Genomic DNA, 57,671 nt, shown 5'->3' with positions numbered 1-57,671 from the left:
GTTGCACTCTACGGCGCACCGGAAGAAATGCTTGAGCGCGGACGGCGGCGCTTCCGCCAAGCGTTGCAGCTCCTTGTGAAGTGCAGGGACACCGGCAGCTGGCCTTGCTATCAGCAGGATGGTGGATACGAAATCCTCGACTGGCCACGTTACGCAAAATAAGGAGGCGACCATGACGACCCTACCCGCTTGGAGCCAGCGTTACCTCGACGGTCAGAACGTTGGCCGCGCAGAAGCAATGATGGCCTATGCCCAGTACTACTGTGTTGACGGCTCTGCCGACACGGACCCAGAGATCGAGGAGCGCATCGAGATGCACCGCGCCCCGCTGGTGGGCTATGCCAGCCGCACCGGCACCAAGCGCAACCTTGCAGCCCTGCGGGCCGCTGGATGGCGGTTGCTGGTGTCCGCTACGGCATGCCTGCGCACCGAGGGGACGCGCTACGCGATGGACAATGGCGCGTGGGCTGCATACAAACAGGACAAGCCCTTTGACAAAGATGCATTCATGCGCGCGATCGACAAGCTTGGCGAGTCAGCCGACTGGATCGTAGTCCCTGACATCGTAACCGGCGGACTGCGCTCCCTCGACTATTCTCTGTCCTGGCTGGAAAAGCTGAAGGGTCTGCCTACACCGCTGCTGTTGGCAGTGCAGGACGGCATGGAACCTAATGACATCCGAGACCTGCTGTCGCCGGCAACGGGCATCTTCATTGGCAGGCCAACTGAATGGAAAGAAGAGACAGCCAACCAGTGGGGACGGCTCGCCCGGCGCCGCAATTGCTACCTGCATGTCGGCCGCGTGAATTCACAGCGCCGCATTGCCATCTGCAACGCCGCCGGCGCGAACAGCTTCGACTGCACCAGCGCGTCTCGTTTTTCCGAATCGCTGCAGCGTCTTGCGCCGGCCGTGCTGCAAGACGACCTCTTTGCCGCCTCCCGCAGCTGGGAGGACGTCTGAACGCCGCCCGCCATGACCGACGCCTGTCAGGCTGCAATTGATGCAGGTATCTTCTACGACACTGAATTTGCATACTATGTGGTCCAGCGGATGGGCGGTTACGACTCAGACGCCATGCGTGGTTCATCTCAGCGTTAAAAGCTGGGTTCCGTCAACACGGCACAGGTCGGACGCTTACAGCAATACCAGCGACGCAACGTCATTGACCGCTGTGTCGGCTGGCTCAAGGAAGCCCGCGCGGTGGCCACCCGCTTTGACAAGTTGGTGATCCATTACTTGGGCATCATTAAGCTTGCCATGATTCGCAGGTACTTGCGATTGACCTTATCAAACACAGCCCAGACAGGGCACCCTAACCGGTCGGCGGCTATCTTCGATCGACACAATCGATATTGCGTCGCTGCGAAGGGTTACCGCATAGTGGCAAGACTCTAAAAGCTTCTTGTGAGAGATCACCTGCCGCCTTGCCGACAACCGTTTCTTGCATATTGTCTATGGTCTTCTTCACGAGTTCGCCATGTCTACCTGGAATGACAGGGACAGATGGTGCACCAGCTGCTTTTCTGAGGCTTTCGGTAAGTTTGGCTGCGCGTCCATTTACTGTAAGTAGTGCCCCAACGGAGGTAGATATGATGGCGCCCGTCTCGTCGGTAATATCGAAACCAGACGGCCGACCGTATCGGTACTTCAAGATGATCGAGTGGGCTTGCACTACAATTACCGCACCCGCGATCGCCAATGCTGCAATAACAGCTCCCGGCGGCGTTACACTGCCTGCTATTGCCATAGCACCCACCGCCGCCATAGCAAACTCGCCCGTAATATTCATCCAGCCTGCAGTGACCTCTGCGTCGGATAACGTCTTGACCATTTGTTCATAGGTAAGCTGTGGCTCAACCCATCTCACCGCGTTTGGAGGCAAGGGTCTAAATGGAGTTGACGGGGGGAGAGGCTGCCCAACAGTGGGCGCAGGTGGCCTTCGCACAGGAGTTGGGGTAATACCACCGCCCGGCACAGACAGTGGTGCACCACCAATGCCTCCTCCACCACTGCCGCTTCCTGACGGTGTTCCACCACTACCCGCATTGCCGCCCGAGCCGGAGCCAGTACCTCCGGTGGAGCACCCTATGCAGTCCGTCCCGTGGGTGCCGCCGTGGGATAACAATGTGGTTTTATTTGCCCGCCGCTCGAGGCGATTACTCATGGCACCGGCCACCTGGTCCATCTGCAGTAAGGTCGTGCGGTCAAAGACCACGCGCTTGCCGTCGGGCCCATTTCCTAGTGTGATGGCCCCATTCGTTCGGATGTCAGTTACCAATATGCGTAACTCACGCAGTGACCTCACGAGAGCTGAAGCTTCCGCAACCGCCGCCGGATCATGTTGCTGCGCGCTACGACTAGCCTCTGCGGAACTGTCTAGTGCGGCGTCGATAAAACGTAGCATCATGTCTCCAGGGCTGCCACTCGTTGGAATGGGATGGATGGTGATAGTAGCCTCGTGCGTAACTGCCCCGTTCCGCAATGCCCGCAGGGTGCCCTGCCGCGTCCGCGTAACAATCGGAGCTGCGGGTATAAGCGTGGGATCGACGAGATTGTCATTGAGAAGTACGATTTCGTCGGTGTCGGGGTAATGCACTTCGAACCGAGTGATCGCAGGATCGATATCCGTGTTGTACCGCAGATCAATCGGCTCGAATGTACGAAACTCAGTCGCGTTTGCCGTAAGAGTCCTTGCAGTGGAGTTACCCGCGCTGGATTCCGCGGCGGAACCGTCACCCCCTCCACCACCGCCTCCGCCACATGCGCTTAAAAGACTGGCGCCAACTAAAGCCGTGAGACACTGTAAGGACCTTCTTCTGTTCGTATTCATGTTACGCCCTTATTGGCAGGCCACCGGGTTTTTATCCGATTGCTGAACAACTTGTACACCCTGTGGATTCGTAAAGATATCGATATATCGGCTGGTGGCCACGTCGACGAGGCCTGCGATACATTGCCCGTTTGTGGCCCTAACGCGTGTCACTGTAATTGCGCGTCCAGCAAAGTTACCGCTGAAATCGTTGGTTAGGCAGAAGTTGCGAGTCTCTTGTTGCCGGTTAACGCTGTAGATACACCGCGTGTCGGAGTAGAATTTAAATTGGTCATCTGTTGCGTCCACCACCACATCTCCATTGGCATTGCCATTCCAAGTAATAAAGCTGCGAGTGGTGGGTGTCGGCGGGTTATTCGTATTATTAGGCGATGGTGCATTACTGATGCGGCCTGGTCCGTTAATATCAAGCTGTGCATCAGTGAGGGTCGTGAACTGACTTGCTCCTGAACTGGGGCTGTTTGCGCTACAAACTGCATTGCGGTTGGTGACATCGCAGACTGTGTAAGCAGCCAGCTTCTGGTCATTGGCAGACGGCGCCGGAATAAATACGGATCGCCCAGGCTCGATTATGTCCGACACAAACCAGCGGTTTTCCGGTAGGCCTTCGCAGTTCGTGGCGCCCTGGGGGACCCAGCAGCCTCTGAACCGCACGGGGATGGAACAACGATTGGTGACAATGCCGTTGTTGGCTGGCTGCGTCTGTAAGATACGATCAGCCGAGTACAACGCACAAGCTGGAGGCACCAAAGGCGCCTGTGTTGTGGCTGTCGTTGGATTGTTTCCGCCACCACCTCCAGTGCCGCCCGTCCCGCCTGTAGTGCTCCCGCTTCCGCTTTGTGGCGCCGGCGCGGCGGTTGCATCATCGTCTCCGTCACCCCCGCCGCCGCACGCGGTCGTAACCACTAGAACTGCGCTAACCACAAGCAACTGTTTGGCTTTCATGGTACCCCCTCAGGTGAAGGTGCTTCGAACTAGTATCGTGAAATCAACGATAAGTCGCCGCAAACTTGTGGCTCTCCTGTGCCGGGAACGCTATCAGTTATTGACGCCACGGCGCGCGCAGCGCCAGGTAAGGTTGGATTCCAAATAAAAAGAGCCTCTTTTCTTACCCTGCTATTACTGATACCGATAGCCTCTTGCTGGGGATTGGTCTGGTTGAGCAGATACGTCCACTGGTCGCTGAACATGCCATCGGGGCGAAGTAGTCCAACCATATTTCTTGACTTCATGGTTTCAGAGCCGGGCGAGACAGGAATATCAATCTCGATGCCGAACTGTCGGTGCACGCTAACCACGCATTCTTCGGGATTGGCGCTGAGTGTCGACCCACGATATCTTCCGAACACGATGTTGGGTGTGTATTGCGTGAACTGTGTACATTCATTCACCAGAAGATCTGTACCGTCACGTTCAACTGTACAAGTCTGGTAGGCCGCACCAGGCGCGGCACCGTAACGCTCTTCCGGTGGACCGAAATCAAATGGCTTAATATCCAGACATCCAGTTTCCTGAACATCCTCCGTCATACTTATCCTGCCGGCAAAAACATTTCTGCCTTTAACGAACTCGCTCCAGTATATTTTTGCAAATGTTCCGTTCACGCGGTTATAAACCGAATACGTTTGCGTGCTGTACCCCTGGGCTTGGGTAATCGTATCGCTGAGCGTATTCCATACAGCGTCAGCCGGGGCGCCACTTTGCAATGCAGGTTCAACTATCCTTGTGGCGGTACCCGAGCGTATCTCCACACCGCCGTTCTGGCGCACACGCACCGTGCACTGTGTGGCAGTACTGTTGGGTTCGAGTTTCCTATCCGGGGTGCCGATGTAGAAGCCCGGTATGATCTGCGAAAGCATCGTATTAAAGTGCAGGCAGTTTGTTCTGGTCGTTTGTGTCCCTAACCCCGTAGGTGTCGACTGTGTAGTGCAACTTGCGGTGAGTCCCGTAAGTGGTGTGGCGGTTGTGCTGTCAGGAATGACATCAGGGTTGCCGGGTGTTGGGGTGACCGGGGCGGTCGGCGTAGCGCCATTATCTGTAGGGGTTGTAGGTGGCCCTGAATTGGTCGGAGTTCCACCTGCAGGTGCCTGACTTCCAGTCGTCAATTCGGTGGCAGAAATGTCGCTGCCGCTTCCCCCTCCGCATCCGGCCAAAATTAAGATCGTAACAACAGAAACAGCATAATTGCAGGAAGACACTCTATTGAACATACAACCTCCGACATAAGCATACTCAGGAAAGAACAGCACATTTATCGCTACCTGTGTTGCAAGTATGTGCAAAGAGGTCTATGCGCAGCATCCTCCAAATGGGGTAGAACTTTGTTTATGCTCAAAAAACCATAAGTAGATTCGAGTAGCCTTACCGATCAAACGACATGGAGATTGTGACCAGCTTTGGATGCAGATCAACTGCGTTGGAAGGAAAATCGTATGGACAAATCACCAAGAGTTAGTCCAGACCAAGTAATAAGCACTTTCTACGACGCAACGCTGAACCCAGCGCTTTGGCAATTTGGATTAAATCAGTTCGCTTCATTGATGGATTCGCAAGGCTCCATCCTAATGCTGGCAGATCCCAGCAGAGCTGGCGCTGAAATCGCATTCAATGTCGGATATTCGGAAGAAGTCGTCAGCGCATACAACGAGTACTACAACACCCTGGATCCCCTGGTTGGCGTGGTGCCTTACTCCGAGGTGGGCTGCTGGACCGCCGACGCAAACGGCAAGGCGTGGCCTGATCAGAACAATGCACGCGAATACCATAACGACCTCCTGCGCAAACATGACATAGGCGGCATCCTGGCATCGTTGGTTGTCAGGGAAGACCGGCTCGTCGCAACCATTTCCGTCCAGCGTTTCGGACTCCAGAACAGTTACCGGGATGATGACCACCTGGCCGCACGAGAGGTCATGCCTCATCTACAGCGTGCGATCAAACTGTATTTCCGCATGCAGGAGCTGCAGATTCCGGCCGGTATTGCACAGGCTGCGCTGGATCATGTGACGGCGCCGATGTTGGTGGTGGATGGCAGCTGCAATCTTCGGTTTGCAAACAGGGCTGCAGAACGGCTGTTGTCGCGGCAATGCGGAGTCGTCGTGCGCTTCGGCAGATTTTCTACCCGATCGCGGGCGCTGGAAGTTCAACAGGCCATCGCGCAGGCGGCAAGCGCGACGGCAAGCCGTGGCAGCGCGCATAGTCTCGATTCGGGTTCTAACGCCGCAATGCATCTTCTGGTCCTGCCAATGCCTTTGAAGCTTGCCGCTTCCCATTTCAATGAAAGACCAATGGCGCTCATTGTTATTCATGAAACGTGTAGATCCTACACCAGCGTGGAATCGTCGCTTCGCAGTTTATATCATCTAACGGCAATGGAAGCACGGATCGCGTGCATGCTCGCCGATGGACTTTCAACGCAAGAAATAGCAGATGAGCAGTCAATTTCCATTTTGACTTTGCGAACGCATCTCAAGTCGGTATTCAGCAAGACAGGACTGCGTCGCCAGGCAGCCTTGACGCAAATGATAACGACTCTGGCAAGTATTCATTCGTCTTCGGAGTGCTAGGGAAACGCGGATTTATTCGCCGAAGAAGCCAACCGATTGCCAAGCACAAACGTTATGGCACTCCGAAAACTTGTGGAGACTGTGAGAGTCGCACGCCCTACCATCGCGGCTGGGCAACTGTGCTGCCTGCATCTGTATTCATGATCCGCCAGTTCTTTCCTAAGAAAATGGCCTTCGATCCCATCACCGACAGTGACATCCAAGCCGTAATAGACAACCTCAACCATCGCCCCAGAAAATGCGCCGGGTTCAAAACCTCGCATGAGGACTTCCGACCTTCGCTGTCCAGACGGTTTAGAGATGACGCTTGCGCCGGTACCGTCACTCTCCAACTTATCAAGCGAGGGAGTCGAAAACGTTGGGAGTCCACCATGTCCGCAGCATCCATTGCCGAACGTGCAAACTTTGGCCTAACAGACGGAGAATCGACACCACCGAAGGTCATGACGTCCACCGAAGACAGCACGCAACGAGACCTTTTCGCCTAAGCAGCATTTCTGGTGCGCGGTAGACTCCAACATGCACCTAAGAACGTCCGGTGCGTCCCGCCTAAAGCTAGGTGCAGGCGGCTGCACCCATTCGGGAGAAGTAATCGCGCGGTATTACGCGAAATGTTGAAATAGCGCTACCACGTCCTTCCAGTTACTAACTGCGAAGGAGAGAACAGTCGATGCTACGATGCTAATAACCGCCCAACGTACAGTAGCTCTGACACCGGACTCGCCTTCGAGTTGGACGGGACGAATAATATTTTTGTAAACGTCCTCATACCTCTCAGCTACCGCAGACACGCCTTGAAAATGCGTAGCGATAGTTGCAATCTGTGGTAGCAGTGGCCTAAGCAAATCTTGTCTCTGGGCGGCATCACGAGCAGCTTGCAGCTGTGTTTCAGCGTCTCTGATTTCGGCCTTCAGCTTCTCAGGGTCAAAGGTAAGAATTTCGGCCAACCTTCGCTCTAGGCCGATCATTTCGTTGTCGATCTCCTCAAGCAGCTTATCGAGATATTGAGCAGTCGACCCGGTACAGCCAGCCATGACGATCGGCTTGAAACCCTCATCGCCGATTTGCTCAAAATAGAGGATACCCTCGTTATTCAGATCATAGAGGTAAGCTTCAAGATAATTGCCGTTCGCAAAGAGCGGACCAATTTCCGCAAAGAGTGCATCTACGTCCTCAATCGTTTTCTTTTCGTCAGAATGTCGGATGAAGGCCGCCAGCAGCCGAGCTTTTTGTGACTTGGTAATTTTGCTTTTCATATTGGTGAAGATGTACGGCAGGATTGCACACTCAAAGAGCGAAGTTATGCTCGCCACCATGTCTTCTGAGGGCACGATCATGGTGAACGACAGATAGTGATTTATTAGTCACTATCTGCCGGCCGTTATTCTAATCCTACGGTTAGGAGCCTGTCTTCAGAGCATGTCCGCGTACCAAAGGCCACAGCAGAAGGACTAATCCTGTAACACACGCGACAGTCACCACGAGGCCCTGCACAAATGCCGACGGCGTAGCGCCGAGCCCAGTAAGGCTTCTCTTTACATTATGGACAACGATACCCCCGAAAAAGTACGTAGGCACCAGCAGAAAGGCTGCCGACACGAACCGAGTGATCAAGAGTGTTCGAGCGTAACGAGAGGGGATCGATGCTGGAACACATAATGGCGCCGAGACGGCCGCTCCGAGGCCGACCCAACGCAGGAATGTCATGACATTGAAACGCTCCGGCTCCACCCCGAGCGAGAAGCTGCTTCCCATAAAAGCAACGAAACCAGCGGATAACAGCGCTGAGATCAGTAGAACCGAACGAGTATGCCAAGTCATTGTAGGTCGTCAAATTTGGACAGATTGCTACTGGAATTGTACCGGTTCTGCTGATCCGGCCTTACGGCGAACCACGACCGTTCCGGACAGCTTGTCATGCCACCCCTGTTTCTTGGAGTCGAAGGCCGCCCAGAGAAAGCCCAGGCCAAACGGGATTGCCGAGACAAAGTAGGCGAAGTAACGGCCAATCAGCTGCCCAGTCGACGGCCGGCGCCCGGTCCGCGCGTCGACTATCTGCGCCGCCATGGCCATCTTCCCCGGCGTCGATCCAGTCTTTGCCCAGAGCGCGATCACCAAGACCGTCGGCAGCACCCACGACAGGATGAAATCTACCGGTCCCTTGATCAGGCGGGGATCTTCCCAGTAGCCGCTTCCGTACCAGATGCTCAGCACCGGCAGTGTAATGATGCTCATGAGGATGGCATCTATCAATGTCGCGCCAAGACGGCGCCAGAAACCTGTGTACTCGAGTTCGGACTCGTATGTCATTTTTACCTTCCCAGTTGTGGCGATTGCTTTCCAATGAAGCAATTCAAAAACTTATCACGGCTGTCCGGTTGTGACATCCCATATCGGTGGGAGGGCATGGCCAGCGAGTGCCCGTAGCGTGGAAAAGGCAGGGGAAAACCCGGCGCCAGGACCACCCGCCGCGGCCTTTTGCGTGGCTTAACTTTTTCAGAATTGCACCCCTTGGAGTGTCAAACTATTTTCATGACTAACAAGGATGTAAGCGAGATGCGATTCACACGCTATTACAAGGATGACTTCAGGGACACACCGCGTAAACGTGCGGCACTGCTACGCAAGCAGCGTAACGAGCGCGAAGCGTTTCCGCTCTTTGCGGACCAGATTGCAGAGCAACAGCCCGACGTGGATACGGTCATGGACGATCGCGCAAGGAAGTATGCCGAGCACATGGCCAACAACCGCGCCTATCGGGCAATGAAGTGGCGTCAGGGCCGCGCACGCATGCGGTCTTACCCGGAGGTCGTACGGGCGAAGCTCATGGACTACTGGAATACCCACCGCTGGCTGCCAGCCGAGCCCTCCTACTTCCTTGACATGATGCACATGTACGACCACGCACGACTAGATTTGAACGCACCAGGCATTCGGAGGACAGCTTAATGGACATGCTCGAAGTCGGAAACTTCGCCAGTGATTTTGACAATACCGGCGCCCTAGCCCTTACCTCGCCGCTCGAACTTCTCTTTTCCGAGTACCGTCGGAAAAAAGCCGACATCGAGCGCATTGCCGCCTATGTCGCCGGCGAGACGGACGTCATTCATTACTTCATGTCCGGCGCCCAGCTCGAAGGCCGGGGCCACCAGCTGAGTGCAACGGGCTTGTTTCAGTCGGATCACGCAATCCGTGCGCTCGACGCATCCTATTGGTCTCAAGCGATGTCCCTTACAGACGTGCTGGACTATATGCCGACGGACAAGCGCAACGACTGGAATAAACAGATTCGCCAGCACGAAACCCCGCCATTTGATCCCGAGAGCGTCAAGGCCACCTTGCGCGGCCTCCTGATGCAGCGCCAGAGCTTCTTTGCGGAGCGGATCGACGGCATATTCCGCGCCCTGTCCGGAGAACACATCACCAACTCGCCAGCGGGATTCGGCAAGCGGATGATCCTTTCCAACATCACCAGCTGCTACGGCAGCACCGACCGTGTCGGCTATATCAATGACCTGCGATGCGTCATCTCAAAGTTCATGGAACGGGACGAGCCAAAGTGGTATGCATCGAGCAAGATTGTCGAAGAAGCCCGCCACATGCACGGACAGTGGCTCACGTTAGACGGTGGCTCCCTGCGGCTGCGCTGCTATCTGAAGGGCACAGCCCATCTGGAAGTCCATCCGGACATGGCCTGGCGTCTGAACGCGATGCTATCCAGCCTTTACCCTATGGCGATCCCGCCGGAGTTTCGCCGTAAGCCCACCAAGGCGCAGAAAGCACCAAAGGATTTCGTGATGATGGGGCGGCCGCTCCCCTTTGCCACGCTAGAGCTGCTAGCCGGCATGAAAACCGGTACCCGGTTTATCAAGCAGGAAAATAACTGGCGCCAGCCATACCGTAGGGAAGAAATCCCCAATTCGATGCAGTTCGAATACGGCACCCTGGCGGTCGACAAAGCGCCCACGGCCGCGCGGGAAGAGGCAGAGCGCGTGCTCGCCTATATCGGAGGGGTGAAGGATGGCCCAGTATGGCTGTTTGAATACCGTGCCAACGATGTTATTGCGGAGATCGTCCGTACCGGATGCCTGCCCGACCGGAAGACGCACCAGTACTACCCGACCCCGAAACCGATTGCTGAGCTTGTGGCAGAGCTTGCTCAGATTGGCGAAGCGCATTCCTGCTTGGAACCGAGTGCCGGCCAGGGCGGCTTGTGCGATTTTCTCCGTCCCGCAAACACGACGTGCGTTGAAATTTCGCCAGTGCATTGCAAGGTATTGGAAGGAAAGGGCTTCAAGCCCGTTTGCGCAGACTTCCTGCAATGGTCGGCCGGCCGCACTTTCGACCGAATCGTCATGAATCCGCCCTTCTCCGAGGGCCGCGCCCTGATTCACCTGCAGAAGGCAGCATCGTTGCTGGCAGCCGGCGGCCGTCTGGTTGCGGTTTTGCCCTCCAGCTATCGCGGCAAAGACCTCATCGCCGGCCTTAGCCATGAGTGGAGCGAATCGTTCCAAGGCGAGTTTGAGGGCACTGGCGTGGCGGTGACGGTCCTCGCTCTCACCAAAGCGTAACGCGATGTCGCACGCGGTTTCAAATGCGCCAGCAGCTGAGGGCCGTCCTCCTCAGGAAGACGGCTACTGGTCCGAAGACCGAGACCTGCAGCTGCGCCAGCTCGCACCGGCACCGTGTCGCGGATGCCAGCACCTGATAACCAAGGAGTCCTTCGTTTTGAACGGCGTACTCACCACCTGCGGAGCGGTCGACCAAACGGCAGCCAACGGCGCCATTCTGGCCACCATCATGGTTCGGCTTGCGGAAAGCGGGCCATGTCCGCACCGGATAGCAATCTAGCGCTCGGACCGCACGTCAGTTTTGTCAAAACGGCATAACGCAGATTTCTATAATCGATTCACTACCCAAGCCCACAACAAGGAGAGGAACAACATGCAGGGTCTCTTTCAGCTCACCGAACTCATCGGCTCCGAAGTCAACGCCCGGTCATTGCACATGGCTACAAAAGCGGTGAACTACTTCCAGCCGTCGGCCAACGAATACCTTGGCAAGACAATTTTCCACCTCAACACCGGCGAGAAGGCGGCTGCGGCGGAGGAGCCCGCTACCTTCACGGCCGCATTCCCGAATCTGGTGGCCGCTGAAATACACAGCATCAATAATCCGCGTCTGGACGGCACACCGGCCTACATCAATTCGGACTCCATCAAAAGCATCGCGCCGCAGAACGGCAAAGTGCTGGTGACTTTCATGGACAATACCACTGTCTACCTGCGTCCGAACCCTGCCTTACCGGCGGACTGAGTCACGAAGGAGCGCATGAAATGGCCACTACCGACACCCAGATCCCGGCGTCCTTTCCCCGTACACGTGTCAGCGCGGAGATGCGGCGGTTGGTGAGTGCGTTCCTGCAGTGCTCACCGTCGTGTAGGGAGAACCTGGTCACCAAGGCCCGCGCGGCGATCGAGCGCGATCCGCGGACCGACCCAGCTTTCACCGACCACCTGATGGCCTCCGCCGGCGGTGCAGCAGCTCTCTATCGGCAAGTAGTCGCCGTCCTTGAAGGGACAGTCCACTACACCTACTCAAATCGCCCTTTCGGTCGCGACAAGCATGGTGAATGCACCCTCAAAGCCTGGCGCAAATGGGCGCAACGAGCGGTGGTCCAGCGCAGATCGTCAATCGAACTCTACGTCCACGGCTATGGTTGGGCGCTGCATGATGAGATTCTTGAGGCAAATCTGCTCACCTCCCCAGCCTAATGGGTCGCACCATCTTTGAGATTCACAAACGAAAAAGCCCACCGTGACCGCAATGGTCATAGGTGGGCTTTTGATTACAGAAGCGCTAGGCTTCTGGCACCTCGCTGGATGCGAGATTTATACGGCGGCCCGCTCTGACGATGACATCAGGCTGCCTGCATCTCATGGACACGACGCCTCTTGCTTCCTACATCTCAGAAATGGTCATTCCTCGCTCGTTACACGAGCCAGCTTTAACGCGGTTGCAGAACACTCCAACTAACTCTTTACATACCAGCATGATCACCCCATACCCCTTTGGTGAAGGCTACTGATGGATAAGGGCGACGCGTCCAGCTATGCTACTTTCCTTGAGAACTTGCTTTCGAGCTCATTTGCAATAGACCAGCCAGCCGCTTCCAGCATTACGACAGAAATACTCGGAGCCACAACTTGTCCTAGCCCCGGGATGAATTTGGAAAGCTCCTTAGCAATGGTCTTTATTGGCTGCTTGAGCATAGTGTTCTTGAACGTAGCAATAGCTAACGCTTTTGCTGCCTCCTCGGTTAGACTTCCTCCGAAAACGCTACAAAGACTCATCGTCATTGTCGTCATTGCAACCATATCGGTAGCGATTCCTAATCCCGGTACAGGTATCGCGTTCCCGGCTGCAGCGGCTACAGCGTGAGGATGAATAATCGCGTGACACTTCTTTTTCTGGTCTTCAGTCATAGTGGCTTACTCCAACAATTAGAGAAATAGCACGCTTGGAACGCATGCTGTATTGATCGTATGTGGAGGTCTTACCTTTTAGCCTTATCAATTACATCCTGAAGTTTTTGCTTCTGTTCACTTGATATAGACTTTCCAGAATCTAGTATTTGCTGAGCTTGCCGAGCTGCGACCGATGGCAATTCCTTGGCGATATCAACCGCGAGTTCTGCAGCACCTCTTCCTATTTTTCCAGCGATATCCCAAAACCCCATGATTCCAGTCCTTATATTTTGCGCTTCGATCAAGTAGCTATCAGTACCCATTAGATGCGATGGGTTACTGCCTACAGCCTCCAGTCAATTATGACCACATGGTTTCCTTAACGCAACAAAATTTCTTATGCTTGTATTATCTTGTTGCCAGCGGTCTTATGGACTCCACCAAGAGATTACAGCCCTAATATCAGCGTTCCGAACCGTTTGACGACATGGGAATCCCGACCAAGCACAAATGAAAAAATCTATGGTCACCCTCCTTTTCGCAAGGGTAGATTTTGGGTTTTGTGGTTGGCTTGCTTAAATCTATGGTCACCCTCCTTTTCGCAAGGGTAGATTTTGGGTTTTGTGGTTGGCTTGCTTAAATCTATCCGGCGTCAAAAACAGGGAATCATTCCCCGCGCCACGATGAGAGTCGCGCCTGAAATTCCTAAAAAGCCCAACGGCCTCGGAGGCCATCTTATCTTTGAGGTTGTCTTTCAGGCCGTTATGCCGTTCACGTCATCCAATTTCTACGGTCGCAAAACCAGGTGGGTTCTTCGCTACTTTAACGCTTGTCTTTCAGGCTGCTAGAGGCGCCTGATTAAGACGGAATTCAGTATGCCGAAAGGCTAGCGCCCAAACCGTACGTGCAAATTTATTAGCCAATGCACAGGCCACAACATTGCAATGCCGTCGTGTTAACATTGTGCGCACCCAGTCAGACATTAATCCGGTCTGCTTGTCTAAGCGCTGCATGTATGATCTGGCACATTGCACCAACAGGCGTCGCAGGGTCTTGTTGCCGCGTTTGCTAATTCCAAGCAGATTGGCTCGTCCACCAGTACTGTATTGGCGTGGCACTAATCCTAATGACGCGGCGAAGTCTCGCCCGCAGCCGTACTGTTTGCCATCGCCTAGCTCAGCTGATAAGAGGCTGGCAGTAATTGGCCCTATGCCAGGCACTACTAACAGACGCTGCCCTAGGTCATCTTCCTGTAATTGCCTCACCAGCTCCTTCTCGACTTCGGCAATCTGCTCTACTAGATACTTGTAATGCGCATGCAGACGAGTAAGGACGGATACTAGCCGTGCTGGCAGGGATTGTTCTGCCAGTACGGAAGGAAGTTGTTTAATGGCTGTGGGACCAACGGGAAGACTGATCCCAAACTCCAGCAGGAACGCATGGATTTGGTTAGATGCCTTGACTCGATCGCGCACGAGCGACTCTCTGACACGATGCAGCGCACTGAGGATCTGTTGCGCTTCGGTCCTTGGTGTAACGAATCGCATGTTGGGACGAGACGCAGCCTCGCAAATTGCCTCTGCGTCGATGAAGTCATTCTTGTTCCCCTTGACAAAGGGGCGAACAAACTGGGGATTGATGAGCTTGACCTGATGCCCGAACGCAATCAATTGGCGTGCCATATAGTGGGCACCTGCACAGGCTTCCATGACGACAGTGCAGGGATGAAACGTGGCGAGAAAGGTAATGAGCTGCTTACGGGTGCACTTTTTACGCAAGATTGCCTTGCCATGCGCGTCCTGTCCATGAAGATGGAAAGAGTATTTGCCTAGGTCAATACCGATAAGTGCGACGCTTTCCATGATGATCTCCTCTCGGGTAAAAACACCCTATCAGGGTAGTCGCTGATAGGGTGGAGGGTGACCATCTCATTAGCCCACCGTGACCGTAATGGTCATTGGTGGGCTTTTGATTACAGAAGCGCTAGGCTTCTGGCACCTCGCTAGATGCGAGATTTACGCGGCGGGCCGCTCTGACGCTGACGTCAGGCTGCCTGCATCTCATGGCGACGCATTTTGTTGCCTACATTCCACAGCTGGTCATCCTTCACCTCTTCGACCATCGCGGTAGGAACCCGGATACCGAGCTCCGCCAGCTTCTCCGTGAACGGATCGAGAACCTTCGGATGCGGGTCACGTTCGTCCAGGTTCGAATAAATCAGACCGTCTTCTTCGACAGGCGCCTCCAGGTCGTGAATGACCATGAAGAACCCTTGAAGCGGGCGATCCCATCCCATCAGGACCTCAACTGCCTTGTTACCCATCGTGGTGGTGCAGAAATGCTGTGACATACCAAATTCTCCTTTTGCAATTGAAGTCGATTAACCGTGAATCGGACAGGGATGCCCTGTTCCATCGTGACAGCTTGAGCAAAGCCGCATCTCCTCAAGAGATGCGGCAAGCCCCTGCCCGTCCTCCCACCAATGGGTGAGTTCGGCCTCGCCAACAAACATCGGTGGCGGCTGAGAGTGGCCAGCGTCAGCGTCGGACAAGCCGAGCGACTTCGCCTCCCACAGCAGGTCCACCACCCTTTCGTTGCTCACATCAGGGTTTGCATCCGGATGAATTACGGCATGCACTCTTACGAGCGCCATGTTGACGCGGATATCCAAGCCTCTCATTGCTACTGCCTTTCATTGAAATGCCGGAATCCGCCCCCGGCGGGGACGAACCCGGCCGGGTTAAATGCGATGCCAACCTACGGCATCGTTCACCGTGCTGGGGATCCAGCACGATTCTCGCGCGACCAATACTTGCGTCGTTTCATATGTGACTTAAAACAGATCTGCTCCTGCCATCAGCTGATCGCAAAGTGTCTTGCGAACCGCATCCTGCGCGCCGGCGTCGGCAATTCCAGATAGGAAGATCTCCACCTTGTCCAGAATGCATTTCGCTGCCTGGTCGATGTCCCCGGCCTCAAGTGCGGAGTCCAAGGCACCGCCCAGAATGACAGCGTCGGAAGACGACAACCCGACGAATGCATGGCGGCCGCAAAATTCACCATAGCCGCCAAACTCCCCGAGTCGGGGCCGATCACAGTGCCAGGCTGCCTCAGTGGCATTCGACTTCAGGCCATGGCCATCGTCGAAGCCAATCGCTAGATCGAAAAGCACTTCCAGATCGGCATTGCCGGCCAGGTCGATGTTTTCGATCACAGCGTTGAGGAAACCGTCACGGCCAGCACCGAAGTGCGCGGCCAGAGCGTAGAGATATTCTTCTACGCCTTCCTCTTCGCCTTCGCCAAGGGTCACCTGACGTTGCGCGGCAAGGTCCCGCAGACGGTCCAGCATGGACGACCACGTGACATCACTGCTTTCCGCGATACAGGCAACGAAGACTTTGCCTTTGCCGATACCGGGATAGGTGTCATCTAGGCTATACGAACCGAACAAGGCCTTGATGACGGGAGTGATGCATTCGAGGGCGAGAACGCCTGTCATGTCACGATATGTAGATGTCATTTATGTTGCTCCAGAGTGATGCACGGAACAACCACCCGAGCGGGATGGTTGCGCCCGCGCGGGTTGATAAATGATTCACCGCGGCCGTCGGATGACGGTGCGATTCAAGTGCCTGACACGACCAGGACGAATCCTGCGTGTCGGGTTCTCACAGACCAGGATGGTCTGTAATGGAGAAAGATTTCATAACGCCGAAACCAGTAAAGAACGGACCACAAGTGGCCAGAAACTCAAAACCGTGTAGTGCCAGGCGGCGCCAGCATGCGAAGCGCATCGGCATGGACCATCAACTTCTCATAGGCCCTCTCGAGCCTAGTCTGTTCCGTGCAGAAGTAACTCCGGCCTATTGCGATGTCGCCCTGGTTGTTAGCGACGACGACACATATCGCATTTTCGATTCCGAACAGATCGCCCACCCACTTCAGCTCGGAGGAGGTCAGTTCCGGATAGGGCGGCGCCGCCGGGCTACGGAAGTCGATGCGGTGCCAGAGGTACTCTCGCTCCAGCTCGATCGCCTCAACGAGGTAATCAATATGGGTCGGCAACACCGGCTTGCTGCATTCCGCAAGGGACTGGATGACGTCGGTCACGCTGTCAAAGCCTACCACCACGACGCTGGTAAAAGGACCGTCGATCGAGCGGGTGAGCGGCTCAAAGGAGCCAACAATGGATGGATCTGTACTCATAACCTTCACATTATCCAGATTTGATCGTGCGCGTAGCATTTTTCTAGCAATCCATGACGGACATCACTAGAAAAATGCCCCTGCAACGAGGCAGGGGCACGGGGGTAAGGCGTGATTCAGAACACTACGTAGGCTGCAACGCTCAGAACAGCGGCGCTGCAGACGACGAAACGGTCCGGATCATCCTTGAAGTACTGCACTGCTTTCCGTGCACGACGGAGAGCAAACAAGGTGACATTATTAACGCGGCCAAGTGACGCTTGCATTGCGATACGCATCGTGGATCTCCAAAAAAGAAGGGACCCACCGCCCCAACGGGAGGATGAGTCCCGAAGGGGTGAAAATTACCGACGTCTTACGACGCGGTGCGACCGGTGCTAACGGCTTTGACTGCGGCGGCCAGGGCGATGAAACCAAGCCCCAAGGCTACCCAGACTGCACTTGCTATTGCTTTGTCCTGAAGGCTTGCTACCCCATGAGGGTCGCTTGCGGTCCAGAACAGAACAATCGGTAAGGCCATACAGCCAAACCCGAGCTTCTTCAACATGGTGTTTCTCCTGGTAAGAGGAAACGCACCTCCCCTGCGGGGAGATGAATCTCCCGTGGGGGACTGCCCAGCGATAGAGCAGCTGGACAACTGTGGAATAAGTTTTCGCGCGTGCGAAGTCTTGATCCTGTAATGCCAATCATGCAGTGATCGCGCCATCAGGCTAACCGCGCCTGTGGTTGACCGGATTTCTCCGATCGGTCATGACGCTTCCTCGAGCTACGATTGATAGCTGTCAGAGCGTCCCGCAACATAGTCCTTGCTTCATTGTCGTCGCGTCCTTCTTGCAGCGCAGTGTGAAGATCTACTGCAAAGCGAAGGCCCTTCTTGTCGCAGACGGCTTTGAGAAAGGATTGCACGTTTTGATTGGCAGGCATCATTGACTCCTTTGGGTGACTGGGACGTTCCCGTATGGGCACTGTTCCCAGATCCCATAAGGGGAACATCCCAGCTCTCGCTGGAATCTCCGATCCCTACCTGCTATTTTCCGACTTGGTCTGCTCCGACCGATACGCTGATCCAGCCGAGCGTAGCTGTCGGGGTGTTAGTGAAAACAGATACTGCCAGGGCTGCAAAAGAGACGGCGCCAGCGATGATGCCGACGGTGCCGCTCGCGGGTTTGGCTGCCTTGGGGCAGTCCACACCTTTGTCGAGCAATTCCTGTTGAGACAGGGAACTGCACTCTTGCCGCTGAGCTTGCATAACATCTGCCAGACTAAGCTCCTCCTCAGCGCGGGCACCAGTGGCGACCAGGCCGAGCAGGACTGCAGCAAACACAAAACGAGAAATAGAACGCATGGTAGACCTCACTAAAAATGTCGGCCCACCCTCTCCATCGGAGCGGGCTAGGCTCCGATGAAATGAATGGCTTTACTCTCCGACGGCCTTCGCGATACGGCTGTGATAGGTGTCGACGGCTTTTTCACCGCTGCTCAACAAGCTAAGCCCAGGGATAACTTGAGTGAGAGAGAGAAGCAGGACAACAGCAATACCTTTGATCATGGCGAAACTCCAAATGAAAAAGGGAGTACGCCATCCCGAACCGGAATGAAATACTCCCGGTTGGGAAAGCCAACAGCCAAAATGGCAGTCAGCAGTGATGGAAACCACATCGCCGAAGCGACCTCATTTCCGGAAATTGAAGTGTCAGGATGGCCAACGAGGTGAAGTCGCAGGGACTTCACCAGTCGGCTTGACCGGGTAGCGAATTCCGATCGGTAGCTCTCGGCGTGGCAAAACGCGTCAAGGAGCGCCTAGATTGTGCCGTCCTAAGACGGGTGTCGGAGACGAACTCCAACGGTAGCGGGTCGGTAGCGAACAACTGCTAGGACCGTGACCCAGTGAAGGATCGGTAGGAAGATCTAAACTGAAGACCAGCAAACAGGTCCTTAGGCAAGGAGGACGACCAGAAACGTTTCTATCGTATCTAAAACTTGCCGTCCACGCAAGACACCGTCGTCACTGTTTTTGCAAAAGCCCGAAATTGGGTGCATTCCCTTCCTCTGCTCCTGTCCACAGAAATTCCAGAAACGCTGGGGTCACCTCGGTAGCCTAGTTCTCATGAAACCCCGTCGGCGCCATCTCGCGCAGACATTACATGGAACGAGCAACGCTATGGCAATCGTTATGCAGGCATTCATCCTGATGGACACCGACAATCCTGAACTGGCACACAAGGCCCTGTTCAAGATCCTCAACGACGCAAACTTCGATTCGGGAAGCCCGGTTCTGGATTTCGCGCTCGGCTTCTCCCAGACGATGCCTCTGGACGACCAGCAGCAATATGTCGACGGCAGCTTCGTCCATACCATTCCAGGTGCCGCGCTCCTCGCAACAGCCAATCGTGTGGACATGCCATGCTGACCGATGACATCAAGCAGGAGATCCGCGGCAGCCTGGCCAAGATCGCCGGCGTCATGCCAGCCTTCAAGGCGCGGCCGGGACAGCGTGTCATGATCGCCGAGGTAGCTCGCGCCTTCGCCGCCAGCCAACAGGGCAAAAGCGACAAGGATAAATCGCCAGTCAACACCGGCAGCACGTTCGTCTGCGTCAACGGCGGCACCGGCATCGGGAAGAGCTTAGCCTATGTGCTTCCAGGAGCATTGATCGCACGGCGCCGGGAGAAAAAGCTCGTCATTTCGAGCTCGACTGTCGCCCTGCAGGAGCAGCTGGTACGCAAGGATCTGCCGCTTTTCCTGCCGGCCGCAGGCGTCCACATGAAATACGAGCTGGCCAAGGGACGCACCCGCTTCGTCTGCGAGCACAAGCTGCGCCGCGTCATCGAAGACATGCGACAGCTAGGCATGTTCCCCGGGAACGCAACAGAAGACGCGCCGGATGGGCACATCGGAGTCTACGAGACCCTGCTCAAAGACTTCGAGTCCGGCCAATGGGATGGCGATCGGGACACCATCGAGCGGATCGACGATGCCCAGTGGTCCACCATCACCACAGATCGCCATGGCTGCCTGTCTCGCCGCTGCCCGAACTACAAGACGTGCGCTCAGGTCAACTACCCCGGCCTGAAGGCCGGAGCTTGAAAGGAAACTAGCGAGCTTGGTTGACCAGACCTAGGAGCAGAATATCGCTACTACGTTGTAACGAAGTATAAGACTCACCTTTGGATGCTTCTTCAGTCCAAAGCTCTGAAAGTGGCAGGAGCAGACAAGCATAGGGTACGCACGAAACGGTCTGCCATAAGGGATAACTCCCTAAGCTGCGTTATAACATGGTCGAGGAGAGAGCATCGAAAGATGCCGTAACAAGGCCCGTAAGGGCAAAGATTTGAACTAGGAGAAAGCGTGGCAGTTTTCGTGTTGGATCGATATGGCAAGCCGGTAATGCCATGCACTGAGAAACGGGCGAGGCTCCTTCTCGAACGAGGCCGTGCGCGCGTGCACCGCGTACTGCCGTTCGCAATCCGGCTCATCGACTGCACCGTCGACTCTTGTGCATTACAGCCGCTACGACTCAAGCTGGACCCGGGTAGCAAAATCACCGGCATGGCGCTTGTGCGGGAGAAGGATGACGGCGTAGCGGTAGTAATGAATCTGTTTGAAGTGATTCACCGTGGTCGCCAAATTTCCGAAGCGCTGACGGCACGTCGCAGCATGCGGCGCGCACGTCGCGGCCGCAAGACTCGTTATCGCGCACCGCGGTTTTTGAATCGCAAGAGGCCGGCAGGATGGCTGGCACCGTCGCTTCAACATCGGGTGGAGACCACGGTGGCATGGGTTAAGCGGATCTGCCGTTGGGCGCCGGTCACAGCGCTCAGTACCGAGCTAGTCCGCTTTGACATGCAGGCAATGGAAAATCCAGACATCGACGGCGTCGATTATCAGCAAGGCACATTAGCCGGCTACGAACTACGCGAGTACCTGCTTGAGAAGTGGGGTCGCAAGTGCATCTACTGCGACAAGGAAAATGTCCCACTGCAAGTCGAGCATATCCATGCCCGAGCCAATGGTGGTAGCAACCGATCCAGCAACCTTGGTCTTGCTTGTCAGCCTTGCAACCAGAAAAAAGCGGCGAAGGATATTCGCGAGTTCCTGAAAAAGGAGCCGGCGCGACTGGCGCGGATTCTAGCGCACGTGAAACGCCCGCTAAAAGATGCAGCAACGGTCAATACGACACGGTGGGCGCTACTCAACAGCTTGAAGTCGACTGGCTTGCCGGTGGAGGCCGCATCAGGCGGACGAACCAAGTACAACCGGATTCGGCTCGGTGTACCGAAGACGCATGCGCTGGACGCGGTTTGCGTTGGAAAGATGGAATCGGTAGCAGGTTGGACGAGGCCAACGCTCGCTATCAGAGCTGCTGGCCGAGGATCGTACCAACGCACCAGAACTGACAAGTACGGCTTGCCGCGAGGATTCCTGATGCGCAAGAAATCGGTACGCGGCTTCCAAACAGGTGACATGGTGCGCGCTTCTGTGCCAAGCGGGAAAAAGGCCGGAACCTATGTCGGCCGCGTTGCAGTTCGCGCGTCTGGATACTTCAATATTCAGCTCGGAAAAGAGGTGGTTCAGGGAATCAGCTACCGACATTGCACAATGGTGCAGCGAGCCGACGGGTACGGATATTCTTTCAACATGGATAGCATTATGTAAGCGAAGAATGACATCGGTTTTTATACAAGACGAGTGGAGGAAGCTTTCAACACCTGGACGCTTTTCCTTGATGAGCCGTCGCTGGACGCGGCGCCGATCGCCAAATGGGTCGAAGCCATTCCTCACCGGTCACGTAATGGCGTGGAGCTACAGATTTGCGCCAGTCCGGTCGTTGCATCAGGCTATCTGAAGTCGCTGTTGTGGGAGCGCGCGGCCGGCGCCACCTTATGCTCGGCGACCATCACCACGCTCGGCAACTTCGACGATTTTCTGGCGCGCACCGGCCTTGTTCACTTCCCGGACACGGCTTGTGCGGACGTGCCCTCCCCGTTCGACTACAGCACACAAGGGTTGCTGGTCATTCCGCCACCCAAGGCGTCTCCAAAGGACGTTACAGCGCATACCGGCGATGTCGTGACGACTGTGTCTGACGAGATGGCTCGGCTAACCGGCGAAGGCATGCTAGTGCTCTTCACGTCTCACCGGCAGATGGACGAAGTGGCGCGGCAGCTCCCGCCGGCCCTGCGCCAGCTGGTACAGGTGCAAGGCGAGACGTCAAAGACAAAGATCCTTGACACGCATCGCGATCGAATCGACCGCGGCGAACCGTCGGTCATCTTTGGGATGGAGAGTTTTTCGGAAGGTGTCGACCTGGTCGGCAAGTACTGCACGGTGCTGATCATCACCAAGTTGCCGTTTCCGGCGCCAGATAACCCCGTTCTGGGACGCATTCCGAATGGATTGATCGCCGCGGCGGGAATTCCTTCATGCAGCTCTCAGTGCCGGACGCCGCGCGGAAGCTGGAGCAGCGGGTTGGCCGTCTGATCCGCACCGAATCTGACAACGGCCGTGTCGTGGTGCTCGATACCCGGCTTTGGACGACGCGCTTTGGCCGCCTCATCCTGCGTGGACTGCCACCGTTCCGAATCATGGCCATGGGCAAAGAAGTCATCGCCTAAAATAACAAGGAAGCGGAACATGAAACTGACGCAATGGCTGAAAAAACTGCTCGGCATCGATAAGCCGGACAAACTGCCCAGGAGGGATTTCCTCACCGCAGTGGAGGCTGAAGATACGGCTACCGTGCTCGGCATCTTGAAGACAGAAAGCGAGCGGGGAAATCCGGAGGCGATGGCGGCCTTGGCGGCGCTCTATAGTACCGGTCGTGGTGGCGTAGAGCAGAGCGACGCAGAGGCGGCTCTCTGGTACCGCCAGGCCGCTGTCCGGGGCTATGTGGACGCACAGGCCCTGTTGGGCTTGGCGCTCGCTACGGGCGGAGGGGTTGAGCCGAACCCTGAGGAAGCGGCTTATTGGCTCTACCTAGCCGCAACCGCTGGCCATGAAGCCGCATTGGAATGGCTCGCCGATCTGGTTTTTCAGGCGCCCGACGTGATCGGCAAGCATTTCAGCTCCACCGACTTAGCCAAGCTCCTCAAGGCGAAGGGCATCAACGAAATGAGAAAGCATTCTGCTCGAATGCGGCCGCCAGACGAATCCTGAAGCGCACCTGCACTTGCTATTCTTGTTGCATGGAAATAAGGTATAAATAGAGGGGCGAACCAACCACGTTGGTATACACGTGGACACCTTTTAGCTTTTTTGCATGCCGAATCCAACCTGCCAAGACTATGCACCAGCGCTGATCTGCGGGCACTCGGACTTGATACTTTATCTTGTGCCATCAATCGTGATGGCGGCCGTTTTCCATCGGCTGGCACAGCGCCATTCGATGTTCTTGCTGTTCTACCTCTCAGGTGTGCTACTGCATGAAGTCGCCCATCTGATCGCCGGCGTGCTCACCCGTGCACGTCCAAGCAGTTTCTCAATCATTCCTCGCCGTCAGGGTGATCAATGGGTCCTTGGCAGCGTGGGCTTCAACAATATCCGCTGGTGGAATGCAGTGTTTGTCGGCTTGGCGCCACTGTTGACGGTCACCGTGCCAATCCTGGTTGCGTACTGGCGCACCCGCTCAGGCCTTACCTTCGGATGGCTTGATGCGGGATTGGCTGCTGCACTCGCACCAGTCTTTTTATGTTTTTTACCTTCCCGTGCCGATCTGCGGATCGCCTTGTATTCCTGGCCCTATCTAGTGCCCATTGGTTTCTATATTGGTTTCATGAATCATTGGCAGCTCGGCCTTCTCCCGTCCACATAAAGCCTGACGCAGCGGTTAGCATGGCCTTGTAAGCTCCGCGAATCGGCCAATTACCAAGTGCGCATTCGGGGCCTGATCCGCACCATGTTCGGCAACGTCTCCAGCCGGAACGGTGAGGATCTTTACTCAATTGCCGGCAATCGACCCAAAGCGGAAGTAGACGATTCCGAAAAGCAGCCATTCGCCCCGCATGCACGGTACTCGCTAACCGGCAATCTACTGCCTGGAAAAAGTAATTCGCGCACTTCCCGGCCCAAGTGCCTGGGCCAGGTCGGCAGTGTCGTCCACTCGACCGATGCGAGTGTAGGAATACATGGAGTTGAAAGTCGAATAAAAGACGACGAGAGTGTCCGCGCCATAGAGCATAAGATCGCCACTACGGATGATTCCCGGCCGGCTCGCATTAATGTGCAGCGATGTCGGCAACTTGGCATGCTTCTCGTTGCCGTTAAGCTCTTCCATGTGCAGCGTCAGCGGCAATTGTGCGGAAAATGCACGCGCGGTATTGTTGTCGGCAAGGGTGATGGCAAAGCGACGTTCGTTGATGGTCATCCACATACGTGACTCCTTGGGTTTCTGAGAGCCCCCGACGGAACTGGACATGGAGGGCTCTCTGGCTTGGCAAGCGCCGGCCACTAGCATTCCAAGTAACAAACTCAGTCCGCGCAGGGGCAGAATTCCGCAATGGCGGTTCATTTATCGTTTGGAGGAAGTGGCTAGCATTTGCTTCAGTGCTATGCGCGCGCGTGTTGCGTTATTAGTGCCGACACGCTCAGCCAGCACCTGTACGAGCTGGTCCAATTGGTTGACCGTCAGGCCCACGTTCATGCTGATGCGCATGTGCGATTGCAATTGCGCCTCTGCGCCTGGTAGCGCGGACAGCATGCCAACGGTCGCCAATTCGCGGCTTTTCCAGTCCAAGTTGTCGCGCTCGAAGATGTCGCCAAACAGGTGGGTCTTGAGATACTCGTCGATGGCAGGCGCGAAATCGAACAGCGGCCCTTGGACGGGTTGCCCTACTAGCTTCGTCTGATTGGCGGTACCAGCAGCACGAAGTGCCTCACCCGTCGGGATGGGACGGCTTGGAGCACGCCCAGGTGCATCCTGGATGCCTCGCTGCCTACGCGCCTCCAGCACCTTCATGAGTTCGCCAAGAGCGTTCAGGCTGCGCGGGAAACCGGCGTAGGCATATACCTGCACCAATACTTCCGTGGTGTCACTTACTGTCAAGCCTGCATCCAGCCCTTGGTGCAACGCGGCGCTTAAACGGGGTATATCGCCTGCGGCGGCAAAGGCTGCAATGGGGACGATGGCCTGCTGCCGGGCCGAGAGCTTCTCGGAGATGGTTTGTGTTTGTGTCCCATCTGAGGATGTCGAGGTGGTCGGATCAGCTTGGCAAAGCACAGTCGTCAGGCCAAGTAGAGCGATGGCAAGTACGCTGGCCATGCGGCGCTTAGCGGCTGTTGTACTGGTCATCACTGACTTTCTCCATCCATTCAACATTTTTGCCATCCTTCGTACCGGTGACTGCCAGATGGGTCATGGCGGTCTTTGGCGCGGCGCCATGCCAATGCTTGACGCCGGGCGGGCACCACACCACGTCTCCGGGGCGGATTTCCTGCACTGGCTTACCCCATTCCTGAGTGAGCCCCATGCCTGAGACGACCACCAGGCGCTGCCCTGCCGGATGCGTGTGCCAGGCCGAGCGCGCCCCGGGCTCGAACGTGACCAGCGCGCCGGAAGCGTTGATACCGTCATCCGCCGGCCAAACCATGTCTACACGAACCTGGCCAGTAAAGTTGGCGGCCGGACCCGCGGCTGAAGGCTGGCTTCCAGCACGCGTGATTTGCTGGACGGCGGGGGAAGCACCACTTGCCTCAGCGGCCCCCACTAAGGCCGGCTGAAGCGCGGCGATGTACAAAGTGATGCTTAAAAGCGGAAAACGCATGACATTCATCCTTTCAAAAATTGGCTCCCTTCGATAAGGGAATCGAGGAAACGCTACTTCCGTCGTTCCCCAAGCGGCCCTTGGGGAACGACATTACGCTTGATAGAAGCTTTGGCGCGGGTGGGCTGCTCACCGCAGGTCTGCTTTGCAAGCTGTCGCATAGGCTGAGGCCTGATCCTGCCGCGCCAGTCTCACCGGGTGAAAGAGCCGGCTGGCCGCGATACCCCGCACTGCTAGTCGAGTCCGGCCCACCATTGCGAGAACTGCTGCTCGGGCTCGCCGAGTTGGACTGGCTCACCGATACGCGGCGTCAGCAGCCGGTAGCTCTTGCCCTGGCTCGCTGTGGCCGCCCGCTTGAACGGCTCATCCCAGGCATGTCGCGCCAGGGTAAAGCGCCCTGCGTGTGCTGTCAGAAGCGTGCGAGCTCCCAGCAGCTCCGCCGCGCGGGATGCTTCTTCGGGGTTCATGTGGATGTCGGCCCACCGCTCGTTGTACTGGCCCGCATCGAGCGCTGCCAGGTCGAAGCTGCCGAAGCGTTTGGCGATATCAGCAAAGTGCGGACCAAAGCCCGTGTCGCCGCTGAAATACAACCGTCGCTGGTTGGTCTCGAGGGCGAAGCTGACCCAAAGGCTCTGGTTGCGTTTCATAAAGCGGCCGGAGTAGTGCTGCGCCGGCAATACGTGCACTTTCAGGCCAGGCGCAACATCCACGCTCGCATGCCAATCGGCTTCCCGGATCTTTTCAGGCGGGTAGCCCCAGAGCGCCAGATGCGCACCGTTTCCCAGCCCTGTCACGACCAGCCCAGTCCTCGGCTCCAGCCCCTTCATGCTCGCGTAGTCAAGATGGTCGTAGTGATCGTGGGTGATCAGGATGACGTCGATGTCCGGCATGTTCTCGACAGCGTAGGGACTGGTGCCGTCAAAGGCGCGGACCATCCATGGCAGTGGCGCCGCGTAATCGCTGAAGACAGGGTCAATCAGCAGGCGCTTGCCACTGAGCTGCACATAGTACGAGGAATGACCTAGCCAAATTACCGTGTCCCGGTCACGAGGCAATGAGGCCAAGTCTGTCTTGACGGAGGGCAGCGGCACGGGCGGCGTCGGTCGGTCCCTGGGCTCGAAACGACCCTTGAATACTGCCCAGATGAAGGCAAAGCCCCCAGGACGCGGCGGAGAGGCCACCTCGTTTTGGAACACGCCGTTCCGGTAGTGAGGTGACGCTTGCACTGCCTCCAACCGTTCGCCCTCAGGCAACTGCCCAAGCGGACGGTAAAGGTAGGCGCAGGCGCTGACAACGAGTGCGCACGCCATGACCATCACCGACATCAAAAGTCGTTTCATGTTATTTCCCACTAGAATTTATAGGGGTGGGCGTGGTCGCCCACCCCAGTTGGCGCGTCACTACGCCAAGTACGCGCGGAAGAAGGAAGTTAGTTTATCGAAGGGGATCACATCAACGCGGTCGTACAGGTCAGTGTGGCTGGCCCCCGGGATAATCATCAGTTCCTTCGGTTCCGCCGCAGCCGCATAGGCGGTTTCGCTGAAATAGCGCGAATGCGCTTTCTCACCATGGATAAACAGGACCGGGCGTGGAGAAATTTCGGCGATGTACGTCAGAATCGGCATGTTCATGAACGGCAGCGGTGTTGTTTGCGTCCACGAGCCGTTTGAGTTGATCGCCCGCCGATGGAAGCCGCGCTGCGTCCGGTAGTAATCGTGGTAGTCCACCAGGAATTGCGGTTCTCCACCTTTGAGCTCATTCATGACCGGTCCATAGGACGGACCGCCTTTTTCCACATCCTGCCAACGCTGCCGGCTCAGTTGCTCCAGCGTTTGCGCACGCTGCTCCGGAGTCACGCTGTCGTTGTAGCCCTTGGACATGACGCGCGTCATGTCGTACATGGTGCTTACCGCGACGGCCCTGACGCGTTTGTCGACCGCAACGGCACTTAGCGCCATCCCGCCCCAGCCACAAATGCCGATGACGCCGATACGCCCGCGGTCAACGAAAGGCAGCAATCCGATATAGTCCACCGCCGCGCTGAAGTCCTCAGTGTTAATGTCCGGTGATGCGACATTGCGCGGCTCGCCGCCGCTTTCCCCCGTATAAGACGGATCGAACGCCAGCGTAATGAATCCCCGTTCCGCCATCGTTTGGGCATAGAGCCCCGACGACTGCTCCTTCACCGCGCCGAACGGGCCGCTGATGACGAGTGCCGCCAGCCTGCCGCTGGCATTCTTTGGCTGGTACAGGTCAGCCGCCAACGTAATGCCGTAGCGGTTTTTGAAGCTGACCTTTTTGTGGTCAACCTTGTCGCTTTTGGCGAAAGTTTTATCCCATTTGTCCGTCATTTGTTTTGTCGACCGCGCGGAAGGCTGCGCTGCAGCCACGGACGCGACACTCAACGTGGCGATGCTGAGGCCCGTCATTTTCAGCAGGTTGCGGCGTCGCGCGTCAGGCGAGTCCTGAATTGCCATGGCGTTGCCAGTTTCATTCTGAGTGCTCATGTTTATTTCTCCTGTTGGTTCATATTCAAGCGGCAAGGGTTGCGTTATCGATTACGAATCGATATTTCACTTCGCCCTTCAGCATCCGCTCGTAGGCTTTATTGATTTCGTCGGCCCGGATCAGCTCGATGTCCGCCACGATGCCGTGCTCTGCGCAGAAATCCAGCATCTCCTGCGTCTCTGGCATGCCCCCGATCATCGAACCGGCCAGGCTGCGGCGTTTCATGATCAAGTTGAACACCTGCGGCGAAGGATGTGGTGACGCCGGTGCGCCCACCAGCGTCATCGTGCCGTCACGTTTGAGCAGCGCCAGGAAGGCATCGAGGTCATGTGGAGCCGCCACGGTATTCAGGATCAGGTCAAGGCTATTGGCGTGCAGACTCATTTCCTCGACGTGACGCGAGACGGCGACCTCATGCGCACCCAGAGCCAAGGCCGCCGCGCGCTTGGATTCAGATGTGGTGAACGCCACTACATGCGCGCCTAGTGCGCGCGCAAGCTTGATGCCCATGTGACCCAATCCGCCGATGCCGACCACGCCAACTTTCCGGCCTGGCCCAATCTTCCATAGGCGCAGCGGGGACCAAGTGGTAATGCCGGCACACAGAAGTGGTGCGACGGCGGCCAGTTGCTCCTCGGGGTGGCGTATGCGCAGCACGTAGCGTTCATGCACGACGATTTGTTGCGAATAGCCGCCTAGTGTGTGGCCCGGCGCGTCGGACGTGGGGCCGTTGTAGGTGCCGACCATGCCGTCGCAGTAGTTCTCGAGCCCCTCGTCGCACTCGGCGCAGTGCTTGCAGCTATCTACGATGCAGCCGATGCCGACCAGATCACCGGGCATGAAGCCCAGCACATGCACGCCCACCGCAGACACGCGGCCCACGATCTCGTGGCCGGGCACGCAGGGATAAGACGTGCCCGCCCACTCGGCCCGAACCTGGTGGATGTCGGAGTGGCACACGCCGCAGTAGGCGATGTCGATCTGCACGTCGTGCGCGCCGGGGGCGCGCCGGGTAATGTCCATGGATTCGAGGGGCTTGTCGCCGGCGTAGGCGCCGTAGGCTTTGACTGTCATGTGTGATTCCTTAGATTGAGTAGACATGGGCTCGGGGTACTTGCCAAAGTTAGTACGCCAAAAAGCGGCCCGTGACGATGACTCCCGTCCATACGAAAGCCGAAACCAGTGCGGAAACCTTCGCTAGCAGCGGAGGAAGGGCATCCAAATCCCAATCCGCCACCTTCCGGTAGATGCCTTTGTGGAACACCAGGACGTTGATGCCGGCAACAACGATGAGTCCGAATTTCCACGGCGCAGCGTCGGCAGCCGCAACCACGATTGCCTGTGCACTGAGCAGTGCGATGCCTGTGGTCGCGACTATGGCCAGACCTATATGGGAGACGGGCAGCAGACAGTGCGCGGCTGTGGTTACAGACACGATGCGATGCCCGGTTCCCAACAGTCGGAGATCGAAAGTGAAAGCTGGGCCAACAAGGAGCGCGATCCCAAGGATGTGGATGGACTCAAGCACGGGATAAAGGTATTGGGCATTCCGTACCGTCTCGCCGAGTGCAGAGTCCTGCAACAGCATCAACCACGCGTTGAACAAATCGGGCATACGCAGCAGCTCAATTCCGTCCAGAGTTCAGCAGTGGTGCGCGAAACGGGAGCGTGTTGCCGAGCACTTGGTTGACCGGTACGGCATCCTCTCCATACCAGAACACAACCGGGCGGAACAGGCCGTCATCTGTCCGATTGATGTAGCCGACCGCCTGGAAGCGCTCCCCGATTTTCAGCGCACGCCCCAAGCCCCATCTGCCCGACCAGGCCGGCGGTGCAATGATGACCTCTAGCTTTTGGTGAGGGCCTTTGTATGAGGGAGCCGCAGTGACCCGGATACTGTCTTGGGGATCTTGCAACTGCTCGGGAATCGCCAGCTTGGGCGTCTGGGCAGGCGGGTTGCGAGCCAGGGTCACATCGAATTGCGAGTGCGGATTACCCCAAACACCCTGCGATGAGACTGTTCCGGCAATGTAAATAAGGTGATCAGTCTCGAAGGCGGCCCAACCATGATGCGCGAACGCTGGGATTGTCGGCAGCAAGGCCAGGAAAAACGACGCTACCATCGCAAGCCTTGCGAGGGGTGGCAAACGGCGATATAGGGTACCAGCCCGTTCGGCGCGCACTTGATGGATGTCCGAATGGCATACGGCGCAAAAGGCAATGTCGATCTGCACGGTATGCGTGCCAGGCGCACGACGAGTGATGTCCATGGCTTGCAGTGGGGCCGTTGCCGTGTTGGCACCGTAGGCTTTGACTGTCATTGAAATCCTCATTGTTTGTTGATAGGAAATCAGGCGCAATGCGTCCGCTCGATCCGCGCGGTCAGGTAAGCAAGGACCGCCGCGATCAGCAGCAAGGTGGCGCTCGCTACGAACGTGGCTAGATAACCGATCCCATCGAACAGCACGCCGCCGATGCTCGAACCCAAGGCGATGGAAAGCTGGACTGCGGCCACCATCAGACCGCCGCCGGCCTCTGCGTCTCGTGGCAGCGATTTGGCCAGCCATGCCCACCATCCGACGGGGGCGGCCGTTGCCACCAATCCCCATAAGCCGAGCAGCACAAAGGCGGCGGAGGTCGACTTGCCGAAGGCGATCAAGGCCAAGGCGATGGCGGCCATGATGAGCGGGATAGCGATCAGAGTCCGGTACAAGCCCGCTTTCAGAAATCCACCGATAAGCGCCGTGCCGGCAAAGCCAGCGATGCCGAGCGTTAAAAGGATCATCGAGAGCATGCGCACATCTACGCCGGTGACGGTTTCCAGGAAGGGCCTGACATAGGTGAACAGCATGAACTGGCCCATGAAGAAAACACCGACCGCCAGCATGCCCACAGCGACCAAGGGGCTTTTCAGCAGGCTGAAGACATTCGTGGAGGCTGTCACGCGCGGCGTGGCCTTCATGGACGGCAAGCTGATCCATTGCCAGGCCAACGCGATTAGCGTGAGCGGCACCAGGCAGAGAAAAGCACCACGCCAACCGATGATTCCGCCGAGATAGCTTCCCAGTGGGGCGGCCACCACGGTCGCCAGTGCGTTGCCGCCGTTGAAGATGGCCAGCGCCTTGGGCACGCTTTGGGACGGCACCAACCGCATGGCTGTCGCCGCCGACATCGACCAGAAGCCACCGATCACTACACCGATCAGCGCGCGGCCAATCATGTACACCACATAGTTGGAGGACAGGCCGACGATCAGTCCCGAGACGCACATCAGTCCCGTCAACAGCAGGAGTAGCGTCTTACGGTTCATTGAGCCGGCGATTGTCGAGATAGAAAGACTGGTCAGCACCGCGAAGGCGCCGGATATGGCAATGCCATAGCCTGCCAGGCCTTCGCTGACGTGGAGGTCGGCGGCAAGCGGAGTCAGCAGGCTCACAGGCATGAATTCCGAGGCGATCAGTGCGAAGACGCACAACGTCATCGAGAAAACACCCGCCCAGAAAGCTTGGCGATCTCCGGTGCCTTGACGAGCAAGGACGTTACCCCGGGAGTCAAGAACATGTTCGGTCATAAATGTCTGCTTCTCGGAGATGTTGTTTCCATGTCCTGAATTGTCGCTTGCCCGTATAGGGGTGATAAGCCGGTACAATCTTGATGTGGTTGTGAAAAAAATTCAGCAATGGCACAAACAAAAGTTAACGATTTGCAAGCTTTTCTGGTAGTGGCGCGGGAACAGAGCTTTACTAAGGCCGCAGCCAGGCTGGACATCACGCCGTCCGCCCTGAGCCATACGATCAGGGCTCTCGAGGAAAGGCTCGGCGTGCGCCTGCTGGCACGCACGACCAGAAATGTGGCGCCGACAGAGGCAGGTGAGAGACTGATGCGTTCAATCGCACCGCTTTTCGATCAGATTGCTGCCGAGGTTGAGGCGCTTGGAGAATTGCGTGAAAAACCTGCCGGAACGATCCGGATCACTTGTACTGATGATGTAATCGAACTGTATTTGAGGCCGGTGCTGGCGTCGTTCCTGAAAAACTATCCGGACATCACCCTGGAGCTCTTCGTCGACTACGGGTTCACAAACATTGTCCAAGAGCGATTCGACGCTGGCATACGCTTGGGCGAAGCAATCAGCAAAGACATGATCGCCGTTCGCATCAGCCCCGATTGGCGCCTGGCGGTGGTTGGGTCCCCGGCCTATTTTGAACGTTGTCCCCCGCCCGTCACGCCTTATGAGCTAACCAATCACACCTGCGTCAATATCCGGCATAGGCCGTCCGGGGCTATCTACGCTTGGGAATTCGAAAGGAATGGCAAGGCGTTTACCGTCAAGGGCGAAGGACAACTCGTCTTCAACAGTGTTGTTCATATGCTTAACGGCGCACTGGACGGCATCGGATTGGCCTACGTGCCCGAAGCGCTTGCCGCGCCCTACCTAGCTGACGGACGCCTCAAGGAAGTGCTGGCTGACTGGTGTCCATATTTCCAGGGTTTTCACTTGTACTACCCGCACAGGCGCCAAACTTCCCCGGCCTTTTCGGCATTTGTCGACGCGGTGAGGTATAGGGGCGAGCTTGGAGCGAGTTCTTAAGCTGCCCAGAAGGACCCCGTGAGAAAAGAGCTGTAGGCACAGCTTCCAGAACGACCGGTATTGGTCGGGCCCGGCAGTAGATCGCTTTCGGGCGGTCGGCGGCTATTGACCACTATCAGGACGGTGCCAGGCCGGGCGGGATATGCCGCATGCGACCCCAAGCCGCCATAGCCCTTTCCACAAAGCTGCCACTTGTCCGTATACCGCCCTAGGCGCGGGAGCACTCTGGGGAGCATGGATAGTTGTGAATTTTCACACGGCCTTGACCGAAACCGGACATCGTGGGTTTGCTCTCTGGGGAAAACGAGTAGTAATAATATGTAGCTTCATTTCGGACCAGCGGCGCATTGAAACCCTCATCGAAACCGCATCCTTGCCTTGCCATTATTAACGCAAGTTAATTGCTGAGATCGTCTCTGTGTCATTTCACCATGACTTGGCTTTTCAAAGACCTTAACCGGGATTGACGGTAGTATTTAGCGCCGCAATCAAGTCCTCAATTACTACCGGCTTTTTCAAATGAAGGTCGAATCCGCTGGTAAGGGCTTTTTCCCGATCAGAAGGCTGTCCATATCCCGTGATCGCAACTAATCGCATCTTGGCAGTCCGTAAATCCTTCCTGAGTTGAGACGCGACCTCGTATCCAGACATATCTGGAAGGTCGATATCCACCAGCGCGACGTCTGGCAGATTTGCATATGCGTTTTCGATGCCGCTCTGGCCGTTTTCTGCACTGATGATCTCAAATCCATATTCACCAAGCATTGCGCACATCATTTCACGCACATCGCGGTTGTCCTCTATCACTATGATTTTGCCTGCTTTCGAGCGTTGAACGGACTTCGGTGCATCAGGGTGAACTGAAGACTGTTCTGCTAACGGAAATCGGATCGAGAACACGCTACCTTGGTTGATGCCCGGGCTTTCTGCAACTAAGGTCGCGCCATGCTGTTTCGCTAGAGAATTCACTACTGCAAGACCAATGCCCAAGCCACCTTTTGATCGGTTGATGACCTTCCCCTGAACAAATACTTCGACTGCTCGGGAAAGCAGCTCTGGGGGAATACCGACACCAGTATCCTCGACGGCGAAGATCGCAAGGCCTTCCTGCGCCTTGACCGAAACTTTAATTGAGCCGCCTTCTTGCGTGTACTTGAGAGCATTTTCAATAAGGTTGCTAATCATTTGTTCAAGGCGAGTCGCGTCAGCTTCAATGATTGCCGGTGATAACTCGACACGCATATGATGCGCACTAGTTGCACCGCGCGCTTCAAAAGCCGACAGGCAACTTTGCACCGCAGCCTGAAGATCAATGGCAGTTTTGGTCAACGTTATCTTGCCACTCAGGATGCGATGGGCGTCGAGTAACTCATCGACAAGATGGCTCAGATGGTTGGTCTGACGCGCAATGATCCCTTTCGCTTTCATTGAACGCTCAGCGTCAACGTTCGGCATATTAAGCAGCGTAACCCCGGAGGATATTGCGGCCAAAGGGTTACGTAATTCATGGCCTAGCATGGCCAAGAAGTCATCCTTTGCCTTGTTTTGCTCTTCAGCGACCGCCTGTGCTTTTTCAGCGACTGCGCGGGCTTGTTCTGCTTCCTCGAGATGGCGCACCCTTGCGGTCTCACTTTGAAGCAGAAGATTGCCGGCTTTATGCAATGCCATCTGCAATTGGTTCATTTCGGCGACACGCAGATCTTCGATGGGCGGCACTTGACGTTGACCTAGTAAGCCGGCTGATCGCGAAGCTTTTTCAATCGCACCAACCAGCCGCCGGCTAAACAGAATCGCCCCTGTCACCGCAAAAAGAATCGCGACGATAAACCCAACCGCGGTCAAAGCCACTGATCGCACGGCCGCGTATTGGATTTCCGCAGCAGGAACCCCAACACCGACCGTCCATCCAGTCACAGGCGATCGTGTCCATGCTCCATACACTTTAATACCATCGCGGATGTAGCCCTGTGATATCCCCTCGAAGCCGGACACAATCATGTCTCTCTGCTTCTCCATCGGCGGGTTTCCAACGTATTCGTCAGTTCTTGCATTTCTAGCAATCGTAATGCCTTCTCGGTCGAACACCGAGATCACCCAGGTTTTTGGAATGTTCTGCGACGGGATCAGATCGTTTAAGTGGCTGGAAAACATCCATTGATTGATGAGAAATCGTCTCCCGTCATTGATCTGAACAGGAAATTCCGCGGCCACCACATATTTTTTGGTGGCTCTGCCTTTGAGCAAACTGGTGTAGCTAGGCTTTTTATTGGCGAATACGTTGCGTACGCGTTCTTTTGTAATGTCGGTTGGTGGCGGAATCACGGCACCAAATGGGGCTGCAGTATTAAGTAGTTGATGGCCGGACTCATCAATCAGCGCCAGATTCACCATACTGCCGGCATTTGCCGTTTTGGCCTGTTGGTAAAAATCCTCAAAATCTCCCTTCGCGAGAGTGCGCGAGGTACCAAGGGATTGGGCCACGGCCATAGCAGCAGCCATTTCTCTGTCCATAACGAGGACGGTGGCTCTTGCCGCTTCCTGCATGCCCCTAAGGACCGCCTCCCTTTCGGCTGCAATAAGAAAATTGAGCACTACAGCTGAAAATAGGACTACAGGCAGCAAAACGGCAAGCACCAGCAACCCAAGATGGGATCGTACATTCATGTAAGTTGCTCGTATAGGGAAGGATCAGAGACGCTTCCAAGGAAGGAGATTAGAGCCTGTTATGAACTAAGGCCGAAGATGGACATGGTTTTGCTGAGCATGAGGCAGACGAAGGCAACATAGTGAAGTCCAGCTAACGTCTCTGCCATGCGCTCATAATCGCGTGCCAGCCTTCGGAAGCGTGCCGCCCAAGCAAAGCTGCGCTCTACCACCCATCGCCGTGGCAGCAGCACGAAGCCCTTCTTAGCTTCAGTATGCTTGACCACCACCAACTCCATGCAAAAGTCCTGCGCCTGTTCTGCTGCGGCTTCACCGGTGTAGCCTTGATCAACATAAGCGATCTCGACGTTAAGATTGGTCGCTTCCTGTACGCTCTGGGCCAGGTGTGCCACCTGATCCCGATCTTGTTTGTTAGCCGGCGTGACATGCAGTGCCAGCAAATGACCCAAGGTATCAACCGCCGCATGGACCTTCGATCCTTTACGGCGTTTTGCGCCGTCATAGCCGGCCCGTGCACCACTTTCCGGTGTCGATTGGATCGTTCGGCTATCGAGGATAGTGGCTGTCGGTGCCGGTTCGCGTCCGGCAGCCAAACGCAACAGGGAGCGCAGATCATGCGCTATCGCTTCGAAGCAACCTGCCTTGATCCAGCGCTGCGTCTGTTGATACACGGTGTACCAGGGTGGAAAATCATGCGGCAACATGCGCCATGGCGCGCCGCTTCTCACCAGCCAGCGTAGGGCATTGAACACCTCGCGCAATGAATGCTCACGTTGCGCTGCGTCCAATGGCAGTAACGATAGATAGGGTGCAACGAAGTCCCATTCTTCATCTTGCACGTCGCTTGGATACGGTTTTCTGACAGTCATGCCGCCATGGACTTGTTGCTATTTCATTAGTTCATAACAGCCTCTAGCAATCATAATAATCTTGAATTGTTGCATAAAAATAACATTGTTGCTGGTTCAGATATTGGAGGCTTTATTCATGAAACTCCCGCTTTCGAAAGTAGGCGCCCTGATACCTTGAAACTGCCCGTGAGGGCATTGGAACCGCGCAACTCTCATACCAGTACAATAGCGTTCGACAAAGGCTTCACTGGCCGAAACAAGGGAATTTATATGTTGAACCGGTGCAACAGGTGATGGTATTGGTGCGTTCCTGCAGTTCTCTCCGACGATGAAACAAATTGCGTTGTCCCGCTTACCCCTACGGCTACAAGGTGCCGTTGGCTTGATCAGTGCTTTGGCGCTCCTCTGGTCCCTGATTTTTTACGACTTGCATCGCCTGCACAAGCAATCAATTGTCAGCAGCCAGGTCGAGACACAGAATTTGGCGCGCGCATTTGCCGAAGAAGTCACTTCGTCGGTCGATTCGATTGATATGACCCTCATTGACCTGCGCGATCGCTGGCAAACGGCTGGGCTTGACTTCGCCGATGCCGTGCAAAAGCGGCAAACCTATCTTGCCGAGGAAGTAGGCTTCCAAGTGGGTATTATCGACGCGGCCGGCTCGTTGCAGTTTTCTAGCAGCGATGTGCAAGCCAAGGGAATTAACCTGAGCGACCGGGAGCATTTCCGCGTGCATGCGGATACGCCCGGTGACAAGCTCTTTATTAGCAAGCCGATTCTGGGTCGTGTATCAAAACGCTGGAGCGTTCAGTTCACGCGCCCCATCATTGGGCCAAGTGGCCAGTTTGCCGGGGTGATCGTGCTGTCGGTCGCCCCCGATTATTTCTCCCGATTTTTTGACACCATCCATTTGGGAGCGGGTGGCGCCACCACGGTGCTGCACCGCAGCGGTGAAATCCTGGCGCGCTCGCCCAAGCCGGAACTGGCGCTTGGAAAAGCGATGAGGGAAACCTTCTGGGTCGGCCCGAAGGCTGACAATGGCTGGTATCGCGCGCCATCGGAGATTGATGGCATCGAACGCATGTACGCTTGGCGTGCATTGCCCAAGATTGGCTTGGCAGTAACGGTTGGCCAATCCATAGATACCATCCTGACACCCTATTACGCACAACGCCGTGTGTACCTATTGGCTGGCCTGGGCGTGTCGCTCCTGCTCGTGCTCGTCGGCCATGTGCTCCTGCGAAGCCTACAGCAGCGCGCCAGGGATGCGACTGCTCTGGCGGCGAGCGAAGCGCGCTGGAAGTTCGCGCTGGAAGGCGCCGGTGACGGCGTGTGGGACCTCGACCTGCCGGCCCAGAAGGTCACCCTTTCGCTGCGCTGGAAAGCACTGCTGGGTTATCGGGAATCGGAGGTCGGCGACAACGTGAATGAATGGACCGGGCGCATTCATCCGAACGATCTGCCGGCTTTTCACAAGGCTCTTGAGGCGCATTTGTCTGGCGAGTCTCCTGGATACACTAGTGAGCACCGCCTGCGCTGCAAGGATGGAGACTGGAAATGGGTCTTAGAGCGCGGAATGGTAGTCAGCCGCGACCCTGGGGGCAAGGCGTTGCGCATCGTTGGCACCGCTTCGGACATTACTGACCGCAAGCACAATGAAGCAGCGCTTCAGGACTCCCTCAGGCGGTTGGAGGAAGAGCAAAGACGAATTCAGATCATTATTGACAATTCCCACGACGCCTTTCTTAGCGCAGATGGCAACGGCCGCATCACCGACTGGAACCGGAAGGCTGAGCGTACCTTTGGCTGGCCGGCCAAGGAAGCCCTGGGAAAAGACATCAGTGAGCTGATCATTCCCCCAGAAAAGCGGGCGGCACACGATGCGGGATACCGGCGTTTTATCGCCACCGGCAGCGGCGCCTTGATGGACACAGTAGTGGAGCTGGAAGCCTTGCGGCGTGATGGCTCCCGCATCCCTGTGGAATTGGCCTTGACGGGATACCATAATGGCCAGGGCTATGTGACGAATGCTTTTATCCGCGACATTACCGGGCGCAAGGATGCCGAGCGCCGGGACCGGGAGCGTCTACATTCGCTCAACGAAGCCCGTAAAGCGTTGCAACAGGCGCAGAAGCTTGAGGCACTTGGGCGCCTGACGGGTGGCATTGCGCACGATTTCAACAATGTCCTGCAAACTCTGACCATGGGTATTGAAGTGGCGCTGATGACGTCGGAAAGTCCGAAAGTCAAAACCACGCTCGAGGCATCCAGGCGCGCTGTGCAACGTGGCGTCGAATTGACAAGGCAGCTGCTGGTTTTCGGCAGGGCGCAGGATGCACATTTGAAAGTGGTCAGTCTGGCCGAGCAGATCAACAGCATGATCCCACTACTTCACGGGGCTTTGCCAAGTACCATTGCGTTTGAGCTGCAATTGCAAGAAGACTTGTGGCCGGTCGAGATCGATCCATTGCAGTTCGAGCTAGCGTTGCTCAACTTAGCTATGAATGCGCGGGACGCCATGCCAAGCGGAGGTGCGTTTCGAATTGAAGGCCGCAATGAAGTCATCGTTGACGCCAGCAGTGAACTCGCACCTGGAGAATATCTGCGCCTGACGATTGCCGACACTGGCGAAGGAATGACACCGGAGGTGCTCGCCAAGGCCGTCGATCCGTTTTTCACGACGAAAGAAGTCGGCAAGGGTTCCGGTATGGGGCTGGCACAGGTGTACGGGTTTGTGAAGCAGATGAATGGTGTGCTGAACCTGCGCAGCGAACCCGGTAAAGGACTCGAAGTTTCCATTTTGCTGCCACGCTCATCGGCAAAGCAGGTGGAACGGGAAGATGTGAAGCTAGCTCATAGTCGGCCAGCAGCTTTTCGAAACCAGTCCATTCTTTTCGTCGAAGACGATCCTTTGATACGGGAAACGGTGCACCCGGCGCTGGAAGCGCATGGATTTAATGTGATGTCAGCAAATGATGGTGAACAGGCGCTTGGGCTGCTCGAATCCGGGCACCAATTTGACCTGGTCTTTTCCGATGTGGTCATGCCAGGCAAGATCGACGGCATCCGGTTGTCCGAGATCGTTCGCGAGCAATACCCGGACTTGAAAGTCGTGCTGGCCACTGGCTATTCCGAACGGAGGGTAACATTCCCGGACGTGAAGGTACTGGGCAAGCCATATCAGATTGGACAGGTCATCGCCGCTCTCGACCAGACCTTTTACGAAACGGAAAACTCGCGCGGTTCTCTCCCTTGACCTTTTTCGCATAGGGGCATACGGGCATAGGGGTCGGAACCTGTTCGTTCTGCCGGATCTGCTTGGATGTCTGCTTGTGGCCGATGGTGTTGAAATAGTGCTTGGGCAACACGGTGGTAGCGCAAATCGTAGAATTCGCTGTGTCGAGTAGTGCACATTAGGACGTCGTAACTCATCTAGTGCCTAGTTATCAGGTTAACGATGGTCCAACTAGGGCTGCATGAGTCAACCGTATTGCCAAGCGTCTTAGGTTCTGTGCCGTCGCCGCCAGTAAGAATTCATCGTGTGCCCCTGATAGTCCGCGCAGTCTTAAGCGGTCCAGCTTCACAATGCGCTTGAGATGGGCAAACAGCATCTCCACCTTCTTGCGCTCGCATCGGGACTGCTGATACTGCGGTGTGTCCATAATGCTGCGAGCCAAGTCACGCGCATCTTCGTGGATGCTGCGCGCGATCTTGCGGGTTGGCGTATTGGGACAGCATTGCGGCTTCAGACTGCAGTGTTGGCAGTCTTGCTTAGTGGAGTGATAGAGAATCGTGTCAGCTTTGGTAATGTGGGACCGTGGATTGGTAAATGTCCGCCATTGACTGCGCAATACCTGTCCACCCAGGCAGCGGTATTCGTTCGCAGTGGCGTCCCAGATGAAGTCACTTGCAGCAAAGGTTCCATCCTTGCGTGCTGACATGTCCCATACCGGCACGTGTGGCTCAATGCCTTTCTGTTTAACTAGCCAGCCCAACATAGAGGCAGACCCGTAACCTGTGTCGCCAATCAACCGTTGCGGCTTCAGTTGGAATCGCTGCTCGACTCGGTCGATCATGATACGTGTCGCCTGTGCTTGTGCACCATGGTTAGTTGATGATGGCTCAACATCGACAATGATGCCGGCCTTTACATCGACCAGATAATTAGTTGAATAGGCAAAGAAGGCAGGACCCGCAGTGGCCGTCCAGGAAGCTCCTGGATCCGTTAGCGAGATAGACTTCGGTGGATCGGCGAGAGGATTGGCTGCGGTTAATGCAGCAAGGTATTCTCTAACTGGACGAGTCCATTGATCGGGATTGCCCCAGTCAATCTCTTGTACACCTCTTACCGCATGCTGGCGCCGAACATCCGCCTTGATGACGCTCGCATCCGTGGCAAAGCCTTCGCCACTAACAAGATTCTCGGCTATACATCGGCGCAGTACTGACTCGAACAATTCACGGAAAGCATCACTATCGCGAAACCGACCATGGCGGTTCTTGGAGAAGGTCGAGTGATCCGGGACCCGGTCATGGATGCCAAGATGGCAGAACCAGCGGTACGCCAGATTTAGATGCACCTCTTCACACAGCCGGCGCTCAGAACGGATCCCGTAGCAATAGCCAATAATTAGCATGCGGATGATCAGTTCTGGATCTACCGAAGGCCGCCCTATCTGGCTATAGAAGTCCGTTAGATGCGCGCGGAATTCTGTTAGGTCGAGATGACGGTCAATGGCTCTCAGCAGATGGTCTTGTGGGACGAATTCTTCTAGATTAATCAGCTCAGTTCGTTGCCGAGGAATAAGTTGCTTCCCCATCATGATGGCCTCCACGGCGATGTCGTCCTGTTACATTACGCCCTCCTCATCAGAGATCAAGGGACGTTTTTCAACACCATCGGCCGTAAGCGGAAATTCCTCGCTGCTCTTGTAACTCAGCAAGAAGCAATGGATTTTGCTAATACACAGCCCTTAGTCGCTGCAATTGCCAAAACGTTGTGTCTATTTTGGAAGGTCACAGCAACACCGGTAGGTTCACCGAGGCCAAGTGCAAAGAACTCGCCGAAGCGCTACCGGCCTGACATAAAAAAAGAGCAGGCATCCAAAGATGTCCTGCTCCCTCGCCGTACGGTGGGAGGCCGCCTCCCAGAAGATATACCCTTCTACCTATTCGTCTTGCCCCGCTACGCGGCTCTGAAGATGCTGCGGCGCCTCGAGCAGCTTCAGTAGCCCTTCGACCGCCGTGACAAGTAGGACCCGCTTCTCCGGCGTGAGACTCTCACCCCTCATCCGGCCCATAAGCCATCGCAGCGTCCGAGCATACCGCATGGCGGTTTCACTGGTGAGGTACACACTAGGTGCGGAGCGCCCCACTCGCAAGACCGCATCATCTTCCACCGAGAACGTCTTTGATGCCGGCACCACGCTTTTGAATGCGTACGCCTTCATCGCTTCATCATCCTGCGCCATTCCCAGGGCGGTATTGGATTAGGATCGACCCACAACCCAGTTTGTCGCCGCCGCGCGGCCTCTTCCACTGCATACAGCGGTGATCCCTGAGGCACAAACCGCTTGTACACCATTGCGTATCCACGCCGCACTTGCTCCGCATTGACATGGAGCGTACCTATATAGATATCGCATATAGGGCGTCCATTATGGTCAGCGCCGTTACAAACCGCTGTTACCTGCTTCCTGAGCACGAGCTCACTCAGCGAATCGCCGGACTGTGGGCCAAATGGCTGGTCTTTTTCTCCTTCCTTGTGCGCTACTTCAGGCGCGTCGATGTGCGCCAGCCGGATGCGGTACTCGTCTCGGCCGCCGACCACAAGCACGACCGTATCGCCATCCGATACTCGCCTGACCTTCCCCTCCAACGTCGTCGCGGCCGGCGCCGGCAATGCAACTGCCAGCGCGGCAATTGCTATGCAGGTCTCCAACTTGAAAGGCCTTTTCGATCCAGTCATGTCGCAGTCGCCAATCTCTTTTCGGTCGCGCAGGCCTCACAGAGTCGCTCGCCCGGGCCTTCCGGATCCTCGACTGGGAGATCCGCCGCAGTCTTCCAAACGCTGCAGCAGTTGCAGCTTTGAAAGCCCATTGCGTCCAGCACGCGCTCGATGCTGGCTTCGTCGCAGACCAGTACCTCGGCAAGTCGAGCACGAGGTAGCGTTAAATCATTACATCCATCCACCAAGCGTACGACTTCCTTGCGTTGTTTATCAGCGGCCATCAAAGACTCCTTTTCAAGTTGTTAAATTGCTTATGCTTGTGTGAGCGTCCACGCATCGATCTCAAAACCCACGAAATCGTAGGCCGAGGGGTTGGCGCGGTAGGCAGCGATCGCCAGCTCATCGTCACGCCGCTCCGCTTCGACCAGCACTGAGTCACTGGACGAAGTGGGCAATCTGGCCAGCCGCCGGCGCTGCAGATGGTTTGCCAAATTGAAGTGCGACTGAACAGCTCCGATCTTTGCGTTCAGATCTAGACCGGAGACATCCAGCGGCCCGAACATTGATTCCATCCGGCCACCCAGCGACACCGACCGCTCGGCATGATCGCGCCTGGCCGTCGTCGTCAACCTCCCCAGTTCCATGCGAAACGGCTCCCACCGTCCATACCGGACAATGAACACTGGACCGGCTGAGTATGCGGCGCGAACCCGGCTCCAATAGGGAGCAAGTGCAGGCTCCGGCCCCGCGCTCTTCGTGAACTCGTCCTGGATGGCCAGCAGCTCCTCGGCCGCATCGTTGGCGTGCTCGACGCCCCAGATGCACTGGTTGAGAAGCAGGTGCCTTGCACACCCCGTGCCCATGTCTCCGTTCATGATCGCAACCAGACTGGCGACGCCACCCACGGTATTGATGAGATGCGGGCCCGGTTGCTCGATCAGCTCGTACCATGGATAGGAAAAGCTGGTCGGCGGCGGATACGGCAATGGATCTTTCCCCGCCAGCAGGCGAGCAAACAATGCCGACTTCGGACCCGGCCTATGGTATCGACGCCGCAGGTCTTTCGACCGACTATCGTCATCGGCGCCAGCACCGTCGGCAATCGTCTCCTCGAACCGTTTCAAGGCTTGCTGAACCTGTGTGGCTGCCGGCGCGGTATCGCTCACGCGATCGCCGGACCGAAGCGCCAGGAGTACCTGTTCGACTTCGGGTGAAAATGCCTCGAATATTGGCATCTTGGACCTCCTTTCCTTATCTCTGCTTCCCTATTCGTTCAAGGCACGTACGCCACGAGATGCGCGGGCGTCACTGAGCCTTCCTATTGTCGGAATTTCAGGGTAGCGTTTTTGAAATTTGTTAGCGGCCGCGCCAATCTCAGCTGCTGACTGGCTCCGGCTGCTTTTGAAGTTCATTCAGGATCTCGGCCTTGATCTGGTCACCCTCGTGGATGCCGATCAAGTTGAAATCCGACTGAAGCTTGTCGATGGCTTCACGCACGCGGCGAGGCTGCGCTTCGCCATCGCCCTCCAGTAGGGACACGTACTGCTTGAAGTCCGCTACGGCCAAGTTCCGTCCGCTTGTGAGCTGGAGGCGGAAGAATCGCTTCACTCTGGAAAGCGCCTCACAGTACGATCGCCATTCTGGACTCGCTTTGGAGACGGTGGATTTCCATTCATCACTATATATAGGTCGTGGTGTCCATCAACGCATCTCCCAGGCTGCCTTACCTACCCAAATTACCGTGCCAGCCACCTGCAGTCCGGCGCCGACAACGTCGTGGTCGAGAAAATAGAACGCCACGGCCGCTACTCCATGCGCAAGTGCCTTCACGCCGGCCAAGGAGGCCCCGATGATCGCCATCCTTCGCCGCCGAGCGTCCTCGTTGTACATCGTTGCGGTCATGACGCCTCCGTTTCACCTGGTTCATGGGCACCCGCGGAAAGTGCTGTTGGCTGCGCCTTGAGGACAAAGGAGTACTGCACTTTGGTCGCGCGATTGATTACCTCTCCATAGTTCGGCATCACTCTTGCCGATTCGCCGGCTTTCGCGGCCTGAAGCGCCTTGGCCTTGCGCGCCTCTCTCTCCCAAGGCATTCCAGGATTGTCCTTGCCCCGCAGCGCGTGTCCGTGCGTTCCATAGTAGGACGCTGCAACATCCACCCTGCTATGTCCCAGTTGCTGCATGACGTCATAGCACGCGTGCAGATGGGTGTCCCGATCGATCTGAGCCGGGTCGCCTCCGCAAATTGGGCTGGGTATCCCTGCAATCTTCTCATAGCGGTTCTGGGCATATTGGTGCCTCAAGCCATGAGCCGTGACGCCAAGACCTTCCCGGGTCAGACCCAGCTTCCGCATTTGATAGCGGGTTCGTTGGTAGGCCTGCTCCAATGAACGGTGTGCAGCAATGATTCGCTTGTTCTTTGGTTGCGACATGGCAGCTGCTAGAGAGAGTGTCTCGCGCTGATAGTCCGTCTCGATTTGGACAATACGATGCCGCCCACCTTTGGTGCCGTCCCTCACAGACAAGAAGTGCCCATTGTCAGCGACATCGACCAGCGGGCGCAGACAGATGGCTTCCCTAAGCCGCAATCCAAAGGCATGCATCAGACGGAGGTACAGCGCCGTATACTTATCTCGACGTTCAGCCTCCTTGATTACCTCAGTCACGTCGATGCCTTTACCTTTCCAGCTGAGGTTCTCTTGCGCGGCAACCGTCCGACGTACCCGATGGCGATTAGCCTCGTCAACGTAGGACATCGTCGACCGAACCATGCCAGGCTTGCCGATCCACTTAGAAAGCGCTCTGAAGTGGGCAAGTCGATTCTGGATAGTTGAGGCAGAGAATTCCTGTTGCACCCAGTAGCTCACCAAAGCCTTAATGTGATTCTCCCGAAGGCTATCCGGTGTCGTCAGCTTGAAGCCCATATGCCGCAGTTCGGCAAAGCCACATAGCAAACCTGACCGACGGCTTACGAGGGTGTAATCGCCGACGTTACGGTCATCCTTTACTGTCCGCCGGCCCCGATGGTTCAAGTGACGGTCGAGTGCATCTACCAACGGCTTAGGCAACATTGCCTCAGAAGTGTTATCTCTCATGTTTGTTCTCCTCCGAATCAGGTTCAACGACTTCGCTCCAGCTTTCAGAACCGCTAGGGCGCTCACGGACAATTAAGTAGCGGACGTCGGTGTCTGGGCTTATTGCCTCTGTACCGTGCTCAGGTTTGTTAAGGACGTACACATGCACGCCGTCCCTACCGGACGGCACATTGATATTCATGATGAAGCTCCCGAATTACTTCGGACGACCTGGCGAGGCCGCTAGATTGTCGAGCGGGGGAAGCGCTCTTTGCGGTATATGGCGTAGGTTAGAGTTGTGAATCACTTGGCTACAACGCAAAGCATTTCGGCTATTGCGTGAAAGGTTACGAAACGCTTCATAGCGTCCGTAGAGCCTCCCAGTCCGGTGCTCCTTTCGACGTGATAGTCGACGGAGACAATATGGCGAATGGGCTCTCAGCCTCACCCGTCCATCCGGAGGGTCCTGACCAGGGTAGCGTGGCGAATCCCACGGCATCCGTTCATAACGGACTACCACCCCGATAGAAAATTAGAAATTGCCTCGGACCGCATCATAGCGGACCGCATAGGTAATTGAGCCCCTGCCAACAGGGCATTCCGAGTCGCTTTTCCCCGTGGACCGTCTCCAGTGTTGCAGAAACCAGGAGCCACAGTCGCATGACAATAGCCATGCGTCGCGCGCAATTTCTCTTGAATAATCAAGCGGAAAAGCAGAAGAGTTCCCTCGGTGAGCGATGAGCCACATCGCCTAGCGCCGTTTTGCCCATCCCTATTGGAATGGCAGCGCAAGATCATGGTGGGGTTTCAACCTTCCCATATTGGTCTGTCTGGGCGAAACCATGACAGCCGCAAGGTCGGCCGGCGTCCTTACCAGACCGTTTCGACAACGGACGGCCCGACGCTCCACGGAGATGATCTTCCGTTCTTCAGCTGCTGACCGGCAGGACGCCGGTCATTACACACCGCACAAGTGCGGTCGTTGAACGCAGGTTCTTCACAATGATGCGTAGAACTCAGGTCCAACCTCTATATGCCCCCAGCGGTACATAGTCCCTGGTGGGTTATCACGCATCCGTAGATACGTAATGGCGCCAAATGCCAATCACTTCCCCTGGCACTTGTGTCTGCCCGGTGTAGCACCGGCACAAACGGGTAACTGCGGTTTCCTTCGCATCCACAAGGGACACTCGGGGTGGAGAGCACAGGGTCCACAGCGTTTTAAAAAGTGCGCCACCACTCAAGACAAGGAAATTCTAGATCCTTAATGTTTCGCCCGTCAATATGTTTTTTCCTACCTTTTCGATTACCTCGAAAATCTATTTGTATTTTTCCTCGGCATACCGCTTCGCCTCTCAGAAACGACGACAGTCCATAGGGGCCTATTTGCAGCGGGAACGCCACTTTCTTGGTGCCAATCCAAGCAACATAGTGGAACGCACAGGTAGACGAATGCCCATCCCAGAACCGGCAGCTGCTCTATACGTCGAGAACAACGGCGCCACGATGGGCAATTTGTGGACTATTAAGAAGCTCAAGTAGCGTGAGTTATGAAGTGCGGCGACCCGATGTTCCCCAAATGTTCACCATTTGTTCAACATTTTCTAATCGGCTTATCTGCCCCCCGGTACGCACTGAGAAAATGTTCACCATTTGTTCAACATTTTCTAATCGACTTATCTGCCCCCGGTACGCACTGAGAAAATGTTCACCATTTGTTCAACATTTTCCAATTGGTGGGGCTAGTCCCAGTGTCGTACGTGGCTCAGCCAGCGAAATGTTCACCATTTGTTCAACATTTACCCTCAGCGCTTCGCTCTAGCGACGGATAAATGCATGCGCATGGATCGCTGTTGGCATTCGCGCCTCCGCAGAGACGCGTTTTTTTTCGCTGCTGCGGCGGTAGCGCCGCAATGCTGCCCGTTTAGGTCACTTTTAGCCCAGAACTGGATGCCCAACTCTGCAACAATTAGTGGCCTAGTTGCAGACCTTACACATGGAGATTAATAGATGTCCAAATCCTCTACGCTTCCAGTTGTCCGTGCCATCGACGTTGGTTATGGCCACATCAAATATGTACTTCGCCACCAATTCGATTCGGGGAAGATCGAATGCGACGGCTTTCCTTCACGCTCACCGATCTCGCAGGGCTTCGATATGTCTAGCGGCGTAATGTCGAAGCTGGATACGGTGACCGTCGCCGTAAACGGTAAAAAATACGAGGTAGGCAAAAACGTAATCGGCGCAGAGGGCGCGAATGATGCCTCCGAAATCCTCTCCCGCGATTTCGCCATTTCTGATGCTTACATGGCCAGGCTCTATGGCGCCCTGTCATACATGCTTCCCCATCTCCCCGAAAATCGCATTGACTGGCTGATCCTTGGACTACCCAGCCTGACAATGAACGATATGGCGAAGCCGCTGCAGGAGAAGGTCGTTGGCGAACATGTCGTCAATGTGTCAGGCGCTACAGTTGAGATCGGCCAAGTGCGGGTTCTGCCGCAACCCTTAGGCGCCTTTTTCGATTACGGGTTTCGCCAGCGTAGTCTCGAAGAATTGAAGAAACGGGTGAATCTTATCGTTGATCCGGGGTACAACACTTTCGACTGGATGCTCACTCAGGGTATGGCGCCAAGTAATGCACGAAGCGGATCGGTGGAACGTGGAATGGCGGCGGTCGTTCGCGCGATCGCTGATTCCGTCCTTCGTGACAACAAAGCTGAGGCGAGAGCAAGCATCTCTAGTGTAGTGAGCCGCATCGACTCCGCACTTTGCAATAACGAGTCATTTCGACTGTTCGGTAACGAGGTTGATCTGACAAAGTATCTATCGGCTGGTGATGCCGTGATTGATCAGGCTATCAGCGCTCTCGAGAAGAATGTGGGCGTGGGCGACGACATCGACAATATCTTCCTCTCCGGAGGCGGCGCTACGATCTTCCAGAAGGCACTTCAAGCCAAGTTTCCCGCACACAAGATCGTGAAGCTGACCGATCCGCAGTTTGCAAACGTACGCGGTTTTCAGATTATCGGCTCGAATTGGGCGTCGTCTGCTGCGCGAGCTAGCGCTGTTCCCGCGTAACGGACACAGGTTAGGCATAGATGACCTTCCCTTCTACTAACATCGCGGACCGCCTTACTGCCATTGCGGGTTAACCCATGTCTGACAGTACCAATAGCATACGCGTCACTCTTCGCATCTCTCAGTCCTCCACGGATGAACTTGCGAAGGAACTCTTGGATCTCGCACCCTACCATCGAGCGAAGCGCTTGTATCTGCTGGCGAGCATGGGTCTAGCAATCGAGCGCGGCCGAACACTGATCGCAACCAATGGCATTGCAGAGCCCAAACAGGCCTCGGTGGAACACCAAAGTGCGAGGGCGCAACCCGCCGTCGAGGCCCGCCGGTCGGCCAGTGACGAGACACCGCCGGCGGAGGGAGAGAAATATGAGCCCGATCTCGGTGACCTTTGGGCCTCTGGAGTAATGGCCAATTGACCCCCGGCTCGACCCTACTCTAGGGGTCGAGCATCTCTACCTTCTTGCTGCGTAAGTCAAGAACGGCATGTTATGTTGCGAAGCCCATTACACGCAGCGTGACGACCAACCCGGTAATCATCGGTCCGACAAAACCCCTGTTAGCCCCGCAGAAGGGTTCCCGCGCGATCCGTGGGATACCGAGCTACTCTCTCGTTGAATTGTTTCTGCTTACAGAATCTAATTCTGTACTACCCATGCGCCGGCCGTCCAAAACGCTGGACGATCACGCACCGCAAAACTTTTTCAGAAATGGTCAACTGGACTGTGTACGCTCAGCCATTATTGTTCATCGTGAATATTCGTGAAGGGAGTCCCAAGTGGAAATCTATACCGATCATGCGGGAAATGATCCGCGGAGCGTGAAAGCCTGGCTCCAAGGAAAGGATGACGGGCGCACGATGTTATACAACGTCTTCCGAAAAAAGACTTTGAAGCGAAAGCCTTCCCTCACGGAGACCGAAGTCGATCGGCTCTATCGTGAAGCATTACAGACAGGCTGGGCTGAGTGGAACAGGACGAAACTGCGGACTGCGATGGCGGCCTTGATCGCTTATGCAATCTTCTGGGTGTGGTATCTCACCGACTGGTGATAGGTAGAAGTGACCGCCACTTTTGTCTGTGACAATAGCTTTGCAGGGTATAGGTGGTGGTTCCAGAAGGATTGAAGTCGGCCAGGTCGCGCGATTAGGTAACCTTGCGCGTAATGGCAACCCATGCTGCTCAATAGTTGGAGCTTATCGAGCGTATCTATTCCTTCCGCCACTATGCGCGCCCTGGTGACGCTACTGATTCCATAGATCTCCAGCAGTAGCGAGAAGTCTTGCGTTTCCGACACCCTGTTGACCAGCGACTGCGAGAGCTTGATGATGTTTGGAGCCAAGCGCATGACCAGCTCCGCCGTGAAGTAGCCGGCACCGCAATCATCCACTGCAATTTGGCAGCCAAGCGCTTTAGCGATCGAGCAAAAGTCCTCGACGGTTTGAACATCCCGAATCGGAAGCGTTTCCGTGATCTCGAGGATAAGTGACGACGCTGGACCCGGGTTATCTTCAAGCATCGAGAGCAGGCTATCTGTATGCTGCTCGATCGTCAGTACGGAAAGGTTGACCGAGATTGGCAGCTCGGCCGGATCATATTGGCGAATGAGCTCGTCGACCATCGCCAGGTCGATTTCGTGAATGAATCCCTCTTTCTCGGCCCGCTGTATTAAATCGATATGACCACGTAGAGTAGCGTCGCCTTCGATGCGTGCCAATGCTTCCAGCCACCCAAACTTGGATGTCCTCAGGTCCAGAACAGGCTGGAATACGGGATAAATTACCTCTTTCATCACTCGGCGCATGGGCCAGTGGGTCTTTTCGGGGCCGAACCGCTTCCAATCATTTCTGTGTCGGCATCAATTGCCGGTACGGATCGGCACGCGGGCAGAGAATCACAGGTCAGCATCGCCGCGTGGCAGGGAAAGACGTTTCGGCCGTTCGCATACTCCTTCACGCCAGTCATGAACGCATCGACATTACGCATTGGCCACGACGGAGCGGTATAGTCGATCACGGCATCCGCGGCACGGAGTCCGGCCACCAGAGCACGGCTCACGATTTCTTCCGCTTCCTTGGGTGTTCCGATTTCATAGGCCCGGCGTGTCACGCACTCGAGCACCGTCATAACCGGAGGCCAAAGTATGGCAAGAAGGTTAAGTTTGTATCGCGTTGGCGAGCGATCGATGACACGGCGCAATGTGGCGGAAACTCCCGCTTGATCTCCGGCTTGGCCAATATTCTGTTCTGCCATGCCGTCGTTATCCGCGAGATCTTTTTGGTTTGAAGTCACAAGTGCGAGATTCATCGTGTCGGGCGCAAATTTTGTATGGAAAACATTTTAAGCACCTAGACCGGTGAGCGGAGTATCGAAAAACACTGATTGGACGTCGTTTTCGCCCTTCCATCAGTTGGTTTGGTCACTCTCGATCGACAGCACCACCTTTACACAGGCGTTGCTGGCCAAAGAAAAACGCCGCCCAGAGGGGCGGCGTCTTGGGTGCTAGGCACTCAGTTCTAGTTTGGCCAGGTAGCGATTCCCTCTTGCCCTTTGTCTGTCGTTGCAGTTACTTGAGCAGAGACGACGCCGGCATCGAGGTCCTTCTTAGCGAACGACAGCATATAGCTGGTCGCCGCCATCGGTTGGCCATTGACTGTCCACTTGTAGCCGTTGACGAGTCCTTGAGTGACCGTGCACCGAGCGATCAGGCTTAGGCTGGTTTTTCCGTCGCCATATTGCTGGATCGAACACACAGGCGAATCGCCCGTGCCGAGATCAATCGACTTGGTTGCCGTAGCAACTTTGCCTCCAGCGCTTCGTACCACGGCTGACACTTCATGCGTTCCGGCCGATGGGATGTCGATGAAGGTAGCGACAGCTTTACCGGACGCCACCTCTTTCCCATTCAACTTGAATGACGCTGACTCAAAACTATCGTTCTTCGGCACGGAAAGTAGGTTCACCCTAGCGTACACCTTGTTCGGCGCGCGGTTCCAACGATCCCCCGACTGGATAGCCACTTCCGGAATGAGATCCGGCGCCGGCGCGATCTGGATCAGGTCAGAATTGACTTCCGTCACGTTGCCGCGAGAATCGCTCACCCGAGCCACGGCTTGGAACTCGCCTGGTTCGTAAGCTTCCACCATCACCGACTCGGCGCTCTGGGAGACCACCTTGAAAGAAGCCGGGAACTGCCAATTGTAGGTCGGCTTCTCACCACCCATTTTCTGGCTGTCGCGTGGATTCTTCGGGGAGACCTGGAATCGCAGGGTCGCCGGCACCCGATTGTCGACAACCTTTGTAACCAGCTGCCATTCCGGCCACTCATAGGTCCACGAGCGCAGTCCGAAGTCGGAGAAGGTTTTTGTACCGTCCACGTTTTCCACCCAGGCCTCGTAACGCAGAGCGCGATCGGTTGGCTGAATCGTATAACGGAGCGTGTCGCCCTCGACGGTCGCGCCGTCAGGGAGAACCCACTGCCCTTTCGCTACCAGACTGGTCTTCAGGCCCGGTGCAAATAGCGAGGGAATGACCGCCTTGAATTCGTATTCCTTGCCTGTCTCCACATAACCCGGCCCCGTAATCATCGGCCTCTGCACAGCCGGCCGGATTACGCGAAGCACCGTCGTAACCGATGCATTCTTCGCGGCATTATCGGCAGGTGCGCCCTTCTCGCTGGCGACGACCTTGATCAACATATCCGACGGAGCGGTAGGCGTGATGGTGATCGTATCGACACCGGACACCACCTGTGGATTGCGATCGGTCGCAGACTGGCCAACCGACCAAACGTAGTCGGCTTCCGGTCCATTCGTCGACGCCGTCAAGACAACCGGTTGACCGACAAACGTGGCGGTGTCTCCCGTGACGGTCACTTTGGGTACGGCAAAGGCTTGTACCTGCACAGGATCGAGCTCATGTGCGACATCGCTGTGGCGGTTCGTCAGCTTCGCCTTATACCAAACCTTCCCGGAGGTAGTCATCTGCGGCCGCAGGCCTGTATTCGCGCCATCGACTTTCGCAAAGTTTACGCCGTCCGTTGAGGACAGCCACTCGACCTTGCCGATGTCTGCAACACGCATCTGCCCATCGAGCAGGATATTGAGTGACGGAGTAAATGGAACCGGACCAGACGGCTGCCGCACTTCGATCTTTCCGGTCAGCGGCGAGCCGTCCGCAACGATCAGGGAAACCTTGGTGCTCGTTATGTCAGGCGTGGTCACACCGGTGTCGGCTGATGTGAGCTTACCGACGGCGAGGAGGTTCTTACGGCCTGCCGGTAGCTTGCCCAGGTTGACGGTGAAGGCGCCGTCCGCAGCGATCTCAGTGACAGGCTCTCCGAGAGCGGTACGATTGCCCTTTCCGTCATCCTCAAAAAGCTGGACCGTCCAAGCGCCGGTTTCCGTCGGGCTATATTTGAAACCGCCCGAAGCGCCCTGATAAACGCCGAGATTGCCTTTGACAACGGCGTCGGAGGTAGAGACCGTCGACGCGTTGGTCAGCACAACCACCGGATCACGCGGGATCGCGGTGAAGGTCAGCGTCTTCTTGAATCTCTTCTCGGGATATTTGTTGTACCAGCTCTCAATGACAACATCTTGCGTTTCCCAGATCCCGGGAACAGTCGTGTTGATGAACTCGCGCAAGGAGGTGCCCGACGTGGATACGGTTTTCGGAGTTCCGGATCCAACAGTAACCTGCACCGACATGTCAGGATACTTGCCGGTCACAGTGACGCGGCCGGCCGTGTTCTGGCCAGGTAGTGTCAGCAGCTTCCCTGGTGATCCTTTCGCCGGTATTGCCAGCTTGTCCGTATGAGCGAAGGTGACTTCGGGCTCGTTCGGCTCGATACCAGCCAGCTTCATGGAGCGGTCTTTCGCCTTATAGAACGCCGTTTCCCCAGTATCTGGATGTGTCCACAGAATGCCGGTCTCGAAGTCAATGCCGTGGTCACCGTCCTTCTTGAGATAGCCCTTCAAACTGCCTCGCATCGCAGCTTCTTGCACGACTCCGTCAGGAAGGTTCTTGTACCGCACGGCGCACGACGGCTGCGCATAACTGCCGCTCATCGTCGCACCGTCCGTCACACCATAGATCGTGTTGCAATTGCTCCCCGATTCGGCTGACGCAAGAATCTGGACCGGATCAAGAAGCGGCGCGTAAAGCTCGCGATTTTTCTGAACCTTGATCCCTGCGTCCGGGTCCCAACTTCCGACAGTAACCTGCAGATCAGGCGCATCGGGCGCGTCGATCCAGATGCGTGCCGTTCCGCGGCTGGCGGAGGCCTTTCCGCTCACCTGATAGCGACCTTGCTGCTTCGGCGCCAGGGCGACGTCTTTCTCTTCTGTAGTCGATAGATCGACTCCCTGCAGGTTGACCGTTCCCAGCACCGCATTTTCCAGAAGAATCTTCCCCGTAATCGTGCCGGTCAACGGGGAGTTATCGAGTGGACTGGCGATCGTGAGCATGCTTGGCATGCCCGGGAATCCTTCAACCAACGGCGATGTGATATCTGCTTTTACAATCGGGCGGGTGTAGCGAACGGTAATCGACTCGGTTCCGGCCGATTTGCCGTACTTGTTACGCGCTGTTGCTCGCACCGTATAGGCCCCATTGCGCAACGCTGGATAACCACTGAGGAACATTGTTCCCTTGGTCTCGGTTCCGGTTCCCGGCTTCAAGGACACGGCCACTGGAGCGCCATCCGGTCCTGTGACCAGGATGTCGCCGACCACCCGATTTTGCGGGACGCTGAAGAGTCCCTTCGTCGATGCCACTACGGATACCGCCGCGGTCCCACCCGTCGGCGTGAAGTTGACTCCTGCCGCTTCATAGGTTCCAGCCGGCAAGGTATAGGAATCAATCACGGCGATGAAGCCTGCGTTGACCAGCTTGCTGGCGGTCGCCGGCGCCGTTCCGGCCTTGCTCAGCAGCGCATCGAAATTCGCGACTCGCCTGAGAACAGGCGCCGAGTAGACATCGCCGTTGTCGAGGTTGCGGATCACCACAGAGCTGATTGTGCCGGAGTCCATTGTCGCCACGTCAGCAGCGTAACCGACTATGGTCAGCATGCGGTTGTTACCCAAATCGATCGGGCCGCCGGCAACCGAGGTGGCATTGAGCTTCTGTATCACGGTCGCAGGAGCCGCGTGGGCCGTTCCGGATGCGGCCGCAATGACAAATAGGATGGCGGTTGCGATTTGTTTATTTTTTCTCACGGTGGCCCCCATTACTTGATACCGATGTTGCCCAAGCTTTCAGTCGTGGTCGAGCCTGTGAAAACTGGAACGCTCTTGTACGTGAAGCTGGGAGTTGCCTGTCCATTCCAGTCGACCACGAGTTGACTGTTTGCGGTCGCTGTATGGTTATATGCGTCCGTCATCGTCATGTTGATCGTGTACGTTCCGTCTGAAAGTGTGCTGATGTCGGTTGTGAAGCTGTAGTACAGGTTGTCGCCCGTTACCTTTGTGAGGCTGAGCGCCTCTTTCTTGATTTCACGGCCGCCATTCAGGATCTGCACGCTGACTTTGGTATTGACGGGATCACCGCAGTTAGCCACCTGCGTCAAGCCGACCAGGTTGGTCAGATCGTCGGAGGCTTCGGCGCCATAAATGGTCGGGTTCGGGCAACCGACAAATACCTTGACGTCACCGGTGACGGTCGCCCCGGCCTTGTCTGTTGCGCGCACGGTGAAGACGTCGTTGCCCTGATAGTCGACATTCGGGGTATAGATCAGCTTATTGCCGACAACAGTGACAACCCCATTCGTTCCTTGTGCGGTGACAACGTAGACAAACGTATCGCCAGGCATATTCGCATCTGTCACGACTGGCACGTATGGGTCGCTAGGCTTGTTGATCAGCGTTTCCATATCGCCTGTGAGTGAGGCGGGCGTGACGTTGGCGTGTCCGTTATCGGTGGACTTCAAAGTTTCAGTCGCTCCCTTATATGCGGTGACCGCATAGGCATGCACTGTCGCTTGCCCCGCGACGCTCGCGTCCGAGAACGTGACGACCGATTCTCCCGTTACCGTATTGAGGAGTGTGTCGTTCTTGTAGATTCGGTAGCCCTCGGCGCCGCCGACCTTCGTCCATGCGATGTTGACCTTGTCGGTTACCGTACCATCGGTAGCCGTCATCTTGAGTACGCTGCCATCAGCCAATGCATATCCCGTATTTGCGGTACTGGGATCGCTCACGCCCCCGTCCATGCCAGCGGTGACCGTATAGGAGTAGGTTTTATATCCATCGGGCGCTGTGTCAGTGAAGATGGTCGCGGTAATGCCGGTTGACGAACTTATCAGCACACCATCGCGATAGACCCAATACTTTGCCGTTGGCGACACCGAATTCCAGCTGATATCGACCTTTCCCAGGATTGTTCCGTCAGTTGCCTGCACGTTGGCTGGAGGCGGAACGTCGTATTGAACGTATACGATGCCTGCACCATTCGCGTTGGCTGCGTTGGCGGCCGCCCAAGGCGGCACCGTCTGAGCACGCACGTCGCATATGCCGGCAACGATGAGCGCGAGCAGCAAAGGCCCATAACTTAGTTTATTTTTTCTCATTATTTAGCTCCACTACGGAGACTGCGCTGTGCGCAGTCCCGTACTTGACATTGGCTTCGATCGCGCGCACGAATGTTTATTGGCAGATGAACGAGAATCCACTCTTTGTCGACCAGTTGCCACACTGCCCGTTATTCACCCACGAGTACGAATTCTGAATTGCACCAATTGGCGAACATGTCCCTTGTGGCATAGGTTGAGCAGGCTGCCACGGTTCGCATCCTAGATCGCCCAGATAGTCTTTCATCTGCCATGTGCCACTGCCTGCTTGAACCGAGCAAGAGTTATAGGAACCGCTGCCACTCAGATAGCCGTTGTAGCAAGTGCGCCATTGTCCAGAACACGACGACGGCGACGTAACGGACGGCGAATCGTATGCATAGATGGACTGGCCATCGCTGATCGAACCACCCCAGGGAACGCTGCAGCTTGCGCCAGGCTGGACTTGGCAGTACGAAGCCGTGTAAGAACCCGACAGCGTACCGGCGTTACAAGTACGGGTCTCTGCATAGCAGGAATTGCCGTATGGGACGGAGTAGCTGTTATAGGCAGTGACGCTCTGACCGCTGGCGATCTGGCCGCCCCATGGCAGATTACAGTTAGGAGGTGTCTCGCCCGTTGCTTGAACTGCGACATTCAAAATGCCTCGATCGGTCCTGACAGGAACTGTCCTTGTAAGATCGCCAACGGACGTGGGCGAAACGGAGAGGCTGAAGGTGCAGCTCGCGCCAGCGGCAATGGTTCTTCCCGAGCACGCGTCACCCGAGACGTTGACGTTGCTGGCAGTACCGATACTTTGAAAGGCGGAAGGTCCTCCGCTATTGTTGTAGACCGTGACTGTTCGGGCAGAGGATGTTTGTCCTGTGTAGATATTGCCAAATGCTTGGACAGGGGAAGTCTTTGTACCAGTACCGTTCGTTCCACCCCATCCGGCCTGACCGCCACTTACGGGCGAATAATCGTTGAAAGCGCCACCGCCTTTGCCGCCGGTCGCGCAGACAGAGCCGAAACAAGTCTGACTACCGTTTGCACCAACTGACGTCCCAGCCGCGCCGACTGTGACGTAGACCGGCCCTGACACGGCCACGTTCGCCTGGTCGACTACAGCACCCGCCTGTCCGCCGCCGCCGCCCAACCCAGCCCCGCCGCCAGCGCCCCAACCGGTGCCGCCAGTCGCGCCACCCGGCGCCGGCTTGCCGGCCGCACCAAAGTTACCGGACTGGTCCGCGCTTCCCGCGGCGCCTCCGCCGACGGTGACAACCCGCTTGACAGTCGTGAGTCCTGCCGGCGGGGTCCAGGTCTGATTCGTAGTGAAATAGGCTTCCGCTGGTGTCCCAGCGGTGACCGTGTTCGTCCCTGCTGAAAGCATGGATGCCGTCAGCAAGGCCGATAGAATGAGTGAGTATTTCTTAGACATCGAGCTTCCCTCGGAGGATAGAATTTCCACCGACTTTTATAACATTGGGAAGATTGCCTAGGAGCATCGAAAACAGCGATCTGGAGCGCGTTTTCGAGGACCGTATCAAATGGCCCTGCCCACCGAACGTAAATAAGCAGGAG

57 protein-coding genes and 1 pseudogene (1 of these 58 cut by a window edge) are annotated in these 57,671 nt (G+C 56.2%); 21 read left to right on the top strand and 37 right to left on the bottom strand.

Going from position 1 to position 57,671, the window contains the following annotated elements; genetic code table 11:
- Together RY831_RS03890 and RY831_RS03885 are read left to right on the top strand one after the other, a co-directional pair.
- On the top strand, positions 1–162 hold the 3' portion of the coding sequence (locus RY831_RS03890; RefSeq protein ID WP_326505022.1) for a PD-(D/E)XK nuclease-like domain-containing protein. It extends 705 nt beyond the left edge of the window; the window shows 162 of its 867 coding nt (coding positions 706–867); the start codon falls outside the window, past its left edge; it ends in the stop codon at positions 160–162.
- Between the two features lie 10 nt (positions 163–172).
- Positions 173–961 carry a hypothetical protein gene (locus RY831_RS03885; protein ID WP_326505021.1) on the top strand — a complete coding sequence of 263 codons (789 nt, stop codon included), beginning with the start codon at positions 173–175 and terminating at the stop codon, positions 959–961.
- Positions 962–1,328: 367 nt separating this feature from the next.
- Here the strand turns inward: RY831_RS03885 and RY831_RS03880 are convergent, their stop codons facing one another.
- The 3 genes from RY831_RS03880 to RY831_RS03870 form a co-directional block, all read right to left on the bottom strand.
- Entirely contained in the window at positions 1,329–1,790 is a 462-nt protein-coding gene (locus RY831_RS03880) for a hypothetical protein (RefSeq protein WP_326505020.1), read from the bottom strand.
- A gap of 1,050 nt (positions 1,791–2,840) precedes the next feature.
- The gene (locus RY831_RS03875; RefSeq protein ID WP_326505019.1) at positions 2,841–3,776 is read right to left on the bottom strand and encodes a hypothetical protein; all 936 of its coding nucleotides are present in this window, start codon (positions 3,774–3,776) and stop codon (positions 2,841–2,843) included.
- 29 nt (positions 3,777–3,805) lie between these two features.
- Positions 3,806–5,041: a hypothetical protein gene (locus RY831_RS03870; protein ID WP_326505018.1), complete on the bottom strand. Its 1,236-nt coding sequence runs from the start codon at positions 5,039–5,041 to the stop codon at positions 3,806–3,808.
- 222 nt (positions 5,042–5,263) lie between these two features.
- On the opposite strand from RY831_RS03870, the gene RY831_RS03865 reads away from it, so the two are divergent.
- Positions 5,264–6,397: a helix-turn-helix transcriptional regulator gene (locus RY831_RS03865; RefSeq protein WP_326505017.1), complete on the top strand. Its 1,134-nt coding sequence runs from the start codon at positions 5,264–5,266 to the stop codon at positions 6,395–6,397.
- Between the two features lie 140 nt (positions 6,398–6,537).
- Entirely contained in the window at positions 6,538–6,885 is a 348-nt protein-coding gene (locus tag RY831_RS03860; RefSeq protein WP_326505016.1) for a hypothetical protein, read from the top strand.
- 114 nt (positions 6,886–6,999) lie between these two features.
- On the opposite strand, the gene RY831_RS03855 is transcribed toward RY831_RS03860, so the two are convergent.
- Together RY831_RS03855 and RY831_RS03850 are read right to left on the bottom strand one after the other, a co-directional pair.
- The gene (locus RY831_RS03855) at positions 7,000–7,713 is read right to left on the bottom strand and encodes a hypothetical protein (RefSeq protein WP_326505015.1); all 714 of its coding nucleotides are present in this window, start codon (positions 7,711–7,713) and stop codon (positions 7,000–7,002) included.
- A gap of 532 nt (positions 7,714–8,245) precedes the next feature.
- Positions 8,246–8,707, bottom strand: coding sequence for an RDD family protein (locus RY831_RS03850; protein WP_326505014.1), 462 nt, complete (start codon positions 8,705–8,707; stop codon positions 8,246–8,248).
- Positions 8,708–8,953: 246 nt separating this feature from the next.
- Between RY831_RS03850 and RY831_RS03845 the strand changes: the two genes are divergently transcribed.
- The 4 genes from RY831_RS03845 (at position 8,954) to RY831_RS03830 (ending at position 12,171) form a co-directional block, all read left to right on the top strand.
- Positions 8,954–9,346, top strand: a complete 393-nt coding sequence (locus RY831_RS03845; protein WP_326505013.1) for a hypothetical protein — start codon at positions 8,954–8,956, stop codon at positions 9,344–9,346.
- Complete coding sequence (locus RY831_RS03840; protein ID WP_326505012.1) at positions 9,346–10,968, top strand: DUF4942 domain-containing protein; 1,623 nt, start codon at positions 9,346–9,348, stop codon at positions 10,966–10,968. The genes RY831_RS03845 and RY831_RS03840 overlap by 1 nt, the downstream gene beginning before the upstream one ends.
- 373 nt (positions 10,969–11,341) lie before the next feature.
- Entirely contained in the window at positions 11,342–11,713 is a 372-nt protein-coding gene (locus tag RY831_RS03835; RefSeq protein WP_326505011.1) for a hypothetical protein, read from the top strand.
- Between the two features lie 20 nt (positions 11,714–11,733).
- On the top strand, positions 11,734–12,171 hold the full coding sequence (locus tag RY831_RS03830) for a hypothetical protein (RefSeq protein ID WP_326505010.1): 438 nt from the start codon (positions 11,734–11,736) through the stop codon (positions 12,169–12,171).
- 336 nt (positions 12,172–12,507) lie between these two features.
- Here RY831_RS03830 and RY831_RS03825 read toward each other — a convergent pair whose 3' ends face one another.
- The 9 genes from RY831_RS03825 to RY831_RS03785 form a co-directional block, all read right to left on the bottom strand.
- A complete protein-coding gene (locus RY831_RS03825; protein WP_326505009.1) occupies positions 12,508–12,882 on the bottom strand; it encodes a hypothetical protein in 375 nt (124 codons plus the stop codon).
- Between the two features lie 71 nt (positions 12,883–12,953).
- On the bottom strand, positions 12,954–13,169 hold the full coding sequence (locus RY831_RS03820) for a hypothetical protein (protein ID WP_326505008.1): 216 nt from the start codon (positions 13,167–13,169) through the stop codon (positions 12,954–12,956).
- Between the two features lie 531 nt (positions 13,170–13,700).
- A complete protein-coding gene (locus RY831_RS03815; RefSeq protein ID WP_326505007.1) occupies positions 13,701–14,726 on the bottom strand; it encodes an IS110 family RNA-guided transposase in 1,026 nt (341 codons plus the stop codon).
- Positions 14,727–14,908: 182 nt separating this feature from the next.
- Positions 14,909–15,214 carry a hypothetical protein gene (locus RY831_RS03810; RefSeq protein ID WP_326505006.1) on the bottom strand — a complete coding sequence of 102 codons (306 nt, stop codon included), beginning with the start codon at positions 15,212–15,214 and terminating at the stop codon, positions 14,909–14,911.
- Between the two features lie 30 nt (positions 15,215–15,244).
- Positions 15,245–15,535: a hypothetical protein gene (locus RY831_RS03805; RefSeq protein WP_326505005.1), complete on the bottom strand. Its 291-nt coding sequence runs from the start codon at positions 15,533–15,535 to the stop codon at positions 15,245–15,247.
- 162 nt (positions 15,536–15,697) lie between these two features.
- Complete coding sequence (locus tag RY831_RS03800) at positions 15,698–16,384, bottom strand: hypothetical protein (protein WP_326505004.1); 687 nt, start codon at positions 16,382–16,384, stop codon at positions 15,698–15,700.
- Between the two features lie 230 nt (positions 16,385–16,614).
- Positions 16,615–17,070, bottom strand: coding sequence for a hypothetical protein (locus RY831_RS03795; RefSeq protein ID WP_326505003.1), 456 nt, complete (start codon positions 17,068–17,070; stop codon positions 16,615–16,617).
- A 355-nt stretch (positions 17,071–17,425) separates the two neighbouring features.
- A complete protein-coding gene (locus RY831_RS03790; RefSeq protein ID WP_326505002.1) occupies positions 17,426–17,617 on the bottom strand; it encodes a hypothetical protein in 192 nt (63 codons plus the stop codon).
- Between the two features lie 480 nt (positions 17,618–18,097).
- A complete protein-coding gene (locus RY831_RS03785; protein WP_326505001.1) occupies positions 18,098–18,415 on the bottom strand; it encodes a hypothetical protein in 318 nt (105 codons plus the stop codon).
- A 66-nt stretch (positions 18,416–18,481) separates the two neighbouring features.
- On the opposite strand from RY831_RS03785, the gene RY831_RS03780 reads away from it, so the two are divergent.
- The 8 genes from RY831_RS03780 (at position 18,482) to RY831_RS03750 (ending at position 23,881) form a co-directional block, all read left to right on the top strand.
- Complete coding sequence (locus RY831_RS03780) at positions 18,482–18,784, top strand: hypothetical protein (RefSeq protein WP_326505000.1); 303 nt, start codon at positions 18,482–18,484, stop codon at positions 18,782–18,784.
- 447 nt (positions 18,785–19,231) lie between these two features.
- On the top strand, positions 19,232–19,480 hold the full coding sequence (locus RY831_RS03775) for a hypothetical protein (RefSeq protein WP_326504999.1): 249 nt from the start codon (positions 19,232–19,234) through the stop codon (positions 19,478–19,480).
- Positions 19,474–20,157 carry an ATP-dependent DNA helicase DinG gene (locus tag RY831_RS03770; RefSeq protein ID WP_326504998.1) on the top strand — a complete coding sequence of 228 codons (684 nt, stop codon included), beginning with the start codon at positions 19,474–19,476 and terminating at the stop codon, positions 20,155–20,157. The genes RY831_RS03775 and RY831_RS03770 overlap by 7 nt, the downstream gene beginning before the upstream one ends.
- A gap of 261 nt (positions 20,158–20,418) precedes the next feature.
- Positions 20,419–21,726, top strand: coding sequence for an RNA-guided endonuclease IscB (gene iscB, locus RY831_RS03765; RefSeq protein ID WP_326504997.1), 1,308 nt, complete (start codon positions 20,419–20,421; stop codon positions 21,724–21,726).
- Positions 21,727–21,759: 33 nt separating this feature from the next.
- Positions 21,760–22,551 (top strand): helicase C-terminal domain-containing protein, encoded by a 792-nt coding sequence (locus tag RY831_RS03760; RefSeq protein WP_326504996.1) that lies wholly within the window; start codon positions 21,760–21,762, stop codon positions 22,549–22,551.
- The gene (locus RY831_RS33195) at positions 22,494–22,685 is read left to right on the top strand and encodes a helicase C-terminal domain-containing protein (RefSeq protein WP_367576080.1); all 192 of its coding nucleotides are present in this window, start codon (positions 22,494–22,496) and stop codon (positions 22,683–22,685) included. The genes RY831_RS03760 and RY831_RS33195 overlap by 58 nt, the downstream gene beginning before the upstream one ends.
- A gap of 19 nt (positions 22,686–22,704) precedes the next feature.
- Complete coding sequence (locus RY831_RS03755; protein ID WP_326504995.1) at positions 22,705–23,226, top strand: tetratricopeptide repeat protein; 522 nt, start codon at positions 22,705–22,707, stop codon at positions 23,224–23,226.
- Positions 23,227–23,329: 103 nt separating this feature from the next.
- Positions 23,330–23,881: a hypothetical protein gene (locus RY831_RS03750; protein ID WP_326504994.1), complete on the top strand. Its 552-nt coding sequence runs from the start codon at positions 23,330–23,332 to the stop codon at positions 23,879–23,881.
- A 216-nt stretch (positions 23,882–24,097) separates the two neighbouring features.
- Here RY831_RS03750 and RY831_RS03745 read toward each other — a convergent pair whose 3' ends face one another.
- From RY831_RS03745 to RY831_RS03705, 9 genes and pseudogenes are all read right to left on the bottom strand, one after another.
- Positions 24,098–24,439, bottom strand: coding sequence for a cyclophilin-like fold protein (locus RY831_RS03745; protein WP_326504993.1), 342 nt, complete (start codon positions 24,437–24,439; stop codon positions 24,098–24,100).
- A gap of 138 nt (positions 24,440–24,577) precedes the next feature.
- Positions 24,578–25,357 (bottom strand): carboxymuconolactone decarboxylase family protein, encoded by a 780-nt coding sequence (locus RY831_RS03740; protein ID WP_326505182.1) that lies wholly within the window; start codon positions 25,355–25,357, stop codon positions 24,578–24,580.
- On the bottom strand, positions 25,335–25,829 hold the full coding sequence (locus RY831_RS03735) for a (R)-mandelonitrile lyase (RefSeq protein WP_326504992.1): 495 nt from the start codon (positions 25,827–25,829) through the stop codon (positions 25,335–25,337). The genes RY831_RS03740 and RY831_RS03735 overlap by 23 nt, the downstream gene beginning before the upstream one ends.
- Positions 25,830–26,062: 233 nt before the next feature.
- The gene (locus tag RY831_RS03730) at positions 26,063–27,169 is read right to left on the bottom strand and encodes an MBL fold metallo-hydrolase (protein WP_326504991.1); all 1,107 of its coding nucleotides are present in this window, start codon (positions 27,167–27,169) and stop codon (positions 26,063–26,065) included.
- Positions 27,170–27,229: 60 nt separating this feature from the next.
- Entirely contained in the window at positions 27,230–28,336 is a 1,107-nt protein-coding gene (locus RY831_RS03725; RefSeq protein ID WP_326504990.1) for an alpha/beta hydrolase, read from the bottom strand.
- A 25-nt stretch (positions 28,337–28,361) separates the two neighbouring features.
- On the bottom strand, positions 28,362–29,411 hold the full coding sequence (locus RY831_RS03720; protein ID WP_326504989.1) for an NAD(P)-dependent alcohol dehydrogenase: 1,050 nt from the start codon (positions 29,409–29,411) through the stop codon (positions 28,362–28,364).
- Positions 29,412–29,460: 49 nt separating this feature from the next.
- On the bottom strand, positions 29,461–29,952 hold the full coding sequence (locus RY831_RS03715) for a DUF6644 family protein (RefSeq protein WP_326504988.1): 492 nt from the start codon (positions 29,950–29,952) through the stop codon (positions 29,461–29,463).
- 526 nt (positions 29,953–30,478) lie between these two features.
- A pseudogene (locus RY831_RS03710) lies at positions 30,479–30,658 on the bottom strand (NAD(P)-dependent alcohol dehydrogenase); the annotation flags it as partial.
- A 29-nt stretch (positions 30,659–30,687) separates the two neighbouring features.
- Positions 30,688–31,908, bottom strand: a complete 1,221-nt coding sequence (locus tag RY831_RS03705; protein ID WP_437126207.1) for an MFS transporter — start codon at positions 31,906–31,908, stop codon at positions 30,688–30,690.
- Between the two features lie 108 nt (positions 31,909–32,016).
- Here RY831_RS03705 and RY831_RS03700 point away from each other — a divergent pair, with 108 nt between their 5' ends.
- Positions 32,017–32,928 carry a LysR family transcriptional regulator gene (locus RY831_RS03700; protein ID WP_326504987.1) on the top strand — a complete coding sequence of 304 codons (912 nt, stop codon included), beginning with the start codon at positions 32,017–32,019 and terminating at the stop codon, positions 32,926–32,928.
- A 453-nt stretch (positions 32,929–33,381) separates the two neighbouring features.
- Here RY831_RS03700 and RY831_RS03695 read toward each other — a convergent pair whose 3' ends face one another.
- On the bottom strand, positions 33,382–35,592 hold the full coding sequence (locus RY831_RS03695; RefSeq protein ID WP_326504986.1) for an ATP-binding protein: 2,211 nt from the start codon (positions 35,590–35,592) through the stop codon (positions 33,382–33,384).
- A gap of 59 nt (positions 35,593–35,651) precedes the next feature.
- Complete coding sequence (locus RY831_RS03690; protein WP_326504985.1) at positions 35,652–36,461, bottom strand: IS5 family transposase; 810 nt, start codon at positions 36,459–36,461, stop codon at positions 35,652–35,654.
- A 364-nt stretch (positions 36,462–36,825) separates the two neighbouring features.
- Here RY831_RS03690 and RY831_RS03685 point away from each other — a divergent pair, with 364 nt between their 5' ends.
- Complete coding sequence (locus RY831_RS03685) at positions 36,826–39,699, top strand: PAS domain S-box protein (RefSeq protein WP_326504984.1); 2,874 nt, start codon at positions 36,826–36,828, stop codon at positions 39,697–39,699.
- A gap of 190 nt (positions 39,700–39,889) precedes the next feature.
- Here the strand turns inward: RY831_RS03685 and RY831_RS03680 are convergent, their stop codons facing one another.
- The 8 genes from RY831_RS03680 to RY831_RS03645 all read right to left on the bottom strand — a co-directional run bounded on the left by RY831_RS03680 (position 39,890) and on the right by RY831_RS03645 (position 45,669).
- A complete protein-coding gene (locus RY831_RS03680) occupies positions 39,890–41,266 on the bottom strand; it encodes a transposase (RefSeq protein WP_326504983.1) in 1,377 nt (458 codons plus the stop codon).
- A 623-nt stretch (positions 41,267–41,889) separates the two neighbouring features.
- Entirely contained in the window at positions 41,890–42,411 is a 522-nt protein-coding gene (locus tag RY831_RS03675; RefSeq protein WP_326504982.1) for a thermonuclease family protein, read from the bottom strand.
- Complete coding sequence (locus RY831_RS03670; RefSeq protein WP_326504981.1) at positions 42,408–42,674, bottom strand: hypothetical protein; 267 nt, start codon at positions 42,672–42,674, stop codon at positions 42,408–42,410. Before RY831_RS03670 ends, RY831_RS03675 begins: the two co-directional genes overlap by 4 nt.
- Positions 42,675–42,704: 30 nt before the next feature.
- Entirely contained in the window at positions 42,705–43,628 is a 924-nt protein-coding gene (locus tag RY831_RS03665; protein ID WP_326504980.1) for a hypothetical protein, read from the bottom strand.
- A 139-nt stretch (positions 43,629–43,767) separates the two neighbouring features.
- A complete protein-coding gene (locus RY831_RS03660; RefSeq protein ID WP_326504979.1) occupies positions 43,768–43,959 on the bottom strand; it encodes a hypothetical protein in 192 nt (63 codons plus the stop codon).
- A 135-nt stretch (positions 43,960–44,094) separates the two neighbouring features.
- Positions 44,095–44,295, bottom strand: a complete 201-nt coding sequence (locus RY831_RS03655) for a hypothetical protein (RefSeq protein WP_326504978.1) — start codon at positions 44,293–44,295, stop codon at positions 44,095–44,097.
- Complete coding sequence (locus RY831_RS03650; RefSeq protein WP_326504977.1) at positions 44,292–45,488, bottom strand: integrase domain-containing protein; 1,197 nt, start codon at positions 45,486–45,488, stop codon at positions 44,292–44,294. Before RY831_RS03650 ends, RY831_RS03655 begins: the two co-directional genes overlap by 4 nt.
- Complete coding sequence (locus RY831_RS03645) at positions 45,478–45,669, bottom strand: hypothetical protein (RefSeq protein ID WP_326504976.1); 192 nt, start codon at positions 45,667–45,669, stop codon at positions 45,478–45,480. The genes RY831_RS03650 and RY831_RS03645 overlap by 11 nt, the downstream gene beginning before the upstream one ends.
- Positions 45,670–47,477: 1,808 nt before the next feature.
- Between RY831_RS03645 and RY831_RS03640 the strand changes: the two genes are divergently transcribed.
- From RY831_RS03640 to RY831_RS03630, 3 genes are all read left to right on the top strand, one after another.
- Entirely contained in the window at positions 47,478–48,548 is a 1,071-nt protein-coding gene (locus RY831_RS03640; RefSeq protein ID WP_326504975.1) for a PRTRC system protein D, read from the top strand.
- A gap of 155 nt (positions 48,549–48,703) precedes the next feature.
- A complete protein-coding gene (locus tag RY831_RS03635; protein ID WP_326504974.1) occupies positions 48,704–48,964 on the top strand; it encodes a hypothetical protein in 261 nt (86 codons plus the stop codon).
- A 359-nt stretch (positions 48,965–49,323) separates the two neighbouring features.
- Positions 49,324–49,596 carry a hypothetical protein gene (locus RY831_RS03630; protein WP_326504973.1) on the top strand — a complete coding sequence of 91 codons (273 nt, stop codon included), beginning with the start codon at positions 49,324–49,326 and terminating at the stop codon, positions 49,594–49,596.
- Here the strand turns inward: RY831_RS03630 and RY831_RS03625 are convergent.
- The 4 genes from RY831_RS03625 to RY831_RS03610 all read right to left on the bottom strand — a co-directional run bounded on the left by RY831_RS03625 (position 49,557) and on the right by RY831_RS03610 (position 56,111).
- Positions 49,557–50,336, bottom strand: a complete 780-nt coding sequence (locus RY831_RS03625; RefSeq protein ID WP_326504972.1) for an EAL domain-containing protein — start codon at positions 50,334–50,336, stop codon at positions 49,557–49,559. The genes RY831_RS03630 and RY831_RS03625 overlap by 40 nt on opposite strands.
- On the bottom strand, positions 50,336–50,851 hold the full coding sequence (locus tag RY831_RS03620) for a hypothetical protein (protein ID WP_326504971.1): 516 nt from the start codon (positions 50,849–50,851) through the stop codon (positions 50,336–50,338). The genes RY831_RS03625 and RY831_RS03620 overlap by 1 nt, the downstream gene beginning before the upstream one ends.
- A 209-nt stretch (positions 50,852–51,060) precedes the next feature.
- Positions 51,061–54,762, bottom strand: coding sequence for a hypothetical protein (locus RY831_RS03615; protein WP_326504970.1), 3,702 nt, complete (start codon positions 54,760–54,762; stop codon positions 51,061–51,063).
- A gap of 11 nt (positions 54,763–54,773) precedes the next feature.
- Positions 54,774–56,111, bottom strand: coding sequence for an Ig-like domain-containing protein (locus tag RY831_RS03610; RefSeq protein ID WP_326504969.1), 1,338 nt, complete (start codon positions 56,109–56,111; stop codon positions 54,774–54,776).
- Between the last annotated feature and the right edge of the window lie 1,560 nt (positions 56,112–57,671).

It is taken from the genome of Noviherbaspirillum album (assembly GCF_035916955.1).
Taxonomy (GTDB): Bacteria; Pseudomonadota; Gammaproteobacteria; order Burkholderiales; family Burkholderiaceae_D; genus Noviherbaspirillum; species Noviherbaspirillum album.
The sequence above is the reverse complement of the archived record's forward strand: the minus strand, read 5'-3'. Positions and strand labels throughout refer to the sequence as shown.

Coding starts and splice junctions, on each gene's coding strand:
- RY831_RS03620 (WP_326504971.1), bottom strand. CDS start 50,851: ATGAATCTCGCACTTGTGACTTCAAACCAAAAAGATCTCGCGGATAAC.
- RY831_RS03825 (WP_326505009.1), bottom strand. CDS start 12,882: ATGACTGAAGACCAGAAAAAGAAGTGTCACGCGATTATTCATCCTCAC.
- RY831_RS03640 (WP_326504975.1), top strand. CDS start 47,478: ATGTCCAAATCCTCTACGCTTCCAGTTGTCCGTGCCATCGACGTTGGT.
- RY831_RS03785 (WP_326505001.1), bottom strand. CDS start 18,415: ATGCGTTCTATTTCTCGTTTTGTGTTTGCTGCAGTCCTGCTCGGCCTG.
- RY831_RS03790 (WP_326505002.1), bottom strand. CDS start 17,617: ATGTTGAAGAAGCTCGGGTTTGGCTGTATGGCCTTACCGATTGTTCTG.
- RY831_RS03625 (WP_326504972.1), bottom strand. CDS start 50,336: ATGAAAGAGGTAATTTATCCCGTATTCCAGCCTGTTCTGGACCTGAGG.
- RY831_RS03720 (WP_326504989.1), bottom strand. CDS start 29,411: ATGACAGTCAAAGCCTACGGCGCCTACGCCGGCGACAAGCCCCTCGAA.
- RY831_RS03680 (WP_326504983.1), bottom strand. CDS start 41,266: ATGATGGGGAAGCAACTTATTCCTCGGCAACGAACTGAGCTGATTAAT.
- RY831_RS03740 (WP_326505182.1), bottom strand. CDS start 25,357: ATGACCAGTACAACAGCCGCTAAGCGCCGCATGGCCAGCGTACTTGCC.
- RY831_RS03705 (WP_437126207.1), bottom strand. CDS start 31,908: ATGACCGAACATGTTCTTGACTCCCGGGGTAACGTCCTTGCTCGTCAA.
- RY831_RS03815 (WP_326505007.1), bottom strand. CDS start 14,726: ATGGAAAGCGTCGCACTTATCGGTATTGACCTAGGCAAATACTCTTTC.
- RY831_RS03675 (WP_326504982.1), bottom strand. CDS start 42,411: ATGACTGGATCGAAAAGGCCTTTCAAGTTGGAGACCTGCATAGCAATT.
- RY831_RS03715 (WP_326504988.1), bottom strand. CDS start 29,952: ATGCCCGATTTGTTCAACGCGTGGTTGATGCTGTTGCAGGACTCTGCA.
- RY831_RS03845 (WP_326505013.1), top strand. CDS start 8,954: ATGCGATTCACACGCTATTACAAGGATGACTTCAGGGACACACCGCGT.
- RY831_RS33195 (WP_367576080.1), top strand. CDS start 22,494: ATGCAGCTCTCAGTGCCGGACGCCGCGCGGAAGCTGGAGCAGCGGGTT.
- RY831_RS03755 (WP_326504995.1), top strand. CDS start 22,705: ATGAAACTGACGCAATGGCTGAAAAAACTGCTCGGCATCGATAAGCCG.
- RY831_RS03840 (WP_326505012.1), top strand. CDS start 9,346: ATGGACATGCTCGAAGTCGGAAACTTCGCCAGTGATTTTGACAATACC.
- RY831_RS03700 (WP_326504987.1), top strand. CDS start 32,017: ATGGCACAAACAAAAGTTAACGATTTGCAAGCTTTTCTGGTAGTGGCG.
- RY831_RS03885 (WP_326505021.1), top strand. CDS start 173: ATGACGACCCTACCCGCTTGGAGCCAGCGTTACCTCGACGGTCAGAAC.
- RY831_RS03730 (WP_326504991.1), bottom strand. CDS start 27,169: ATGAAACGACTTTTGATGTCGGTGATGGTCATGGCGTGCGCACTCGTT.
- RY831_RS03725 (WP_326504990.1), bottom strand. CDS start 28,336: ATGAGCACTCAGAATGAAACTGGCAACGCCATGGCAATTCAGGACTCG.
- RY831_RS03800 (WP_326505004.1), bottom strand. CDS start 16,384: ATGACATCTACATATCGTGACATGACAGGCGTTCTCGCCCTCGAATGC.
- RY831_RS03655 (WP_326504978.1), bottom strand. CDS start 44,295: ATGACCGCAACGATGTACAACGAGGACGCTCGGCGGCGAAGGATGGCG.
- RY831_RS03865 (WP_326505017.1), top strand. CDS start 5,264: ATGGACAAATCACCAAGAGTTAGTCCAGACCAAGTAATAAGCACTTTC.
- RY831_RS03695 (WP_326504986.1), bottom strand. CDS start 35,592: ATGAATGTACGATCCCATCTTGGGTTGCTGGTGCTTGCCGTTTTGCTG.
- RY831_RS03850 (WP_326505014.1), bottom strand. CDS start 8,707: ATGACATACGAGTCCGAACTCGAGTACACAGGTTTCTGGCGCCGTCTT.
- RY831_RS03835 (WP_326505011.1), top strand. CDS start 11,342: ATGCAGGGTCTCTTTCAGCTCACCGAACTCATCGGCTCCGAAGTCAAC.
- RY831_RS03880 (WP_326505020.1), bottom strand. CDS start 1,790: ATGAATATTACGGGCGAGTTTGCTATGGCGGCGGTGGGTGCTATGGCA.
- RY831_RS03855 (WP_326505015.1), bottom strand. CDS start 7,713: ATGGTGGCGAGCATAACTTCGCTCTTTGAGTGTGCAATCCTGCCGTAC.
- RY831_RS03650 (WP_326504977.1), bottom strand. CDS start 45,488: ATGAGAGATAACACTTCTGAGGCAATGTTGCCTAAGCCGTTGGTAGAT.
- RY831_RS03665 (WP_326504980.1), bottom strand. CDS start 43,628: ATGCCAATATTCGAGGCATTTTCACCCGAAGTCGAACAGGTACTCCTG.
- RY831_RS03775 (WP_326504999.1), top strand. CDS start 19,232: ATGGCAATCGTTATGCAGGCATTCATCCTGATGGACACCGACAATCCT.
- RY831_RS03690 (WP_326504985.1), bottom strand. CDS start 36,461: ATGACTGTCAGAAAACCGTATCCAAGCGACGTGCAAGATGAAGAATGG.
- RY831_RS03875 (WP_326505019.1), bottom strand. CDS start 3,776: ATGAAAGCCAAACAGTTGCTTGTGGTTAGCGCAGTTCTAGTGGTTACG.
- RY831_RS03610 (WP_326504969.1), bottom strand. CDS start 56,111: ATGAGAAAAAATAAACTAAGTTATGGGCCTTTGCTGCTCGCGCTCATC.
- RY831_RS03735 (WP_326504992.1), bottom strand. CDS start 25,829: ATGCGTTTTCCGCTTTTAAGCATCACTTTGTACATCGCCGCGCTTCAG.
- RY831_RS03795 (WP_326505003.1), bottom strand. CDS start 17,070: ATGAGTACAGATCCATCCATTGTTGGCTCCTTTGAGCCGCTCACCCGC.
- RY831_RS03780 (WP_326505000.1), top strand. CDS start 18,482: ATGGCTTTACTCTCCGACGGCCTTCGCGATACGGCTGTGATAGGTGTC.
- RY831_RS03745 (WP_326504993.1), bottom strand. CDS start 24,439: ATGTGGATGACCATCAACGAACGTCGCTTTGCCATCACCCTTGCCGAC.
- RY831_RS03870 (WP_326505018.1), bottom strand. CDS start 5,041: ATGTTCAATAGAGTGTCTTCCTGCAATTATGCTGTTTCTGTTGTTACG.
- RY831_RS03770 (WP_326504998.1), top strand. CDS start 19,474: ATGCTGACCGATGACATCAAGCAGGAGATCCGCGGCAGCCTGGCCAAG.
- RY831_RS03860 (WP_326505016.1), top strand. CDS start 6,538: ATGATCCGCCAGTTCTTTCCTAAGAAAATGGCCTTCGATCCCATCACC.
- RY831_RS03645 (WP_326504976.1), bottom strand. CDS start 45,669: ATGAATATCAATGTGCCGTCCGGTAGGGACGGCGTGCATGTGTACGTC.
- RY831_RS03830 (WP_326505010.1), top strand. CDS start 11,734: ATGGCCACTACCGACACCCAGATCCCGGCGTCCTTTCCCCGTACACGT.
- RY831_RS03810 (WP_326505006.1), bottom strand. CDS start 15,214: ATGTCACAGCATTTCTGCACCACCACGATGGGTAACAAGGCAGTTGAG.
- RY831_RS03750 (WP_326504994.1), top strand. CDS start 23,330: ATGCCGAATCCAACCTGCCAAGACTATGCACCAGCGCTGATCTGCGGG.
- RY831_RS03670 (WP_326504981.1), bottom strand. CDS start 42,674: ATGGCCGCTGATAAACAACGCAAGGAAGTCGTACGCTTGGTGGATGGA.